This window comes from Microbacterium sp. Y547, from assembly GCF_057669785.1.
Genome location: NZ_JBYHFN010000005.1, coordinates 81,229 through 137,107 on the forward strand (window position 1 = coordinate 81,229; position 55,879 = coordinate 137,107).

The following is a 55,879-nucleotide window of genomic DNA, read 5'->3' on the forward strand; positions in this document are numbered from 1 at the left end:
GCGGGGGGGGGGGGGGGCCCCCCCCCCCCCCCCCACGCCTCTAGAGGAGTTTCCATGGCACGCGAAGCCCGTTCCGAAAAGCGCGACGACCTCACCGCACCCGACCCGGAGCACCCGGCCAAACCGGACTCGGTGACCGACATCACCAAACGATCCTGGACCTACGTCGTGAAGAAGGTGGTGCGCGAGTTCTCCGCCGATCACTGCACCGACCTCGCGGCCGCGCTCACCTACTTCGCCGTACTCTCGATCTTCCCGGGCCTGCTCGCCGTCTTCTCGCTCCTGGGCATCCTCGGTCAGAGCCAGGCGGCGACAGACGCGATCCTCGGAATCGTCGACGATGTCGCGCCAGGCGACGCCGCCGCGGTGCTGCGGGGGCCGATCGAGCAGCTCGCCGGGTCGCCGGCGGTGGGCTTCGCTCTCGTCACCGGTATCGTCCTGGCGATCTGGTCTGCGTCGGGTTACGTCGGGGCCTTCAGCCGGGCAATGAACAGGATCTACGAGATCGAAGAGGGTCGGCCCTTCTGGAAGCTCAAGCCCGTCCAGCTCATGGTGACGATCATCGCCGTCGTCCTCATAACCGCGGCGACACTGCTGCTCGTGGTCTCCGGCCCGGTTGCCGAGGCGCTGGGACAGGCCCTCGGCGTCGGCGAAGGGGTCGTGACCGTGTGGCAGATCGCCAAGTGGCCCGTCCTGGCCTTCATCGTGGTGCTGATCCTCGCCGTGCTGTACTACTTCACCCCCAACGCGAAGCAGCCGAAATTCCGATGGATAAGCATCGGCGCGCTCGTTGCGATCGCTGTCCTGGCGATAGCGACGGCAGGGTTCGGGTTCTACGTCTCGAACTTCGGAAACTACGAACGCACGTACGGCTCGTTTGCAGGCATCATCATCTTCCTGCTGTGGCTGTGGATCGCGAATATGGCGCTTCTGCTCGGCGCTGAGTTCGATGCCGAGATCGAGCGGGGCCGTCAGCTCCAGGCGGGTATCGCGGCAGAAGAGGAAATCCAGCTCCCACCCCGGGACACGACCAAGATCGAGAAGGCGGCGAAGGCCGAAGAGAAGGACATCGAGGAGGGACGGCGCATCCGCGAGCAGCATGCCTCCGACGAAGAGCGCCCGCGCTGACGCGTGTCAGCACCGGCGCTCTGGCCGAGCGTCAGGCCTGCTCGTCCTCTTCGGGCTCGAAGGTCGATTCCACCCCGGTGAAGCCGGCGGCGACGCCGTCCGGGTCCGCGGGGATCGTGCTGTCCTTGCCGAGGCCGCCGACTTTCGGCTCGGCTCGGTCGTCTTCCAGCTCAGAAGCGTTCTCGAGGGCGTCGTCGTTCGCGCGGGTCTCACGGTCGTCGTTCATGGGGTCCTCCTCCGTCGTGCGTGAGAAGAGCCTGACACGACGACGCCGCCGCGCGAAGGGGTTGACGAAACGCTGCTCGAGCGTCAGCCGACGCCGGGGTAGTTGCGCTCGCCGGCGCCGATGTACAGCTGCTGCGGGCGACCGATCTTGCTCTGCGGGTCGTTGATCGACTCACGCCACTGCGCGAGCCATCCCGGCAGCCGCCCGATCGCGAACAGCACGGTGAACATTCGCGTGGGGAACCCCATCGCCTTGTAGATGACACCCGTGTAGAAGTCGACGTTGGGGTAGAGCCGGCGGTCCTGGAAGTAGCTGTCGTTGAGAGCGATCTCCTCGAGCTCTTTCGCGAGATCCAGCAGCGGGTCGTGCACGCCGAGCTCACGCAGCACCTCGTCTGCCGATTCCTTAACGAGCTTCGCGCGCGGGTCGTAGTTCTTGTAGACACGGTGTCCGAAGCCCATGAGCTTGACGCCGTCTTCCTTGTTCTTGACCCGCTCGACGAAACGCTGCACGCTCTCACCCGAATCGCGGATGCGGGCGAGCATGTCGAGCACCGCCTCGTTCGCGCCGCCGTGCAGTGGGCCGTATAGGGCGTTGATGCCCGCCGAGATCGACGAGAACTGGTTCGCCCCGGTCGAGCCCACCAGACGCACGGTCGAGGTGGAGGCATTCTGCTCGTGGTCTTCGTGCAGGATCAGCAGACGCTCGAGCGCGCGCGACATGACCGGGTTGACCTCGTACTCCTCGCTCAGCACACCGAAGTTCAGCTTGAGGAAGTTGTCGACGAAGCTCAGCGAGTTGTCGGGGTACAGGAACGCCTGTCCGATGCTCTTCTTGTGCGCATACGCCGCGATGACGGGCAGCTTGGCCAGCATACGCACGGTGTTGAGCTCGACGTGCTCGGGGTTGTGCGGGTCGGACTCGTGCTCGTAGTAGGTCGACAGAGCCGAGACGGCTGAAGACAGCACCGACATGGGGTGCGCCGTGTGCGGCAGCGCCGAGAAGAAGCGCTTGAGGTCTTCGTGCAGCAGGGTGTGCCGACGGATGCGGCCGTCGAAGTCGGAGAGCTCGCTCGCGGTAGGCAGCTCGCCGTACGTGAGCAGCCAGGCCACCTCGAGGTACGTGCTGTTCTTCGCGAGCTGCTCGATGGGATACCCGCGGTAACGCAGGATGCCCTGATCGCCGTCGATGAAGGTGATGGCCGACTTGGTGGCCGCCGTGTTGACGAAGCCGTAGTCCAGCGCCGTGTGGCCGGTCTGGCGGGTGAGCGTCGAGACGTCGATGACAGGAGCGCCATCCGTCCCGTGCAGCACGGGCAATTCCGCCGTGCGATCCCCAACCGTGAGGGTGGCCTTGTCCTGCTGGGTGCTCGCGTCGCTCACGCCGCCTCCTCGCGATGTTCTTGGGTGTGCGGTGATGCTGTCCGCACGGGCGCCGGCCGGTCAAGGCCGCCGCCGTCGGACTGCTGCAAGGGCGAGGGATGCCACGCCTCTGCGCCGTTACAGCCTAATGGGCGTGGCGCACAGCTTCGGACACCGCCAAAGGTATGCCGAATCCGGTGGAGGATTCCTCCTGCTGCCCGATCCTTCAGAACCGTGGCGGGCGGCCTGTCAGGATGCGGAGGCGCGGCGCAGTCGCTCGGCGGCGGCGGCGATGCGCTCGTCGGTCGCCGTGAGCGAGAGCCGGACGTGCTGCGGATGGTGCTCCCCGTAGAAGTGCCCGGGGCCGGCGAGGATCCCGAGGCCGGCAAGGCGGTCCATGCTCTGCCACGCGTCACGGCCTTCGGTCGCCCACAGGTACAGGCCCGCCTCGCTGCGATCGACCCGGAAACCCGCAGCCTCCACGGCGGGGCGCAGCACGTCGCGCCGAGCGCGGTAGCGCTCCTTCTGCACTGCGACGTGCTCATCGTCGTCCAGCGCCGCCGTCATGGCGCGCTGAACGGGAGCGGGAAGCATCAGACCCAGGTGCTTGCGCCCCGTGAGCAGTCGCGCGATGAGAGCGGGGTCACCCGCGAGGAACGCGGCCCGGTACCCCGCGAGGTTCGATTGCTTGCTGAGCGAGTATGCCGCGACGATGCCGCTCAGATCGCCGCCCGTGACGCGCGGATCCAGCGCCGAAGGAATGCGCTCGTGATCCCACGGCGCGTCCCACCCGAGCTCGGCATAGCACTCGTCCGACGCGAGGACCGCGCCGAGCTCACGCGCACGGTGCACGGCAGCGCGCAGCGCGTCGACGTCGAGCACGCGTCCGTCGGGGTTGCCCGGTGAGTTGATCCACACGAGCCGCGTCTTCTCGGGCCACTGCGACGGGTCGTCCGAGGCGAAGGGTGTCGCACCCGCGAGGCGCGCGCCCACCTCGTAGGTCGGATACGCCGCCGTCGGGTGCACGACGATGTCGCCGGCTCCGAGATCGAGGAGCAGCGGCAGCAGAGCGACGAGCTCTTTCGAGCCGACCGTCGGGAGCACGTTCCCGGGCGTCAGGCCCGATACGCCGCGGCGCCGCTCGTACCACTGCGCGATCGCGGCCCGGAGCTCCGGGGTGCCCATCGTCTGCGGATAGCTGTGCGCGTCCGTCGCGGATGCGAGGGCTTCGGCGACGACGGCGGGAGTCGCATCGACGGGCGAACCGATCGACAGGTCGACGATCCCGTCCGGATGGGCGCGCGCGCGCTCTGCGTAAGGCAGGACGGCGTCCCACGGATAGTCGGCGAGGTCGGCGACCCCCATGCTCAATGCTCCTGCGGAGGAAGAGCAGCCACGACGGGGTGGTCCTTGGGGATCACGCCGGTCTTGGCGGCGCCTCCCGGGGAACCCACGTCGTCGAAGAACTCGACGTTGGCCTTGTAGTAGTCCTGCCACTCAGCGGGCAGGTCATCTTCGTAGTAGATCGCCTCGACGGGGCAGACCGGCTCGCATGCGCCGCAGTCGACGCATTCGTCGGGGTGGATGTAGAGCATCCGATCGCCCTCATAGATGCAGTCGACCGGGCATTCGTCGATGCAGGCACGGTCCTTGAGGTCCACGCAGGGAAGGGCGATCACGTACGTCACGCCCTCCAGTCTAGTTCGCCTCGGGAGCGCCTCGGTCCCTCACGGGGGCTGTCGTCGCGACGGGCGACGGCCACGCGATCACGAGCGCCACGATGACCGGCAGGGCGAGCGTCCACACCGTGCCCAGCGTCGATTCGGGCACGATGACCGAACCGCCGGGACCGCGTCCCGAGAAGACGAGACTCGCGATCGTCATGCCCAGGCCGGTCGCGAGAGCCGTCCACCGGTCCCCCGTCAGCAGACGCACGGCGACCACGAGCGCCGTGCAGCCGACCAGCGCGAGGACGAGGCCGAGGGGCAGACCGACGAGCGTGTACGCGTGCGCGATCGTGCCCGCCAGACCGTATACCGCGCCGACGACCAGCGCGACGATCCACGTGCTGACGCGCGTCCACGAGTAACCCACCGCGTCAGCCTACGCCGCCCAGCCCCACAGCCGCATGAGCGCGGCGACGACCGCCGCAGCCACGACGACGACGAGGAACGGCGCGCGCAGCATGAGCAAGCCTGCCGCGACGAGCACGGCGGGAACGCGGGCATCGAGGATGATGCCCTGCCCCACGCCGAACGTCTGCACCGCGACGAGTGCCGCCAGCAGCGCGACGGTGAGCAGGTCGGCCGTGCGCGCGGGGCGCGGCGCCTCGAGCCAGCGCGGGGGCACGAGATACCCGAGCGTCTTCAGCGCGACGCACACGATGGCCGCGACCAGGACGGCAGTCCACATCGTCATGGCAGACCCTCCCGCTCCGGCACGTCCTCACCCGTCGACGGGCCCGCCGACGGACTGTCGAGCCAGTTGAACCAGCCGACGACGATCGCGACGAGCGCCGCGACGATCACCGGCAGGCCCGGCATGAGCACGGGCGTGAGGATCGTCGCGACGACGGCCGCTGCGATACCGACGGCGATCGGCTGCCGACGCGTGAGCCGCGGCCACAGCAGCGCGAGGAAGGCGGCTGCCGCCGCGGCATCCAGTCCGTAGGCCTTGGGATCGCCCAGCACGTCGCCCAGCAGCGCTCCCGCGAGGGTCGACAGGTTCCAGCCGATGTAGATGCCGATTCCGGTGACCCAGAAGCCCACCCGGCGGGCGTGCCGTGTGCGCTGGGCGAGCGAGACCGCCGTCGATTCGTCGATCGTGAAGTGCGCCGCGGCAGCGCGCGTGAAGAACCCGGCGCCGATCACATGCGACATCCGGATGCCGTAAGCGACGTTGCGGGCGCCGAGGAGCGATGCCGAGGCGATCGCCGCCGGCGCCGCCGCCAGTCCCCCGGCGCCGACGACGCCCACGAACGCGAACTGGGACCCACCCGTGAACATGAGCAGACTCAGGACGCAGGTCTGCCAGACGTCCAGCCCCGAGGCGACGGCGAGCGCACCGAACGAGATTCCGTACGCGCTCGTCGCGAGCGCGACGCCGATCCCCTCGCGGGCGGCACGACGCGCCTCACCGGGCTCGTGCACGTCATCGAAGGCGGGATCGAGCGTCACTCGATGAGCCTACCCAGGCTCAGCCGCGGGACGGCGTCACACGTTGGCGTCTTGGCGCTTGAGACGCGACGTCGCGCGACCACGCTCGGTCTGACTCAGGATCACCTTGCGGATGCGCACTTTCTCGGGCGTCACCTCGACGCATTCGTCGTCGCGTGCGAACTCGAGGCTCTCTTCGAGCGAGAGCTGACGCGGCGGCGTCATCGACTCGAACGTGTCCGAAGTCGAAGCGCGCATGTTGGTGAGCTTCTTCTCCTTCGTGATGTTGACGTCCATGTCATCGGCGCGGGAGTTCTCTCCCACGACCATGCCTTCGTAGACCTCTTCGGTGGGCTGCACGAAGAAGCTCATGCGCTCCTGCAGAGCGATCATGGCGAACGGCGTCGCCACGCCCGCGCGGTCAGCGACGATCGAGCCGTTCTGACGCGCCTGGATATGGCCTGCCCAGTCGTCGTAGCCGTGCGAGATCGCGTTCGCGATTCCCGTGCCACGCGTCGTGGACATGAACTCGGTGCGGAAGCCGATGAGGCCGCGCGAGGGCACGACGAACTCCATGCGCACCCAGCCGGTGCCGTGGTTCGTCATGGTCTCCATGCGTCCCTTGCGGGCCGCCAGCAGCTGCGTGATCGAACCGAGGTACTCCTCGGGGGCATCGATCGTCAGGTGCTCGAACGGCTCCTTCACCTTGCCGTCCTCGCCGCGGCGCGTGACGACCTGGGGCTTGCCGACAGTGAGCTCGAATCCTTCGCGGCGCATGTTCTCGACGAGGATCGCGAGAGCCAGCTCACCGCGGCCCTGCACCTCCCACGCGTCGGGGCGACCGATGTCGACCACCTTGAGCGAGACGTTTCCGATGAGTTCGCGGTCGAGGCGGTCCTTCACCATGCGCGCCGTGAGCTTGTGGCCCTTGACCTTGCCGACCAGCGGCGAGGTGTTCGTGCCGATCGTCATCGAGATCGCGGGATCATCCACCGTGATCGCCGGCAGCGGCCGGACGTCTTCGGGGTCGGCGATCGTCTCGCCGATCGTGATCTCTTCGATGCCGGCGATCGCGACGATGTCGCCGGGGCCGGCGGACTCAGCGGGGTAGCGATCGAGAGCGCGGGTCTTCAGCAGCTCCGTGATGCGGGCGTTCGACTGTGTTCCGTCGTGACGGACCCACGCGACCGTCTGGCCCTTCTTCAGCGTGCCGTTGAAGACGCGCAGCAGCGCGAGACGGCCGAGGAAGGGATTGGAGTCGAGGTTCGTGACCCACGCCTGCAGGGGCGCCTCGTCGTCGTACGACGGGGCCGGCACGTGCTCGAGGATCGCACCGAAGAGCGGCTCGAGGTCTGCGTTGTCAGGCAGCTCGCCGTTCTCGGGACGGTTGAGCGAGGCAGCGCCTGCGCGACCGGAGGCGTAGACGACGGGCACGTCCAGCAGCGCGTCGACGTCGAGGTCGGGCACGTCGTCGACGAGGTCCGACGCGAGACCGAGCAGCAGATCGTGCGCTTCTTCTTCCACCTCGGCGATGCGCGCATCGGGGCGGTCGGTCTTGTTGACGAGCAGGATGACGGGAAGCTTCGACTCGAGGGCCTTGCGCAGCACGAAGCGCGTCTGCGGCAGCGGCCCTTCACTCGAATCGACGAGCAGCACGACGCCGTCGACCATCGACAGGCCGCGCTCGACCTCGCCGCCGAAGTCGGCGTGGCCGGGCGTGTCGATCACGTTGATCGTGACGGGGACGTCGCTGTGGACACCCGTGTAGGTGATTGCCGTGTTCTTGGCGAGGATCGTGATGCCCTTTTCGCGCTCGAGGTCGTTCGAGTCCATCGCGCGCTCTTCGAGGTGCTCGTGTGAGCCGAACGAGCCGGTCTGACGCAGCATCGCGTCGACGAGCGTGGTCTTGCCGTGGTCGACGTGGGCGACAATCGCCACGTTACGGAGGTCCGGACGGAGGGCACGCGCCATGAGGGGGATCCTTGCAAAGTTTGGGAAGCGGAGAGGCCGAAACTCGAGGGTCCGACGTTCCAGTTTATCGCAGACGCCTGGACAGATCCCGTATGTGCCCGTCCCGGAGTGTCAGCCGGCGTCGCGCTCGGCCTGCAGCAGCTGGTGTCGCAACGTGCGTCGCGCGGCCTGCACATCGGGGTCGGGCACGGGGATCGCGGCGATGAGCCGCTGCGTGTACGGCTCCTTGGGGGCCCGCAGAATCTGGTCACGTGTCCCCTGCTCGGCGATCTTGCCGTGATGCAGCACGATGATCCGGTCGGCCATCGCATCGACGACGGCGAGGTCGTGACTGATGAACAGACATGCGAACTGGTGCTCGGCCTGAAGCTGAAGCAGCAGCTCGAGCACGCGCGCCTGCACCGACACGTCGAGGGCGCTCGTGGGCTCGTCGGCGACGAGCAGTCGCGGCTGCAGGGCGAGGGCCCGAGCGATGCCGACGCGCTGCTTCTGCCCCCCGGACAACTCGTGCGGGTACCGATTACGGTAGCTGCGCGGCAGGTTGACTTCGTCCAGCAGGGTCTCGACGCGCTTGTCGAGCGCTGCGCCCTTCGCCTCGCGAGCGAGCAGAATCGGCTCGCCGATGCTCTCACCGATGGGCAACCGCGGATTGAGGGATGACGACGGGTCCTGGAAGACGATGCCGACCTTGCGGCGCAGCGACGAGATCGTCTTGCGCGCACCCGAGCTGATGTCGATGCCGTCGACCACGAGCTTGCCCTCGGCGATCGGCTGCAGCCCGATCGAGGCGCGCCCGATCGTGGACTTACCGGAGCCCGACTCGCCGACGAGGCCGACGATCTCGCCCTGGCCGATCGCGAGCGACACGTCGTCGACGGCACGGAACGCCGCGACACGCCCGCGCTTGCCGTACTCGATCGACACTCCCGACAGCTCGAGCACCGGCGCCGTGACGGGGGCGGGGCTCGGGGCGCGCTCGGTCACGTCGATGCCGGCATCCACCTCCTGGACGACGTGGGCGAGGCTCTCCACGACATCGACGACGTCATCATCGCCCGCACCCTCGCCGAGGCGGGGCACAGCGGCCAGCAGAGCCTGGGTGTACGCGTCGCGCGGGTGCTCCAGCACCTGCCGCACGTCGCCCTGCTCGACGATCTCGCCGTCCTTCATCACGACGATCCAGTCGGCGAGGTCTGCGACGACACCCATGTCGTGCGTGATGAGCAGGATCGCGGAGTCGAGGCGATCGCGCAGGTCGCGCAACAGGTCGAGGATCTCGGCCTGGACGGTGACATCCAGTGCCGTCGTGGGTTCGTCCGCGATGAGCAGAGCGGGGTCGAGGCTGATCGCCTGCGCGATCATGGCGCGTTGACGCTGCCCGCCCGAGAGCTGGTGCGGGTACGACGCGAACGCCTTCTCGGGGTCGGGCAGCCCCACGAGCCCGAGCAGCTCGATCGCGCGGGCCCGCGCCTCGGACGGGCTCTTCGCCGTGTGCGCGCGGATCGCCTCGACGACCTGGAACCCGACCGTGAGCACGGGGTTGAGTGCCGTCATCGGCTCCTGGAAGATCGCGGCGACCTGCGGGCCGCGAAGCTGCCGCAGCTGGCGCGAAGCCATGCCGACGATCTCACGGCCGTTCACCTTGATGCTGCCGCGCACACGGCTGTTGCGCGGCAGCAGGTCGAGAACCGCCATCGAGCTCGCACTCTTGCCCGAACCCGACTCTCCGACGACCGCGACGACCTGGCCTCGTTCGATCGAGTACGTGAGGTTCTTCGCCGCGGGAACCCAGACGTCGTCCACGGCGAAGTCGACGCTCACGTCGGACATCTCGAGGGCGGGGCCGTTCGGCTGATCGGTCGTGCTCATGAAGTGATCCTCCCTGGCTCGCGACGGGGGCCGCCCCGACGCGAGGATGACAGAATGACCGGATGCCGCGGCTCGTCTTCCGTCCGATGTTCAATCGAGTACTGAGCGTCACGATCTGGGTGGCGCTGGCCGCCCTCGCGGTGTCCGCGCTCGTGGTGCCCGCCGCGGGCGGGGCGGCATCGGGACTGCTCCTGGGTGCGGCATCCGCAGCCGCGCTCGTCTGGGCGCTGCTGTGGGCGCCGTTCGTCGCCGTCGATGACGACGCCGTGACGATCGCGAACGTCGTCGTGCGATACCGCGTGCCGTGGGCCGCGGTCATCCACGTCGAGACGCGGTACTCGCTCGTCGTGCACACGCCCGGACGCCGCATCAGCGCGACGGCTGCACCGGCCCCGGGCGCCATGGCGGGTGTGCGCGCTGCGCGCGCACACCGGCGATCCGAAGAGACCTCGGCTCCCGGCATCCGCCCGTCGGATCTGCCGACGACCGACTCGGGCCGCGCCGCCGATCTCGTGCGCGGTCGGTGGCAGGAGGGTCTGCGTGCAGGCCGCATCGAGGCCGGTGTCGCGGACGCGACGCCCGTCGCCGTGAGCCCGCGCACGCTGTCGGTCGCGGCGATCGTCGCCGGCGCCGCGGGACTCGTGTGTGCAGCGCTGCTGATCTGAGGCGCTCGTCATGAGCGGTCCCGCCGACTCTCGACGGGCTCCTTCGTGCGCCGCAGCGAGAAGCGCTTCTGGCGCGGGTCGAAGGCGTCGCGCAGGCCGTCGCCGACGAAGTTGATGAGCAGCGCGAGAAGCACGATGAAGGTCGCGGGCCACCAGAACAGCCACGGTCGCGTCTGGAACGCGGACTGGTTGTCCGAGATGATGAAGCCGAGCGACACATCCGGCGGGCGCACACCGAGGCCGAGATAGCTCAGGGCCGTCTCGAGCAGGATGGCCGCCGCCGCCAGCAGTGTCGCCGCGACGATCACGACGCCGATCGCGTTGGGCAGGATGTGCTTGAAGATGATGCGGGCATCGCTGGCGCCCGCGACCCGTGCCGCCTCGACGAATTCACGTTCGCGCAGCGTGAGGAACTCGCCCCGCACGAGACGCGCGATTGTCATCCAGGACACCATCGCGAGAAAGAACGCGAGCGGCCAGACACCGAGGCCCCCCGTCGCGCGGCCGACGACGGCGCCGATGACGAGCACGGGGATGACGATGAAGACGTCGGTGATCCGCATGAGGATCGAGTCGACGATGCCGCGGTAGTAGCCCGCGATCGCACCGATGACGGTGCCGACGATCGTGCCGACGATCGAGATGACGAACATCACCACGATCGAGTTCTGGATGCCGCGCATCGTCATCGCGAAGTAGTCGATGCCGATGCGGTCCTGCCCGAAAGGGTGCTCGCCGAGCGAGATGCCGGCGCCGCCGAGCCAGTGCGGGATGAGCGAGATCGTCGGGGCGCCGCCGTTCTGCTGCGCGTTGAGCGTCGTGTAGTTGTGGTGCCACCAGCCCGGGATGGGGCCCATGCCGATCGCAGAGATCGAGAACACCACGATGAACAGGAACAGGATGCCGGAGACCACCGATACCCGGTTTGCGAAGAAGCGACGCAGGATGAGCCGTCCCTGGCTCACTCCCACCGTGTCCTCATCGTGCGGTGGGGCGTGCGGGGTCGGCGGTTCGGGCAGAATCTGCTGGCTCATCGGATGACCTCCCAGGAGGAGCGGTTCTCGGCGATCATGCGGCCACCCGCACTCGAGGATCGAGCGCCGCGTAGGCGAGGTCGGCGAGGAAGTTGAAGACGATCGCGGTGATCGCGATGACGAGGAAGTAGCCCATGACCGGGTTGACGTCCACGCGTTGGATGCCCAGCACGAACAGCGAGCCCATGCCGCTGATCGCGAAGACCCGTTCAGTGATGACGGCGCCGCCCAACAGCGCGCCGACGTCGGTCGCGATGAGGGTGACGATGGGGATCAGCATGTTGCGCAGGGCGTGCCGCATGACGACGGTGCGCTCGGGCAGACCCTTGGCACGAGCCGTGCGGATGTAGTCCTGGTTCATCACTTCGAGCAGGCCCGCGCGGGCGTACCGCGTGTAGCCCGCGAAAGAGATCAGCAGCAGGGCGACGGTCGGCAGCAGCAGATGGGTGAAGCTGTCGATGCCCGTCAACCAGACGTCGCCGGAGAAGCCGGGCGTGCTCGCGCCGACGGTCGCGATGGGGCGGCCGTTGATGCGCGGGTTGGCCATGTACTCAGGCCACGACTGCATGTAGCGGTCGAGCACGACGAAGGCGCTCGAGATGAAGGCGACGATGCCGCCGATGCGGGCCGCCATGCCCCGGTCGGGCCCACCCAGAAGCAGCCCCGATCCGATGCCGACGCCGAGCGCGAGCAGTCCGAGGATGATGAGGGTGCCGAGCGTCGACACGTCGAACAGGCCCTGCAGAGTGAAGTAGCAGACGTAGGCGATCGCGCCGTTGAGCGCGGCGATCATGAGGGCGCGGCGGTTCTCGAGGCCCGCCAGCAGCGCCGTGGTCAGGACGACCGTTCCGCCGATGAGCAGAAAGAGGCCCACGGGGCCGAGTCCGGGCTGGCGGAACCAATCCGAGATGTCGAAGTAGATGAGGAGAGCGGCCGTGACACCACCGGAGGCGACGGCGATGACGACGCGGCGACGCACTGGGCCCCCGATCATCGCCTGCCAGACGACGGCGCTGACGATGGAGACGAGCACGATGACCAAGGGTGGGATGGTCGTCGCCGATTGCAGGAAGTTGTTGAATCCGATCGCGAGGAATTCCTTGAGCAGCACCGCGATGAGGAACGAGGGCAGCGAGTACAGGAAGAAGCTCAGCAGGGTGACACTGAAGTCGAAGCCGCTGTACTGGCGCAAGGCGGTGACGATGCCGACGGCGACCCCGAGCACGATGGCGATGAGGAAGGCGGCGGTCACGAGCTGCAGCGTCGACGCCATGGCCGGCGGCAGGATGTCGGTGACGGCGGCGTTCGAGATCGTCATCCCGAGGTCACACGTGCCGACGAACGGGATGAGGCACTGGGCGGCGCCGCCGAGCCACAGGAAGTAGCGCAGCACAGGAGGCACATCCAGATCGAGCGCGTTGACCCGCGCCGCGATGAGCTGATCCCGGTTGGGCGCGTTGCTTCCCTCGAGATCCTGCAGCGGGTTGCCGGAGTTCGCCGCGAGCACGTACATCAAGAAGGATGCCGCGAGCAGTACGAGGATCGAGACGGCGATGCGCCTGAGGACGAATCCCACCATGGGGTGCCCAGTCTCCTTCGATCAGGTCGAGGCGGCCAGGCCGCTCCGACAGGCTGTGTCATGCGACGGCTGAGGCGCCGGAGCCGTAGAAGACTCCGGCGCCTCGCTGTTGTCACACGGGTGTCATGCCCGGGGCATCAGCCCGCGAGCGTCCACTCCTGCGCGTTCCAGACGATACCCGTCTGGCCGCCGAAGTGCTCGATACCGGTGACCGAGCCGTTGTCGGCGAACAGACCCGGCAGCTGGAACAGAGGCAGACCGTAGAAGTCGGCCGCGGTGGCGGCGTCGATCTCGATCTTGATCTCCGTCAGGCGATCGTCGTCCAGCGTGACCTGGCTCTCGTCCGCCAGAGCGTTGACCTCGGCGTTGTTGTAGTTGTTGTAGTTACCGCCCCCGCCGTTCTTGAAGATCTGCGGAAGTGCGGCGTTGCCGGCACCGGGCGAGATCCAACCGAAGATGGACGCGTCGTAGCTGCCGCTGCCCAGGAGCGAGCTCCAGTCGGGCGAGCCGGCGTCCTCGATCACGAAGCCCGCCTCCTGAGCCGACTGCTGGATGGCGCGGAAGCTGTCGACACGGTTGGGGTTGTTGGTGTTGTAGAGGATGCGCACTGTCGGCGTCGCGCCTGCGAGGAGCTCCTTGGCGCCCTCGATGTCCGGCTCGTCGTACGCGTCGTAGCCACTGGCTGCGACGGCGTCGGCGTAGGCGGCATCCGTGGGCAGGAAGATCTGCGAGTTGAGCACACCGGCGTCGGGGTTGACGGGGGTGATGATCGATTCGAGGATCTGCTGACGCGGGATCGTCTTCATGAACGCCTCGCGCACGTTCGCGTCAGCGAACACGCCCGTGAAGTTCAGGTCGAGGTGGTCGTACGACAGCTGGTCGCCCGCGTGGATCGTGGCGCCGGCGTTGTCGAGTGCCGTCAGCGTGTCAGCCGAGGCCTGCGGGTAGATCGCGTTGACCTCACCGTTCTGAAGGGCCGTGACCTGCGCGTTCGAGTCGCCGATGAAGCGCATGATGAGCTGGTCGTACGAGGGCGCCAGGTCACCGGTGTACTCCGGGTTCTTCTCGAGAGTGATGCTCGACTCCGGAACGAAGTCGGTCACGATGAACGGTCCGCTCGCGACGAGGAGGCTCTCGTCGGTCGGCATGGCCGTCACGTCGTAGCCCGTGTTCCAGAAGTCGGCGGCCGCCTTCAGGACGGGGTTCGGGTCGACGGGAGCGTCGACGTCACCCTGAGGCATCTCTTCGATGGTCGAGATGAACTCCTCGAGCGACACACCGGCCTTCTCGGCGAGCACGTGAGCGGGCTTGCCGATCGGGTTGATCAGCTCCCAGTCGACGTAGGGGGTGTCGTAGGTGATCGTCATCGACAGGTTGTCGTCGCCGATCTCGGGGTACGAGGTCGTGTCCAGGCCCGCCGTGCTGCCGGCGAGCGAGAAGTACTGCGTGCCGCCGTTGGTGACATCGCCCGTCGCGGGGTCGATGATGGCGTCGTTGAAGTACCCCGAGTTGACGACCCAGCTCACGAGCATGTCGTCAGCGGTGATCGGCTCGCCGTCGGACCACTTCAGGCCCTCCTTGAGGGTGTACTGCACGGTCAGCGGGTCTTCCGAGATCCGCTCGTACGTGCCGAAGCCTTCGTTCTTGAGCAGGCTGTAGTCCTGGTCCAGACGGACGAATCCGCCGAGGCCGAGACCGCCGCTGACACCGGTCAGATAACCGACCATGCCGTTGGTGTCGAGGTTCGCCTCGGGGGTGTCGCCATTGAACGAGGTAAACGCGTTGGTGGTCGCGATCGTGATCGTGCCGCCCTGGGTTTCGGGGGTCTCGTCGTTGTTGCCACCGCCGTCGGTGGTGCAGCCGGCGAGCACGAGAGCCGCGATCGCGACCGCACCCCCGACCGCCACGGCGCGAGAGCGCCGGATCTGAATAGTCACATTTCCTCCTGTGCAAGGTTGAGTGCCCGGTATGTGAAACCCGGACACGGACACGGACACAGTAAGCACGCCTCGGGACCCCCGCAAACGGGCTGTGGAAACCGTTACAGATCCTTGACTCCGCGTAACCGCGGTGTGACATTCTTGACAAGGTGCACACCGATCGCCCCGTCAAGATGCTCGGTGGGGGTCCGCGGCGAACGCGGACGAAGTGGGAGATCGGGCTCGTCCTGGCCATCACTGTCGGGCAGTCCGCCGTGTATTCGGTGCTCTCCCTCGTGCGGGCCCTCCTGCGCCCGACTCCGATCGGGGATCAGCAGACGCAGCTGAACCCGGCGCGTGACGAGGTGGCGATCTGGGACGCCGTCTATCAGCTGCTGTCCGTGTTCTTCGGCCTCTGTCTCGTGGCGTTGGTCGTGTTCCTGCTGTGGGAACCCGGCACGAACGCGCTGCGGCGGATCGGGCTCGATTTCCGGCGCTTCGGCGGCGACCTGGGCCGTGGCCTCCTGCTCGCGGCCCTCATCGGTGTGCCGGGCCTGGCGCTCTATGCGATCGGCCGCGCACTGGGCATCACGATGCAGGTGCAGGCGTCGCCGCTGGATGCCGCGTGGTGGACGGTTCCGCTCCTCGTGCTGGCCGCGGTGCGAGCGGGACTGACCGAAGAGGTCATCTTCGTGGCCTACCTGTTCGATCGCCTGCGGCGCCTGGGGTGGGGCTGGTGGACGATCATCCTCGCGACCGCCGCCCTGCGTGCGGGGTATCACGCCTACCAGGGTTTCGGCGCGATCATCGGCAACTTCGTCATGGGCATCGTGTTCGGCTGGTGCTACCGCCGCTGGGGTCGCGTCATGCCGCTCGTCATCGCCCACACCGTCATCGACATCGTGGCCTTCGTCGGCTATCCGCTCGCGGTCGTCCTCTGGCCCGCCCTCTTCGCCTGACCGCGGCCCCGGCGCACCTCGCCGGTGAAACGGCGAACGGCGCGCCGAGACCGCGGGTGACCCCACGGTCTCGGGGCGCCGTTGGCGTATCGGCCGGGTGGCGTCAGGCGAAGGCCTCGATCGGCGGGCAGGCGCACACGAGGTTGCGGTCGCCGTACGCCTGGTCGATGCGGTGCACGGGAGGCCAGTACTTCGTGCGCACGAGAGATCGCACGGGGTAGACCGCCTCGGCACGCGTGTACGGGTGCGTCCACTCCCCCTCGATCACCGACGCCGCCGTGTGCGGCGCATTCACGAGCGGGTTGTCCTCTGCGGGCCAACGACCCGCCGCGACCGCGTCGGCCTCGGCCTTGATCGCGATCATGGCCTCGATGAACCGCTCGATCTCGGCGAGGTCTTCGGACTCCGTCGGCTCGACCATGAGGGTCCCCGCGACGGGGAACGACATCGTCGGCGCGTGGAAGCCGTAGTCGATCAGCCGCTTCGCGACGTCGTCGACCGTGATGCCGGTCGCTTCGCGCAGAGGCCGCAGGTCGAGGATGCACTCGTGCGCGACGAGTCCGCCCTCGCCCGTGTAGAGCACGGGGAAGTGCTCGCGCAGGCGCGCGGCGATGTAGTTCGCCGACAGGACGGCAGCCGCCGTCGCCTCGCGCAGCCCTGCTGCGCCCATCATGCGCACGTAGGCCCACGAGATCGGGAGGATGCCGGCCGAGCCCTGCGGCGCAGCCGAGATCGGACCGCCGTCGAAGACGAACCCACCGGCGTGGTCCTTGCGCTGCGAGAACGGATGCGACGGCAGATACGGCGCGAGATGCGCCTTGGCTGCGACCGGCCCGACACCGGGACCTCCCCCGCCGTGCGGGATCGCGAACGTCTTGTGCAGGTTGAGGTGCGACACGTCGCCGCCGAGGTCGCCGAACCGGGCGAACCCGAGCAGCGCGTTGAGGTTGGCCCCGTCGACGTAGACCTGTCCGCCCGCGTCGTGCACGGCCTGCGTGATCTCGAGCACATCGTGCTCGTACACCCCGTGCGTCGAGGGGTACGTGATCATGAGCGCCGACAGCTCGTCGGCGTGCGCGGCGATCTTGGCGCGCAGATCCGCGAGGTCGACGTTGCCCGCCTCGTCGCACGCGACGACGACGACCTTCATGCCGGCGAGGACCGCGGAGGCCGCGTTGGTGCCGTGCGCCGACGACGGGATGAGGCACACCGTGCGCTCGGTGTCGCCGTGCGCGCGGTGATAGGCGCGGATCGCCATGAGCCCGGCAAGCTCGCCCTGCGACCCCGCGTTGGGCTGCAGTGAGACGGCGTCGTACCCCGTCACCTCGGCCAGCCACGTCTCGAGCTGCTCGATGAGCGCGAGATAGCCGCGCACGTCGGCTTCGGGAGCGAACGGATGCACGCGCGCGAACTCCGGCCACGAGATCGCAGCCATCTCCGTCGCGGCGTTGAGCTTCATGGTGCACGATCCGAGCGGGATCATGCCGCGATCCAGCGCGTAGTCGCGGTCGGCGAGCTGCTTGAGGTACCGCATCATCGCCGTCTCGGAGCGGTGCGATGAGAAGACGGGATGCGTCAGGTACTCGTCATCGCGCAGGAGCGAGGCCGGCACTGCGGACAGGGGCGCCGCATCCGCGAACGGCACGGCGCGCTCGCCCTGCTCGCCCGCTCCCAGGAACTCCCCCTCGGGCAGGCCGAACGCCCACGCGACGGCCGCGAGGTCTTCGTCGGTCGTCGTCTCGTCGACCGAGATGCCGATCGTCGCGTCGTCGGCCCAGAACAGCTGGTACCCCCGCTCGCGTGCGCGATCGATGACGCGGCGCGACGGTCCCGGCGTGACGACGCGGATCGTGTCGAAGAACGAGTCGGACCGCACCGAGAGACCGTACGAACGCAGCCGCTCCGCGAGGGCCTCGGCCTTCTTCGCGACGTCCGTCGCGATCGCCTTGAGCCCGTCGGGTCCGTGGTAGACGGCGTACATCGCGGCCATGACGGCCAACAGCACCTGTGCCGTGCAGATGTTCGACGTCGCCTTCTCGCGCCGGATGTGCTGTTCCCGGGTCTGCAGCGACAGGCGGTACGCGGGCTGACCCGCGGCATCCACCGACACGCCTACGAGGCGCCCGGGCAGCTGACGCTCGAGACCCGACCGCACGGCCATGTAGCCCGCATGCGGGCCCCCGAAGCCGAGCGGCACGCCGAAGCGCTGCGTCGTGCCGACGGCGACATCGGCTCCGAGCGAACCGGGCGAGCGCAGCAGCGTGAGCGCGAGCAGGTCGGCGGCGACAACGACCAGTCCGCCGGCGACGTGCGCCGCGTCGATGACTCCCGACGGGTCCCACACGCGACCGGATGCACCGGGGTACTGCACGAACGCACCGAAGAGGTCGTCAGGCAGCGCCGCGCCGTCGGCGAGCGCGAGCTCGACGAGTTCGACGCCGACAGCGCCGGCACGCGCGCGCAGGAGCGCCTTCGTCTGCGGCAGGGCGTCCGCGTCGACGACGAAGACGTGGGAGCGCGACTTCGATGCGCGCCGGGCGAGCAGCATCCCCTCGACGACGGCGGTCGACTCGTCGAGCATCGACGCGTTGGCCGTCGCGAGGCCCGTGAGGTCGGTCACCATCGTCTGGAAGTTGATGAGCGCCTCGAGGCGACCCTGCGAGATCTCGGGCTGGTAGGGCGTGTAGGCCGTGTACCACGACGGGTTCTCGAGCACGTTGCGCGTGATGACCGACGGCGTGAAGGTGTCGTAATAGCCGAGCCCGATCATGGGCCGGGCGGCGCGGTTCTGCGACGCGAGCCCTCGCAGCTCGGCGAGGGCCTGGGCCTCGGTCGCCGCCGCGGGGATGTCGCTCGTCTCGCGCGGTGAGACGTGGATGGATGCCGGGACGGCGGTCTGCACGAGAGCCTCGAGCGAGTCGTACCCGAGCTCGTCGAGCATGGCTCGCTGCGCCGCGGCATCCGTTCCGACATGCCTCGCCGCGAACGCGCCCGTCATTCGGCGCCGCCTGTGAGAGCGACGTAGGCCTCACGGTCGAGCAGGCCGTCGGTCGTCGGCGCGGCGACGCGGATCTTCAGCAGCCAGCCCGCGCCGTAGGGGTCGGAGTTGACCAGCGACGGGTCATCGACGACGGCCTGATTGGCCTCGACGATCTCGCCGGTGAGCGGAGCGTAGAGCTCGCCAACCGACTTCGTCGACTCGATCTCGCCGACGATCGTGCCGCCTTGGACGGCGGAGCCCTGGTCGGGCAGTTCGACGAAGACGACGTCGCCGAGCTTCTCGGCGGCGTAGTCGGTGATGCCGACCGTCGCAAGATCCCCGTCCAGGGCGATCCACTCGTGCTCGGCGGTGTACTGGAGGCTGTTGATGTCGGTCACGAGTTTCTCCGATAGAAGGGCAGGGCGGTGACGGTCGCGGGGATGCGGGTTCCGCGCACGTCGATGGACAGTTCGGTTCCGGGCTCGCTCACGCCGGGCGCGACGTACGCCATGGCGATCGGATACCCGAGGGTGGGGCTGAGTGCGCCCGAGGTGATCTCGCCGACGGGCGCGTCGCCGTGCAACACGGCATAGCCGGCGCGGCCCGCGCGACGCCCCTCTGAGACGAGCCCGACGAGCACGGGGGCAGCCGAGGCGACGACGCTCTCGAGCGCCGAGCGGCCCACGAAATCAGCGGCCTTGGTCTTCAGGGGCACGACGCGCCCCAGGCCGGCCTGTGCCGGCACGACGTCCAGCGTCAGCTCGTGGCCGTAGAGCGGCATCCCCGCTTCGAGGCGCAGGGTGTCGCGCGCCGCCAAACCGGCGGGAACGAGGCCGAGGGGCTCGCCGGCGGCAACGAGCGCATCCCACAGGGCGCCCGCGTCGGACGCGGCGACGCTCATCTCGAAGCCGTCCTCGCCCGTGTAGCCCGTGCGGCTGACGAGAACCGTGCCGGAACCGAATCGCATGGCCATCGCGGTGTAATACGGCAGCGATTCGAGCGTGTGGCCGAGCGCGACGGCGTCATCGTGGACGAGGCCTGCCGTCGTGCGCAGGATCTGCTGTGCGTGCGGGCCCTGGACGGCGATGAGCGCGTCGTCGGTCTCGAGGATCTCGACGTCGAACCCCTCGCGGCGGTCCTGCAGCGCGGCGCGCACGGCGTCGCGGTTGCCCGCGTTGGCCACGAGCAGCAACTCTTCGGGCGCGGTGCGCGTCACGATGAGGTCGTCGACGATGCCGCCCGTCGGGGCGAGCACCATCGTGTACTTCGCCTTCGACAGCGCGAGCTTGGTCGGGTCGAACGCGAGCGCGTACGCGAGGAAGTCCTCGCGTACGGGCCCCGTCACACGGAACTGCGCCATGTGCGAGATGTCGAAGATCCCGGCCGCCGAGCGCACGGCATGGTGCTCGGCGAGATCGGACGTGTAGCGGACGGGCATCGACCATCCGCCGAAATCCGTGAAGGTCGCTCCGAGCGCCTCGTGGCGCCCTCGGAGCGGAGTCGAGCGTAGGTCTGACATGAGTTCTCCCGTCGAACTGTCGGGCGGACGCCGTCCACCGACGTCCAGGGAACTCCCCCTCTGTCATGGGCCTGAGAGCTTCGCCGGCGGGGCCGGTTTTCTCCTTCGGCGGATGCGTGCCAGGCAGCACGCGCGCATCACTCTCCAGAGCGGCCGGACGTGAGCGGTACGCGGACCTGAGAGATTGGCGGGGAGGCTTGCTCCTTCGGTGCCCGCTCCGTCGCCGGATCGGGGCTCTCCCGCACACGTCATGCGGCCTGTCTTCAATTACCTCGACAGCATAGCGGCCTCACCCGACACACCTGCCCGATGAGACGGCCGTGGCGTAGTCGGGTGCGGCCTCGGCGACCGGGGCGAGCTCGGCCATCGTCATGGCGTAGCCGCGCGTGTCATCGCCCTCGGCGCGCGCGAACACGACCCCCGCGACCTCGCCGCCGGCGGTGAGGAGCGGTCCGCCGGAGTTTCCCGGCCGCACGCTGGCCTGCAGCGCGTACACCTCGCGGGGCGTGAGCCCTTCGTCGTGGATGTCGGCGACCGGCACGGTGCCGACCGACAGCACGCTCGCGGGGTTCGACGTGAAGGGCCCGCCGTGCGGGTATCCCTGCACGGCGGCGGCCGCGCCCGGGGCGAGAGTCGGCGAGCGCGGCAGCGCCTCCGCACCGAGGTCGTCGACGGCGATGACGGCCAGGTCGTCGACCGGGTCGAAGTAGACGATCCGGCCCTCTCGCGCCGCCTGGCCGGGAAGTTCCACGATGGGCACGTCGACGCCCGCGACGACGTGCGCGTTCGTCACGACGCGATCGGGCGCGACGACGAAGCCGCTGCCGGTCGCACTGATCCCGCACGAGTAGGCCGTGCCCGAGACGCGGGCCACGGATGCCGCTGCCCGCTGCAGCGCCGGATCGTCGAGAGCGACCGGTGGAGCCGGCTGCGCGACTCCGGGACCGAGCAGGTCGCCCAGACGCGGCAGGCCGTCATCGAGCACGGTGGATCGCAGCTCGGCCAGCGCCGCGTCGACGGGCGCGGGGGTCAGTGCGTCGAGTGCCTGCAGCACGCGCGAGGACGCGACCGCGGTGGAGATGCCCGGAATGCCGACGGCCGACACCGCGGGGGTCACGAGCACGAGCGCGAGGCCGGCCACCACGACGCTCGCCACGCCACCGAGGAAGCGTTCGATGCCGCGCAGCTTGAGCCGGTCGGTGCCCGAGCGCAGCGCCGAGCCGATCGCCGACCCGACGACGGCGCCGACGATGAGCAGGCCGACGACCGAGCCCAGCACGGCGACACCGCGCCACGCCGAGGACGGCACCCAGGCGCTCACGAGCGGGGTGAGCCAGAACGCGGCGATGCCGCCCGCGACGAGCCCCGCGAGGGTTCCGACGCTCGCGAAGAAACCGCGCCGCACGCCGCCGACCAGCGCCGCGACGAGCAGCACGACGAGCACGATGTCGACGATGATCACAGGCGTCCCCTCTCTGCGCACCAGCGTAAACACCTCGTCTGACAGAGCGCCGGTTTGCGTTCGTGTCACCGTGACTCTAAGATCGCACCGGAAGTTAGGGTCATGATGACACGAACACGAGAGACCACAGGTCCCGCGACCTCGGGCGTCACCGACGACGCGACGCGCGTCGCCGTCTCGACCGTCATCTTCACGCTTCGCCGACCGCCCGGTGACGGCCACCCGTCGCTGGCGCTGCCGCTCGTGCGCCGCACGCGGGACCCCTATGCCGGCCTGTGGGCTCTTCCCGGGGGCTGGCTCGACGTCACGGAGAGCCTGGATGCCGCCGCATCACGCACTCTCGCAGAGACCACGGGACTGGCGCCGAGCTATCTCGAGCAGCTGTACGCGTTCGGCGCCGTCGACCGCTCCCCGAGCCGCGTCGTCTCGATCGTCTACTGGGCGCTGCTGCGCGCCGACGACGCCGCGACAGGACTCGTCGACCCCGCCGTGCACGACCCCGAGAACGTCGGCTGGTTCGACGCTGCTTCCCTCCCCCCGCTGGCATTCGACCACAGCGAGATCATCGACTATGCCCTGTGGCGGCTGCGCAACAAGGTCGGCTACAGCCGCATCGCGCACGGCCTGCTCGCCGACGAATTCACCCTCGCCGAGCTGCGCGAGGTCTACGAGTCGATCCTCGACCGGCGTCTGGATCCCGCGAACTTCCGACGCCAGGTCGAGAACTCCGGCACGCTGCTGCCGACCGACCGCTTTCGCACCGGCAGCCACCGCCCCGCCCGGCTGTACCGCTACAACCGAGACGTCGAGCTGACCGATCGCGGTCCGCTCGGTGCTCGCGACTGACCCGACCCGAACGGACACCCGACATGCCCGCCGTCAACATCACCCTGCAGCCGCGTCGCGAGCTCGACGCATCTGTCGATCACCTCATCCAGGACATCGTCTCGGGCACCTCGAGCGGTGACACGTGCAGCACGGACCTCGCCGCCGGCCCGTGGTCGTTCGATGACCGACCGGGTTACGGCCCCGGCTCGTCGATGGGCGATGTCATCCCGACGGGCGCGCCGCGCCAGGGCGAGCTGCCCGCGCAGTACCGCGAGGCGTCCGACGACGAGCTGCACTCCCGCATCCGCGCCGCGAAGCAGGCGCTCGGCGACCGCGTCGTCGTGCTGGGTCACTTCTACCAGCGCGAAGAGGTCGTCCGTCACGCCGACTACGTGGGCGACTCGTTCCAGCTCGCAGGCGCCGCCCTGGAGCATCCCGAAGCAGAGGCGATCGTCTTCTGCGGCGTGCACTTCATGGCCGAGACCGCCGACCTGCTGTCGCGCCCCGAGCAGGCCGTCATCCTGCCGAACCTCGCCGCGGGATGCTCGATGGCGGACATGGCCGACATCGACCAGGTCGAGGAGTGCTGGGAGCAGCTCTCAGACGTCTACGGCGACCTCGAGGCGGTCGACGACGAAGGCCGGGTGCCGGTCATCCCCGTCACGTATATGAACTCGTCGGCGGCGATCAAGGGATTCGTCGGGCGCCACGGCGGCATCGTATGCACGTCATCGAACGCGCGGACGGTGCTGGAGTGGGCGTTCGCGCGCGGGCGCCGCGTGCTGTTCTTCCCCGATCAGCACCTCGGCCGCAACACCGCCAAGGCGATGGGCGTTCCTCTGGAGCAGATGCCGATGTGGAATCCGCGCAAGCCTCTCGGCGGCTCATCCGTCGACGAGCTCGAGGAGGCCCGGGTGATCCTGTGGCACGGCTTCTGCTCGGTGCACCGCCGGTTCACCGTCGACCAGATCGACCAGGCGCGCGCCGAGCACCCGGGGGTCCGCGTGATCGTGCACCCCGAGTGCCCCATGGAGGTCGTCGACGCGGCCGACGAAGCCGGCTCGACCGACTACATCCGGCGCGCGATCGAAGCAGCGACGACGCCGACGACCTTCGCGATCGGCACCGAGGTCAACCTCGTGCAGCGCCTCGCCGCCGCCAACCCGCAGCATGAGATCTTCTGCCTCGACCCGGTCATCTGCCCGTGCTCGACGATGTACCGCATCCACCCCGGGTACCTCGCATGGGTGCTCGAGGGACTCGTCGCCGGTGAGGTCGTCAACCGGATCACCGTCCCCGCCGACGTCGCCGATCCCGCTCGCATCTCCCTCGAGCGGATGCTGGCGGCCAAACCCCCGGCCCGATGACCCACGACCATCCCGCCGCCCGCGCGACTCGGACGGCCGAAGGGTCGCCGCACGTCATCGTGGTCGGCAGCGGCATCGCCGGGCTCACGGCCGCGGAGCGCGCCGCCGCCCACGGCTGCCGTGTCACCCTCGTGACGAAAGACGAGCTCGAGCACGCCAACACGCGCTTCGCACAGGGGGGCATCGCGGGGGTCATGTTCGACGACGACCGCGTCGAGGACCACATCGCCGACACACTCACCGCGGGAGCCGGACTGTGCGACCCCGTCGCCGTGCGGGTGCTCGTCGAAGAGGGCCCGGCGCGCATCCGAGAACTGATCGCGGCCGGCGTCGTGTTCGACCGCGGCGACGACGGCGTCTTCGTCAAGGGCCTCGAGGCGGCGCACTCGTATCCGCGCATCCTGCATGCGGGCGGGGATGCCACGGGCACAGCGATCGAGTCGGCCCTCGTCGCGCGGCTGCGCGGCACCGACGTCCGCGTGGTCGAGCACGCCTTCCTGGTCGACCTCGTCGTCGAGTCCGGGCGTGTGCGCGGGGTCGAGCTGCTCGTCGGCAGCGCGTCGCCGCCCCCCCGACGCGATGTCCTCGCAGCGGACGCCGTCGTGCTCGCGACCGGCGGGGCGGGCTGCCTGTATGCGCACACGACCAACCCTCCGGTCGCAACCGGCGACGGGATCGCGGCGGCGCTGCGCGCGGGCGCCCTCGTGGACGACCTGGAGTTCTTCCAGTTCCACCCCACCGTGATCGGCGGTGCCGACGCGTTCCTGATCTCCGAGGCGGTGCGCGGCGAGGGCGCCACCCTCATCGATGAAGACGGCAGGCGCTTCGCCTTCGACGCGCACCCTCGAGGCGAGCTCGCACCGCGGGATGTCGTCGCGCGGGCGATCGCGCGACGGATGGACGGGCAGGGCGGCCGACCGGTCTTCCTCGATGCGACGCACCTGCACTCGGCGGATCCAGAGGCGCGGGCGGCATTCCTCGCGCGACGGTTCCCGACGATCGACGCCGCGCTGCGTGCGCGCGGCATCGACTGGGCGCGGACGCCCGTTCCCGTGACCCCGGCCGCGCACTACCTGATGGGCGGAGTCACGACCGACCTCTTCGGGCGCACCTCGATCCCCGCGCTCTACGCCGTCGGCGAGGTCGCCCGCACCGGAGTCCACGGCGCCAACCGCCTCGCCTCGAACTCGCTCCTCGAGGGTGCCGTCTTCGGCGCGCGTGTCGCCGACGCCGTCCACAGCGACGCGGCATCGGGCGCGTGGCCGCGTGCGTCGCAGGCGCGCTCCGCGAGGACCCGCTCCGCGCCCGCGTACCCTGAGACCGGAGAACCCCGCGCCGCGCAGCCGTTCTCGCGCACGGCTCTTCAGCGACTCATGTGGGAGTGCGCGGGACTCGCGCGCACGGCGGACGGTCTCGGACGCGCCTCCGCCGTCCTCGCGACGTGGAGCGGCGAGCGCCGCACACCCGACACCGTCGCCGACTTCGAAGACGAGAATCTGCTCGTCGTGGGTTCGGCGCTCGTCGAGGCGGCCATGGACCGCAGCGAGTCGGTCGGAGCGCACTTCCGCGCCGACGCCGACCCCCCGAGCACCCCAGCGATCAGCACGTCCGCGCTGATCGACGTACCCCACCTGCAGGAGGCCGTTCCGTGTTGAGCCCCGTCACGATCAACCGCGTCGTCGCCGCCGCGCTGGAGGAGGACGCGCCGTGGGGAGACCTCACGAGCCAGACCCTCATCACCGAAGCCGCGACGGCCCGCGCCGACCTCGTCGCCCGCGAGGCCGGTCTCTTCAGCGGCGGCGACGTCTTCGCCGCCGCCTTCACCCTCACCGACCCCCGCATCCAGGTGCAGCTCGTCGTCGAAGATGGCGAGTGGTTCGAGCCGGGCGCCGTGCTCGCCGTCGTGACGGGCCCCGCCCGCGGCGTGCTGCAGGCCGAGCGCATCGGACTCAACTTCGTGCAGCGCATGTCCGGCATCGCGACCCTGACCGGCCGCTACGTCGCCGAAGTCGCGCACACGGGGGCCCGCATCGCCGATACGCGGAAGACGACGCCCGGGCTGCGCGCTTTCGAGCGCAAGGCCGTGCGCGACGGCGGCGGTCGCAACCACCGGGCCTCGCTCTCGGACGCCGTCATGGCAAAGGACAACCACCTCGCGATGCTCGGCGGCTCGGTCACCGACGCCCTCCGCGCCGCCAAGGACCTACTCCCCCACACGACGCACATCGAGGTCGAGGTCGACCGCCTCGACCAGATCGAACCCGTGCTCGCGGCGGACATCGGCACGATCATGCTCGACAACTTCTCGCTCGACGACCTGCGTACGGGTGTCGCACGCGTCGCGGGCCGCGCGACGGTCGAGGCCTCGGGCGGCGTCGACCTCGGTACGGTGCGCGCCATCGCCGAGACCGGAGTCGACGTCATCTCGGTCGGCGCCCTCACCCACTCGGCGCGCGCGCTCGATCTAGGGCTGGACGTGCGCATGGACGCGCCCTGACCGTGCACTACCTCGACAACGCCGCGACGACGCCGGTGCGCCGGGAGGTCCTCGAGGCGATGGTGCCGCACCTCACGCACGGATACGGCAACCCGTCGAGTCACCACACGGTCGGCGAGGCCGCCGCCGACGCCCTCGCCGACGCCCGTCGCCGGGTTGCGCGGGTGCTCGGGATGCGGGCCTCGGACGTCGTCTTCACCTCGGGCGGCACCGAGGCCAACAACCTCGCGATCAAGGGCATCACGCTCGCCGCCGCCGGGCGACACATCGTCACGACGCCCATTGAGCACGAATCGGTGCTCGAATCGGTCCGGTATCTCGAGCGCCTGCACGGCGTCGAGACGACCCTGGTACCGGTCGATGACACGGCACGTCTCTCGCCCGAGTCGCTGGCCGCGGCCCTGCGCGACGACACGGCGCTCGTGACCGTGGGCTACGCCAACAACGAGGTAGGCACGGTGCAGGATGTCGCGTCCCTCGCCGCCGTCGCGCGCTCGCGGGGCGTCCCGATCCATCTCGATGCCGTCCAGGCCGCCGGATGGCTGCCCTTGGATGACACGGGCGCCGACGCCCTCTCGATCGCGGGGCACAAACTCGGCGCGCCGAAGGGCATCGGCGCTCTCGCGGTGCGCGGGCGCATCCCCCTCGAGCCGCTTCTTCACGGCGGCGGTCAGGAGGGCGGGCGCCGCAGCGGCACTCAGGATGTCGCGGGCGCCGTCGGATTGGCCACGGCGCTCGAGCTCGCTGAGGCTGAGCGACTCGAATCGGCCGCACGGGTGCAGGCCCTGCGCGACGCGTTCATCGCCGCCGTCCTCGCGAGCATCCCCTCGGCACGTCTCACGGGGCATCCCGTGCACCGCCTCGCGGGCACGGCGAGCTTCACCTTCGCGGGCACGAGCGGCGAAACCGTCCTGCTCGAACTCGAACGGCGCGGCATCGTGAGCTCGAGCGGCTCGGCGTGCGCGGCCGGCAGCGACGAGCCCTCGCACGTGCTCGTCGCGCTCGGCATCGCCCCACCGCTCGCGCAGACGGCCGTGCGCATCACATTCCCGCGCGACGCGCGGCTCGATCCGCGGCAGCTCGCGGCCGACGTGGCGGCATCCGTCGCGGCAGTAGCATCGACCGGGTGAACTCCGCCGCCGTCACGGTCATCGTCCCGGGCTTCGACGTCGCACCGTATGCGCGCGCGGCGATCGACTCGCTCTCGGCACAGTCCCGCGGCGACTGGACCGCCGTGCTCGTCGACGACGGATCGGCGGATGCGACAGGCGCGATCTTCGACGCGGCCGCGGCGACCGATCCGCGCTTCCAGGTCGTTCACCACCCTCGGCGCGCCGGCCTCGGCGCAGCCCGGAACACAGGCCTGGACCTCGTTCGCACGCCGTTCGTCGGCTTCCTCGACGCCGACGATGTGATGATGCCCGACGCGCTCGACCGGCTCGTCGGCACGCTCGAGCGGACGGGCAGCGACCTCGCGGCGGGCGCGTACGTGCGGCTGCGCCCCGACGGCGCGGGCGGGTACGCACCCGATCCCGTGCAGCCTTGGGTGGCCGCGGCGACCGACCCCGCCCGCGAAGGAACGAGCCTCGCCGCGCATCCCGCGGCATCGGGCAACATCGTCGCCTGGTCGAAGGTGACGCGCGCCGAGATGTGGAACGACCTGCGCTTCCCCGAGGCCCAGGCGTACGAGGACCAGATCGTCGCGCAGCTGCTGTACACCCGGGCGCGGGCGTTCGATGTCGTGCCCGACGTCGTCGTGCAGTGGCGCGAGCGCGCCGACGGCACCTCGATCACGCAGCGAAAGGGTGCGCTCCCGGTGCTGCGCGACTACCTCGCGGCACTCGCGGGCGGAATCGACGTGCTGAATGCCGCGGGCCGGCCGGCGGCTGCCGCTGCGCGCATCGTCCTCATCCTCGCTATGGATCTGCCGCCGCTCGTGCGCATCGCGGCCGGCCACCCCGACGCCGAGTATCGGCGCGAGCTCGGGGCGTTCGTCCGTCAGGTCGCGATGCGCACGACGACCGTCCCCGCCGACGTCGCACCCGCTCTGGCCTGGGCGGCCTAGAGATCGGGAGCCCGGTCGGCGCGGCGTTCGGGAAGCGCTGCGGGCGGGTCGGACTCCTCGGCCTCGAGAATGCGGGATGCCGCCATCTGCTCGGCGGCGAGCTCGCTGTAGAGTCCCCCGGCCGCGAGCAGCTGGGTGTGCGTGCCCGACTCGACGATGCGCCCCGCCTCGACGACGTGGATGACGTCGGCGGCGATGACGGTCGACAGTCGATGCGCGACCGTCAGGGTCGTGCGTCCGCGGGCCGCGGCATCCAACGCCTCTTGCACGACCCTCTCGGACACGGTGTCCAGAGCCGACGTGGCTTCGTCCAGCAGCAGCACGGGCGGGTCCTTGAGTAGCACACGAGCGATCGCGATGCGCTGCTTCTCGCCGCCCGAGAGCCGGTAGCCGCGCTCGCCGACGACCGTGTCGTACCCGGCCTCGAACCCCTCGATGATGTGGTGGATGTTCGCCGCCCGGCACGCCGCCTCGAGTTCGGCGTGGGTCGCGTCGGGCTTGGCGTAGCGCAGGTTCTCGGCGATCGTCGCGTGGAAGAGGTAGGTCTCCTGCGACACGATGCCGACGTCGTCGATGATCGACTCCTGCCGCAGCCGACGCACGTCGGCGCCCGCGAAGAGCACCTCTCCGCCGGATGCCTCGTACATGCGCGGCGTCAGGTAGAGGATCGTGGTTTTTCCCGCTCCCGACGGCCCCACGAAGGCGACGTGCTGTCCTGGTTCGGCTGTGAAGGAGACACCGCCGAGTGTCGGACGGGCATCGGCGGCGGCATCCGGATAGCGGAACACGACATCACGGAACTCGATCCGGCCCGGCGGCCCCGGCGCGTCGGCGACAGAGATGGCATCGGGTGCGTCGCGGATGGCCGGCACGAGGTCGAGGTACTCGAAGATGCGGGCGAACAGGGCGCGCGAGGTCTGCAGGTCGAGCGCGACCCGCATGAGCCCCATGAGCGGCTGCAGCAGCCTCGCCTGCACCGTCGTGAAGGCGACGACGGTGCCCGCCGTGATGAGGTCTGTGCCGCCGGTGATGATGTAGCCCGACGCGAGGTAGATGACAGCAGGAACACTCGCCATGAGCACCTGCACGACGGCGAAGAACCCCTGGCCGCTCATGGCGCGCCGCACCTGCAGCACGACCTGGTTGCGGTTCTCATCGGCGTAGCGGGCGGACTCCGTGCGCTGCCGGTTGAACGACTTCGACAACAGGATGCCCGAGACGCTCAGGGTCTCCTGCGTGATGGCCGACAGCTCGGACAGCGACTCCTGCGTCTCGCCCGCGATGCGCGCGCGCACCTGACCGACGCGGCGCTGCACGACGATGAGGAACGGCATGAGCACGACCGCGATGATCGTGAGGCGCCAGTCGATCAGGATCATCGCGACGAGCGAGGCGATGACCGTGACGACATTGCCCAGGATGCTCGTGACGGTGTTGGTGAGCACCCCCGCGACCCCGCCGACGTCGTTCTGCAGCCGCGACTGGATGACGCCGGTCTTGGTGCGTGTGAAGAAGCCGAGCTCCATCGACTGCAGATGCTCGAACAGGCGCACCCGCAGATCGCCCGTCACGGCATTGCCCACGGTCGAGGTGAGCCAGGTCTGCACGACGCCCAGGCCCGCGGAGAGCAGGAAGAGCCCCACCATGATGAGCACGAGGCGCCACAGCAGCCCCAGCTCGGGGGCGCCGCCGTCGAGCGGGAAGAGCGCGTCGTCGAAGATGCGCTGCACGATGAGCGGCGGGACGACGGCGACCGCGGCACCGACGACGACGAGGATCGCGGTGACGATGATGCGGCCCCGGTACGGCCGGAAGAGCGCCACGATGCGGCGCCGGAGGTTCTCGACGCGCGGCGCCTGCGCGTTGATCTTCTTCTGCGCCGCGAAATCGAGGGGGCGGCCACCGCCACCCCTGCCGCCCATACTCATGAGCGCCAGCCTAACCAGGGGATGCCACGGCCCCGGCTAGGCTTGCGGCATGACTTCGACCCCCGAGAACCCCCACACCGACGGCGAAGACCTCGCGGAGCTGCGCGAAGAGATCGACCAGCTCAAGGCGATCCCCGAGGAGGAGCTCATCAGCCCCACTCCGTCGATCCCCGAAGAGATCGAGCCGGTGCCGCACCCGACGAACGCGATCGGCAGCGAGCAGTGGGACAAGCCCGTCGAAGACGAGTCCCTCGAGCAGGACTGACCCTCGGCGATCCTGATCGGCGCCGCGTGGGCGCCGATCAGGACGACGCCGCGCGGGGCTGCTCGCGCCTCAGTGGTGGATGAAGGCCTTCAGCGCGACCAGCACGAGGCCGAACGCCGCCGTGATGAGCGCGCTCACGGCCCGGGACCACACGTGCCTCGTCCAGCGCGAGACGGCGAACCAGCCCAGCAGGCCGAGAAGCACGGTGTCGACGATCAGTGCCGTCCAGATGGCGGTGTCGTCTTCGAATACATGCCAGACGCCCAGCAGCAGGATGACCAGCGGCGGCACAGCGGCCACCAGCATCCCGAGCGAATGCAACGCTGAAGCGCGCAGGCTCGGGAAGAATCCGGCGACCCCGTCGGTCGCGGCGAGGCGAGCGAGGGTGCCGGCGTAGATGTGCGCCGCGTAGAAGACGATCACGGTCACGACGACAGTGATGAGTGCGTTGAGCGAAGTGCCGACGAGGCTGTTGCTGACGACGATCATCCCCGAGACGAGGATGAGCCCGTAGACGGCCTCTTCGGACTGCATGACCCGCGCTACGGCGGGACGAAGCAGTCGACGGTCGGTCACGACCGGACGTGCGACGGCGCTGTCGTCAGTTGCTGCCACAGCTGCTGCCGCCGCAGCAGCTGCCGCCGTCGGTCTCCGACACCGTCAGCAGGTTCTTGTCTTCCGGCACAGCGGTCGTGGGCGTGGTGAGGGGCGAAGTCGTCATGGCGTCCATGCTACCCACGGGCGCCCGGTCCCGGATCGCACTCGCGCGTTGCCACGTGTCGTGCGGGGGCGCAACCCCCTCCGGCCCTCACGGTCGCGTGCCTACCGTGGACGCACACCCACCGACACGAAGGAGACATCATGCCCCGCATCGCAGGCAAGAAGATCGCGTTCCTGCTGACGGACGGTTACGAGGACAGCGAGCTCACCTCTCCCTGGGAAGCAGTGACGACCGAAGGCGGCCAGGCGACGCTCGTCTCGCCCGCCGACGGCCCGGTCTCAGGCAAGAACGGCCACGAACAGCCGGTCGATCTCTCGGCCGCCGACGCCGACGCCTCGGACTTCGACGCTCTCGTGCTCCCCGGCGGAGTCGTGAACGCCGACCACCTGCGCATGGACGAGGACTCCGTCTCGCTGACGCGCGCATTCTTCGAGCAGCACAAGCCCGTCGCCGTCATCTGCCACGGCGCCTGGATCCTGATCGAGGCGGGCGTGGTCGACGGCCGCACGATCACGAGCTATCCGAGCCTGAAGACCGACCTGCGAAACGCCGGCGCCCAGTGGGTCGACGAAGAGGTCGCGGTCGACAACGGCCTCGTCTCGAGCCGCACACCCGATGACCTTCCCGCTTTCAACGCGAAGCTCGTCGAAGAGATCGCGGAGGGCACGCACGAGGGCCAGACGGCCTGACCCCTCACGCGAGCTGTTTGCGCAGGTACACCTCGGCGATGCCCCCACCCTGGTCGACGCGCTCGGACTCGACGTAGCCGAGGCGTTCGTAGAGGCGCAGGTTGGCTTCGCTCAGCGAGCCGGTGAAGAGCTCGGCCGCGCGGCATCCGACCTCGCGGCCGCGCTCTTCGACGGCCTCGAGCACGGCAGAGCCGACTCCCCCACCCTGCACGTCGGGGGCGATCGCGATCCGCCCGACCAGCAGAAGGTCTCCGTCGGCACGCGCCCGGGCCGCGCCGATGAGGCGCGTGCCGGCGACGGCGACGCAGCCGAGGTTGTCGTCGAGCTCGGCGGTCAGCTCCTCCAGCGTCTGCGTCAACGCGGGCATGTTCGGGTCGCCGTAGACGAGTGCCTCCTGAACGAACGCTGCGCGCTGCAACGTCAGCACCTCGCCGGCGTCGGAGGTCTCCATCGGGCGGATGCGGAAGGTCGTCATGCCCCGATCGTAGGTGCCGCGTGGTGCGGCGGATGCGACCGCTCCAGCGCAGAACCCTCGACATCGACGTTCGGGAGGATCCGGTCGAGCCAGCTCGGCAGCCACCACGCCGACCGGCCGAGCAGGTGCATGACAGCCGGGATCAGCACGAGCCGCACGACGAACGCGTCCAGCAGCACGCCGATTGCAAGGCCGAAGCCCATCGATTTGATGATGGTCGACTCCGACGTGATGAAGCCCGAGAAGACGGCGATCATGATGAGTCCCGCCGCGATCACGACGCTCCGACCGGCCCGGAAGCCCTGCGCCACGGCGAGCCGGGCGGGCGAGCCGTGCACATACGCCTCTCGCATCCCCGTGGCCAGGAACAGCTGGTAGTCCATCGCGAGACCGAAGAGGATCCCGACGAGGATGACGGGCAGGAAGCTCAGCACGGGACCCGTGCTGTGGATGCCGAACAGCTCTGCGCCCCACCCCCATTGGAACACCGCCGTGATGGCGCCGAACGTCGCGAACAGCGACAGGATGAACCCGCCCGTCGCGATGAGGGGCACCAGGAGCGAGCGGAACACCATGATCATGATGAGGAACGACAGTCCCACCACGACCGTGAGGTAGAGCGGCAGCACGTCCTGCAGCGACTCCGAGATGTCGATGTTGATGGCGGCCTGGCCCGCGACGCCGAGGGGCTCACCGTCGACGTCGAGTGCGCGCAGGTCCCGCACGAGGGCGTCGGTCGACAAGCTGGTCGGCCCCTCTTGCGGCACCACCTGGAACGCCGCGAGTCGACCGTCGTCTGAGACGGCGATCGGCGCGACGGCGACGACGTCGTCCTGATCGGCGAGAAGAGTGCCGATCTCGAGCTGGCGCTCGAGGACCTCGTCGTCGCTGAGGTCTGCAGGAAGCACGGCTGTCACCAGGAGCGGACCGTTGGCCCCCTCGCCGAACGCGGCCTCGGTCGCGGTGTACGCGCGGTAGGCGCTCGAGCCCGCGGGCTCGGACCCGCCGTCGGGCAGCCCGAGCCGCATGGACAGCGCAGGCACCGCCACGATGAGAAGCGCGACGACCGCGACGAGCGAGGTGAGGACGGCGCGCATGGGCGACATCGTCCGGATGGGCGCGACGGCGGCGTCTGCCGTACCGACGCGGGCACGCGCGCGCCGCGATAGCAGGCGCTCGCCGGCGAGGCCGAGCAGCGCCGGGGTGAGGCTGATCGCGATGAGCACGGCGATCGCGACGCTCACACCGCCGACGGTTCCCATGAGGCCCAGGAACGGGATGCCCGTGACATTGAGCGCGAACAGCGCGATGACGACCGTGGCGCCGGCGAAGACGACCGCGTTGCCGGCTGTGCCGTTCGCGAGCGCGATCGAATCCGTGGTCTCGACCCCCTGCAGCAGCTGCTTGCGATGGCGATGGATGATGAAGAGCGAATAGTCGATGCCGACCGCGAGGCCCAGCATGACGCCGAGCACGGGCGTCACCGAAGCCATCTGCACGGCGCCAGAGAACGCCAGTGTCGACAGCGCCCCGATCCCGACGCCGACGATCGCCGTGACGATCGGGAACGACGCGGCCAAGAGAGATCCCAGCATGACGATGAGCACGATCGCCGCGATCGCGACGCCGACGATCTCGCCCACGCCGAGGATCTCCGGCACGCCCTGTGAGATGTCGGTCGAGAACGACACGTCGACGCCCTCGATCGGTTCGGACTCGAAGTGCTCGATGACGCCCTGCTTCGATTCCTCCTGCAGTTCGAGCCGCGGCTCTGAGAACGAGACGTTGACGAGTGCCGTCGAGCCGTCCTCCGACACGACGCGGATCCCGTCGGCGAGCGCGAGCAGCGCGGCTCCGCGCTCGAGCTGCGTCTCGGCGGTATCGAGGTCGGCACGGCCGCTGTCGATCTTCTCCTGCTCTGCGTTCAGCGCCGCACGCTGCTCGTCGAGAAGCTGCTGCTGCGCATCCAGCTGCGTCGTGGGCAGGCCCGCGGCCTCGATCTGAGCACGGCCCGCGTCGAGCTGAGCCTGCGCGTCATCCAGCTGGACCGCAGCGGCGTCGAGCTGAGCCTGACCCGCATCGAGCTGCATACGTCCGTCGGCGATCTCGTGCCGGCCTTCGGCGATCTGGGCGACGCGGTCGGCGCGCTCCTGCTCGGTGGCGAACGGGTCGATGACGTCCGTGACATCGGTGAGGCTACGAGCCGAGGCGACGAGGTCGCTGATCTGGGCGCGCTGATCGTCGGTGAGTTCAGAGCCGTCCTGGGTCGCGAACACGACCGTTCCCGTCGCCCCGCCGTAATCCGGCAGTCGGTCTTCGAGCTCTTCCAGCACGGCACCCGATGCCGTGCCCGGGACATCGAAGCTCGAGCTCAAGCCCTTGAACCCGACGAGGAAACCACCGGCCGCGAGGGCGATGATGACCAGCCACGCGGTGATGACGGTCCACGCGCGGCGGGACGCGAACGCCCCCAATCGATACAGCAGTTCAGCCACGCGGCATCCTCTCACCCAGTCCCCCGATGATACGGACCGTATGCCTCTTCGAGTCAGACGGTCTCACTCGGGGTCGGGCGGGCAGACCGCGCTGATGCGCGCCCACTCCTCGGGCGACAGACCAGTGACGAAGCCATACGCCGTCCACGCATCGGGTGTGTCGTAGAGCGCCGCGAACTCGCGCCGCGACGGCGGTTCGGGGACCGCGATGCCCTGAGCGCGCAGGCAGCTCGCGATGCTCACCTCGACCGGATACCACCGCAGACCGCGCAGTTCGCGGATGCGGTCGTCGTACTCGGCGCGCACCGTCGCGGCGCACGCTCTCACCGCGGCGGCATGGCCCTCGCGTTCATCGGTGAAGGCCAGAGTGCCGGTCGATTCATCCCACTCGACCTGCCAGGCGTCGGCCTCGAGGCAGTCGATGACGGCGCTCGTGCTGTCGGTGAGCCACCCCTCCCCCTGCACGATCGTCTGGAAACGCACGGGGGCTGCCGGCTCGGCCGTCGCGATGAACGTGGTCACCGCGACCGAGACAGCGGCCGTCACGCCCACGACAGCGGCGAGGATGACGGCGAACCGCCGGGGCCTCCGGGACACGGGATCACCTGTCGGGGGCTCCGCATCGGGCGACGGAGAGGATGCCGGGTCGGGCTCGCCCTGCGCGCGGTCCTCGAGCTGCTGCAGCCGCGCGAGCGCGGACGGATCGGCCTGCACGTCTGCGTCAGGCGCGTAGGCGCGGGCTCGCAACCGGGCGAGCTCGCGGAGTTCCTGCGCATCGAGCACACGCCCATCATGCGCGGACGATCCTCGTGGTGCCAGCATCCGTTCGAATCCGTGCTATGCTCGATCCATCCTGCCTGGCACATGCGAACCGTTCCAACTTCTCACAGTGGAGAAGGTTCGCTGTATTGCGCTCTTTGAGCCCCGCTGGCCCTTCATCTCATCATCACCTGCGCTTCGGGTTCTCGCCCTTTCGCAAGCTTGGATCGCTTTTTGTTCGACAGCATTTCGATTGCTGCCCTCGCGCCTCACACCACGCCGCAGTGGCGTAAGGCCGACGACGGCGTGCACGTCGCCACCTTCGCCGGAGAATACGCCGGCTTCACCCACACGTCGCCCGGCGGTGTGCACGCGCACAGCGCCCGCGGCGAAAGCCTCGGGGTGCACAGCACGCCGAGCAGCGCTCGTGCCGCCGTTGCGGCATCCCTCACGACTTCGGAGCCCGCGCACACGCGACTCGCTCCGCATCCCCGTCCGCGTCGCATACTTGGCGTGGCACAACCGGTCGCCCCGGCGACCCGAATGGTAAAAGGAAAGACACGATGGCCACTGGCACCGTGAAATGGTTCAACTCCGAAAAGGGATACGGCTTCATCGCTCCCGATGACGGCTCCGCCGACCTTTTCGCTCACTTCAGCGCGATCGCGGCCGATGGCTTCAAGGAGCTCCGCGAAGACCAGAAGGTCGAATTCGACGCAGAGCGTGGCCCCAAGGGCATGCAGGCGGCGAACATCCGCCCCCTCTGATCCACGCGTTTAACGAGGCCCGTCCCCTATCTGGGGACGGGCCTCGTGCCGTTTATCGCACGTCGCCGTCGAGGTAGAACCAGCGTCCGTCCTCGCGTACGAAGCGCGATCGCTCATGCAGGACACCGACACCCCCCTCGTCGGCGAGATAAGTCGCACGGAACTCGACGACCCCGGTGGCATCCTGCGGTCGGCCGGCGACCGTCTCGACGATCTGCAGGCCGCGCCAGCGCGGATTGTCGCTCAGGTCCAGCGACCCCGGTCTCGTCGAGGGATGCCACGAGTCCAGCAGCCACGCGGCATCCCCTCGCCGGAAGGCATCGAAACGCGACCGCATGAGCTCTTCGGCGGTCTCGGGTTCGCGCGGCATAAGACCCTCCTGGTCGATCGTGGGCGGGTGGTCAGCTCGCGGCGCTCGAAGGGCCGCTCTCGGCGAGATGCGGGAAGGTCCAGCTGCCGTCGCGCACCTCGTCGCGCGGCCGGTACAGCCGCACGAGATAGTTCCACCCTTGGCTGATCGGAATCGCATTGGGAACGTCGGCCGGATAGTCACCGAAGCGCACGGTCGTCGAGCCGTCGGGGTTCTTGACCGCCGTGATGTCGTTGACGGTGTACGCCCCGCGGTCGTTCGCCTCGAAGAATCCCGCGGCGTTGTAGACCGAGATCGACCAGAACCCGTCGACGGGAACCTCGCCGACGGTCAGTTCGTACTGCCCGACCGGCAGGCGCGGGTCAACGCCGATGTAGGTCGCTTCGCTCGCGGGCAGACCGCCCCAGCCTGCCGCGGTGCCGATCAGGTGCCGGACCGGCTGCACGTCGCCGGGGCCGCCGAACATGTGATCGAAGTCGGTGAGATTGCGCGCGAGGACGAGCAGCGCGTTGCGCGTCTCATCGAAGGACTCGGTGTCATACGCCGGCAGTTCGAAGGTCTCAGCCGATGCGCTTTCCAGGCGGATCTGGTCTTGCAGCGAGCCGACAGTGCCGACATCGGCGGGCTCGGCGGGGTCGACCAGGATGCGCACGGCGATGCAGACATAGCGGCTGCCCAGCGCCTCCGCCGTGAGCCGGTGTTCGCCCGCGTCGTGGAGGATCGCCGCGACGTGATGGTCCTCGTTGACGACCATGGCCGACAGGTACCGGCCACCTGCGTCGGGAAGGGTCAGCGTCGCGCCCGCGGCGACATCGACGACGGCGAAGCTGTAGAGCGTGTCGCGATTGAGGCGGATCACTGCCTGGTTCTCGATCGCGGCCGGCTCGCGATTGTGGGCGAAGCGGTTCACACCCCCGGCGTTGTGCTGCAGGTCACGGAACATCCGGTGCGTCTCGGCCCGGACGAAGTTGTCGACGTTCACGCGTATCTCCACGGTGCCGATACTCCCATAACGAGCGTCGCCTCCCCCTGCTCCTCGTCCACGCGGGATCGCGTCTCGCACGTCAACCCCCTCGCGAGGAGAGCCTCGACACCGCAGGCTGAGGACATGCGAAGGGAGAACCATGACCGAGAACACGCGCACCGTCCTCACCCACTCCAACCGCGGCCAGTGGGAGAACGTCGTCGAGGGGCATCCCGACCTGTCCCACAGCTATACGAGCCGCGATGAGGCCGTCGAGGAGGGTCGGGCCGTGGCCCACCGCCTCGGCTGGGCGCACCGCGTCGAAGACGCCGATCCCACGGGGGCGATCACCGACCCCCAGCAGGATGGCGAGCAGGCGTAAGCACGTGGGTGATCGTGAACACGACATCGTCCTGCTCGGGGCGACGGGCTTCGTCGGCAGATTCACAGCGCGACATCTCGCGGAATCCGCTCCTGCCGACGTGCGGATCGCCGTCGCGGGCCGATCGCGCGAGCGACTGGGTGCCCTGACCCGCGAGCTCGGCGTGACGTGGCCGATCCTCGAGGTCGACACAGCCGACGAAGCGGCAGTCGACCGCCTTGCGGCTTCGACGTCCGTCGTCGCAACGACGGTGGGGCCCTACCTGCGATACGGCATGAAGGTGGCCGCCGCGTGCGCTCGCGCCGGCACGTCGTACGCCGATCTGTCGGGCGAAAGCATCTTCGTGGCGCGCAGCATCGAGCACAATCATGCCGCCGCCGAGGCGAGCGGTGCCCGGATCGTGCACTCGTGCGGTTTCGATTCGATTCCATCCGATCTCGGACTGGGCGTCGCCCATGCAGCAGCCGGCGGACTGCCGATCGTCGAGGCCACGTTGCGGGTGCGCTCCCTGCGCGGCGGAGTAAGCGGAGGCACGATCGACTCTCTGCGGCAGCAGATGAAGGAAGCGCAGTCGGATCCCGCGGCCCGCCGCCTCGTCACAGACCCCTACGCCCTCACGCCCGGGCCCTCGGTGCGTCTGCCGCGTCGGACCTCGAGCGGCGTCACCCGACGCGGAGCGCTCTGGCAGGCGCCGTTCGTCATGGGGGCGTACAACCAGCAGATCGTGCAGCGCTCGAACTACCTCACGGGGTGGGGCTACGGCCAGCTCATGCGCTATCGCGAACTCGTCGAGACCGGCCGTGGTGCGGCGGGGGCGATGCGGGCCGCAGGCGTCAGCGTCGGCACAGCCGGGCTCGTCGGAGCCTTGGCATTTCCGCCGACGCGGGCGCTGCTGGATCGGGTGCTCCCCGCACCGGGGACCGGCCCGGACAAGCAGACGATCGAGCGCGGCCGGTTCGTCATCGACGTCGATGCGTACCCCGTCGAGGGTGCGCCCGTGCGCGCGCGGGTGGCGGCGCCGTTCGATCCGGGATACCGCGGAACAGGGGTCATGCTCGGCGAATCGGCGCTGAGCCTGGCGTGCGACGACCTTCCCGATCGTGCCGGCGTGCTCACCCCGATGGTCGCGATGGGCGACCATCTCGCCGAGCGTCTGCGCGCGCATCGCTTCACGGTGACGACGGAGCCGCTTCACTGACCGTCCCGCCGCGCACGCGCCCCTGTCAACCCCGCCCGGTCGAGCCGCGCTGACACCATAGTGTTCTCCTGGACGTTTCCGACGACAGGAGCAGAATGACGCGTGTCGACGACAGCCGGGTGCGCGTGAGCGTGATCGTTCCCGTCTTCGAGCCGAAGCAATCCTTCGACGAGTTGATCCGATCGCTCGACGCACAGACGATGGATGCCGCACAGTACGAGGTCATCCTCTGCGACGACGGATCAGGCGAAGAGACCCGGCGCCGACTCGAGGACGTCAGCCGGTCGCGCGCGCACGTCCGCGTGCTCACGCTCGAGCACACGGGGTGGCCGGGCACGCCGCGGAACCACGGAATCGACGCGGCCCGCGGGCGGTACGTCTTCTTCGCCGACCAGGATGACCGACTGTTCGAGAACGCCCTGCAGAGCATGTCCGACGAGGCCGACGCCCACGCATCCGATGTGCTCGTCGGCAAGGTCGTGGGCGTGGGTCGGCGCATCCCCGAGGCGATCTTCCGCCGTGACGTCGCCCGCGCAGAACTCGGGCGCGATCCCCTGCTGCAGCTGCTGACACCGCACAAGCTGTTCCGCACGGCCTTCCTGCGTGAGAACGGCATCCGCTTCCCCGACGGACGCGTGCGCCTCGAGGATCACCTGTTCGTCATGCAGGCCTATTTCGCGGCCGGGACGATCTCGATCCTCGCGTCGAAGCCGTGCTACGCGTGGGTGGCGAACGAGGGCAGCGCGAGCTCGTCGCGCATCGCCCCGCAGACATACTTTCCGTCGCTGAGCCCCGTGCTCGACGTCGTCGAGACGAACACCGCGCCGGGTAAGCTGCGCGACACCCTGCTGCGGCACTGGTATCGCGGCAAGATCCTGAAGCGGATCGAGGGGCGCCGCATGGTGCGCTACCCCGACGAGTACCGCACGCGGCTGCTCGATGCGGTGATCCCGCTCGCTCGCGAGCGGTTCGGACCGGGGGTCGATGCGGGGCTCCCCTTCGCACACCGAGTCCGGTCGGCGTTGCTGCGCGCGGAGCGGCGCGACGAGCTTGTGGCCCTCGCCCGGTTCGAGTCCGAGCTGGAGTGTCAGGCCGACCTCGTGTCGGCGCGGTCGCGCGTCGGTCTGCTGACGCTCGGCATCGAGGTGCGGATCCTCCACGAGGGCGTGGATGCACTCATCTTCGACGGCGACGGGGTGTGGCAGGCGCCACCTGAGATCGGGGCACTCCCCCGCGAAGCGCTGACAGCGGGGCAAGACGTCGACACGAGCCGCGTGGAACTGCTGCTGGGCGAGGACGCGCGCGTCATCGGGCGAGCTCGCCTGCGCGAGGGCGAAGCGCGCATCGCGATTGACCCGGTCATCGCGTTCGACGAGGTGACGGATGCCCGGCTGTCGGTGCGCGTGCGCTCGGCGGGCTGGACCTTCGAGGTGCCGCTGCGCGGCTCTGCGGCGATGAGCGGCCGGCGTTCGCTCGAGGGAACGACCTGCCGGATCGAGGTGGGCGACGACGGTGCGGTGCGCGTGCTGCCCGCTCGCACGAACCGCCGGTGGAGCGCAGTGACGGCCCGAGGGCTGCGCAGCGCTCGCCGCATCGCGGGCAGGATCCTTCCGGCACGGGTGAAGCGGCTTCTCGCCGACAGGCTGCTGTAGCGAGTCAGTCGGTGCTCTCGTGCTTCAGCAGAGAGCGCGCGAGGAGCGTCGACCCGGCGACCGCGGCCGGCATCGTCGCGACAGCGCCGCCGGGGATGAGGAAGCACAGCTGGGTCGCGACGCCGAACCCGAGCGCCCGCGTGCGATTGCGGCGCAGCAGGTCCTTCCGCGCGGAGGGAAGGATGCCCCGCGCCGTGAGGGCGCGGGAGGACAGCTCGGTGGCGAGGAGCCACCCCGTGAGAAGCACCCCGAGGATCGTCGCGAGGATCCCGCCGACGAGCGGGATGAGGCCGGTCAGCGCAGCGAGCAGCGCGACGCCCACGCCGCGCACGATCAGCCCGACGGTGTCGCCCACAGAGCGCCAGAATCCATAGTCCGCGCCGAGCCCGGGATCACCGAGGTCCGTCTCGACAGCCTTCCAGATGCGCTCGTAGAAGGGCTCGCCGACGAGGAGGGTGAGCGCCGTGAACGTGACGGCGACCACCACGAGCGCCGCGCCGATCAGGGCGGTGCCGATCGCGATGCGGATGATCGTGGCCCACAGCGCCGGCCATGACCCCGCGAAGGGCGTCAGGGCTTCGGTGAGCCCCGGAAGCGATGCGGCGAGCGCGATGATTCCCGCCAGGAAGAGGATGCCGACGATCGCCGCGGGAACGAGACCGAGGGCCATGAGCGCGGGGCGCTTCGACCAGTAGCCGAACCCGCTGCCCAGCAGCGCGACCCCCCGCCCGAACTCTCGCATCGGCTCAGCATATGCGCCGCCGTTGGGGCTCAGCGGGAGGCTGTGGAATCCAGGGAGATCATGTCAAGCCCATCCGGCTCACGCTGTGTGGCGCTTAACCTGGTCGTCGATCGACGGGACGGGGACGCAATGGCTGATCACGAAGACGACGAGCTGCGGATACGGGCAGCCGCGGGCGAGACCGAGGCGCGGCCCCCCGCTCCCCCGTCGACCGCCGAGACAGTGCGCAAAGACATGACCTACAGCCCGGCGAGCGAGACCGAGACCGAGCGCAAGCAGGAGGACCCAATGCCTGACTCGCTCGACGACGACATCGACCCGCGAGATGTACGCGCGGTGCCGGGCACGGGCGGGCCCGACGACGCGGGCGACGTCGAGGTGGACGCCGAGGACTTGAATCTGCCCTGGGAGGAACCCTCTGAGTGATCCGCAGGTCAGATGCTCAGAAGTCGGCGATCGTCAAGGGGGTGCGCCGCGCATGCGCGTGAGTCCAAGGTGACGGCATGACCAGCCACGCGAACCACCGTCATGCTCTCGACCCCGACCAAGCCGAAGCGATCGAGAGCGTCGTCGAGCAGGTGGCCGACGAGATCCGCCACGGCCACGTGTCCGACGACGTGAACCACCTGCTCGGCCAGCGACTGGATGCCGCCGGCATCGCTTTGCCGCCCGAAGCCGTCGACGATCTCGCCGAAGACATCGAGACCGAGGTCTCGCTCTGACTCCTGCCACGCCCGTGCGCGGCGCGGGGTCATGTCCTCGGCGAAGGACACTCGCTTCGTAGGGCACCATGGAGGGGACCCCCGGCGGACGAACGGAAGCTCCCGAGTGAAGATCATCGACCTGCAGCGGTTTCAGGCGCTCGTCGCCGACGACCTCTACGTCCCGCGCGCCGCCGCGACTCTCGGCATCCCGCTCGCAGCACTTCACTCCTCGATCGAGCGACTCGAGACCGAGGTCGGGCATCCGATCATCAACCGCACGAAGTCGGGGTGGGTACTCACCGATGCGGGCATGCTCCTTCTCGACGAGGCGAAGCGCCGCGCAGCCGAGACCCCGACCTCGGAACCGAAGCGGAACGCGCCCGCCGGCGGAAAGGCGAAAGCCTCGAAGGGCAAGGGCCGCGCACCGGTCGTGAAGGGCCAGCCCAAGCCGTACAAAAAGCGTCAAGGTCGGTAGCGGCTGGGAGCTAGAGCTCGGTCACCTGACCGGCCTCGACCCGCCACTGTCGATCGGTGCGCACCGTCGACAGCATCCGGCGGTCGTGGGTCACGAGCAGCAACGTGCCGTCGTATGACTCGAGCGCCTGCTCGAGCTGCTCGATCGCGGGCAGGTCGAGGTGGTTGGTCGGTTCGTCGAGCACGAGCACGTTGACGCCGCGTGATTGCAGCAGCGCGAGCGCGGCGCGGGTGCGCTCGCCCGGCGACAGCTCCGCGACGGGGCGAAGCACGTGATCGGCCTTGAGCCCGAACTTCGCGAGCAGCGTGCGCACCTCGCCCGACGCCAGGGAGGGAACGAGGGACTCGAACGCATCGGCGAGCGGCTGCGCGTCTGCGAACGCCGAACGGGCTTGATCGATCTCGCCGATCTGCACGTTCGCGCCCACCGACGCCGTGCCCGCATCGGGCTGCTGCGTGCCGAGCAGCGCGCGCAGCAGTGTCGACTTTCCGGCGCCATTGGGCCCCGTGATCCCGATGCGCTCCCCCGCGTTCACCTGCAGCGACACAGGGCCGAGGGTGAACGAGCCCTGCCGGAACACGGCGCCGCTGAGCGTTGACACGACGGTGCTCGAGCGCGGAGCCGACCCGATCGTGAACTCGAGCTGCCACTCCTTGCGCGGTTCCTCGACCTCGTCGAGGCGCGCGATGCGGCTCTCCATCTGGCGCACCTTCTGCGCCTGCTTCTCGCTGGATTCCGTCGCGGCCTTGCGCCGGATCTTGTCGTTGTCGGGCGCCTTCTTCATCGCGTTGCGCACGCCCTGGCTCGACCACTCGCGCTGCACCCGCGCCCGCGTGACCAGGTCGGCCTTCTTGTCGGCGAACTCGTCGTACTTCTCGCGGGCGTGGCGACGAGCCGTCGCGCGCTCCTCGAGATACGAGTCGTACCCGCCGCCGAACACGCGATTCGAGTTCTGGGCCAGATCGAGTTCGAGCACGCGTGTCACACACCGTGCGAGGAACTCGCGGTCATGACTGACCAGCACGACGCCGCCGCGCAGTCCCTGCACGAACGTCTCGAGCCGTGCGAGTCCGTCGAGATCGAGGTCGTTCGTGGGTTCGTCCAGCAACACGATGTCGAAGCGCGAGAGCAGCAGCGCGGCGAGTCCGACGCGCGCCGCCTGGCCGCCCGAAAGCGCCGTCATGAGCGCGTCCCCGTCGACCTCGAGCCCGAGATCGGCAAGCAGCGGCGGCATTCGCTCATCGAGATCGGCCGCCCCGCTCGCGAGCCAGCGTTCCAGCGCCGCCGAGTAGAGATCGGATGCCGCGGCATCGGAGCCGTCGCTGAGAGCGGCGGCGGCGGCATCCATGTCTCTCGTCGCCTCAGCGCACCCCGTGCGACGCGCGATGTACTCGGCGACCGTCTCACCGGCGATCCGTTCGTGCTCCTGCGGCAGCCACCCGACGAAGGCGTCGGTCGGTGCGAGTGAGATACTGCCGGCCTGCGGTTCGTCGATGCCCGCGAGGATTCGCAGCAGGGTCGATTTGCCGGCACCGTTCGCGCCGACGACACCGATGACATCTCCGGGCGCCACGGTCAGATCGAGTGAATCGAAGAGCGTGCGATGGCCGTGGCCGCCCGCGATTCCACGTGCGACAAGGGTTGCGGTCATTGCCCAATCCTCTCAGCTCGGGCGACCTCTCAAACGTCTCGGCCCGGGCACCCGCCCGCCCGGCGATGTCGGAGCCCCTTCGTAACATTAGAACATGCATTCGAACAAAGTGATCGGCCTCACCGACGCAGCCAGCGCACAGTTGGCCGAGATCGTCGCCGAGGTCGAGAAGACGCAGGTCTTGATCGCCGCAGCTCAAGCCGCGCAGACCCGCGCACTCGCCCGTGCGGGCCACCTCGCCCGCACGCAGGCTGCGCGCAGTCGCGCCAGCGTGCGAGAGCACGACATGGTGCTCCGGTCGATCGCTGCCGAGGTCGCCGGGGTGCTGCGCGTCACCGACCGATCCGTGCAGCGCCAGATCGGCGATGCGACCGAAGTGGTCGAGGACTACCCCGCGACCCTGCAGATGTGGGAGGCAGGCGCGATCACCCGCGCGCACGTCCGGGTCATCACCGAGACCGGCGCACACCTGCCACCCGAGCAGCGAGGGGCGTTCGAACACGAAGCGCTGCGCCGGTGCGCGGTCGAAACGCCCGGGCGGGTGTGCCGCGAACTCGAGCTCCTCGCCGAGCATCTCCACCCCCGCACCCTCGCCGAACGGCACGCCGACGCCGCCGAACGACGCACCGTCCGGATCGTGCCGGTCGGCGACGGCATGTCCGACCTCTGCGCGACCCTGCCCTCGCTCCTTGCCGATGCGATCTACGACCGCCTCACCCAGCAAGCCCGCAGCATCGCCGACGCGCGCAAACGGGTCGGCGGCACGGCAGGAGAGACGCCGATCGATGAGGACACCCTCCGGCTTCGAGTCATCGCCTCCGACACCCGCTCGATCAACCAGCTACGCAGCGACCTGCTCGCCGACATGCTCCTCACCTCCGCGCCCGGCGCAGACCCCACCCGCATCGACGACGGGCCCGGAACGCTCGGCGCCATCCGCGCGAAGGTTCAGATCGTCGTTCCCGTGCTCACGCTTCTCGGTTCCGACACCGCAGCGGCCGACCTCGTCGGCCATTCCCCCATCGACCCTGTCACCGCCCGCGAACTCGCCGCCACCACACGCACCCCGTGGGAACGCATCCTCACTCACCCGATCACCGGCAGCGTCCTTCACGTCGACACCTACCCGCGCACGACAGCCATCGACCGCTACCTCCGCGCACGCGACCAACACTGCCGTTTCCCCGGCTGTCGCCTTGCCGCCATTCGCTGCGAAGTCGACCACACAGTCGACGCCGCGCTGGGCGGGCCCACCGACGTCTGCAACCTCGCTCACTTATGCCAACGGCACCACAGCATGAAGCAATTCACCCCGTGGAAAGTCGAACAGCTCGCCGACGGGTACTGAGATGGACCTCACCCCTGGGACGCGATTACCTCGACCATCCCCCATCCCTCGGTGTGCATTTCCGACCGGACGACGGACCACCCGCGCCGTTCTGATCGGCAGCTGCTGCTCTTCAGTCCCAGTCGAGATATTCCTCGATGATGACCGCGGTCTCGATGGGGTGCGTCAGCGGAAAGAGGTGCCCGGCGCCCTCGACGGTCTTGACGCTGGCACGCTCGGGAGCAGTGGCCTGCAGGCGCTCGCCGTTGGCCGGAACCGTGACTTCGTCGCCGTCGCCCTGCACGATCAGGACCGGGATCACCGGAGCGAGCGGGATGGCCGCCTCCTCGACCCCGAGAAGAAGCAACCCGTTCGCCCGGTCGCCGTGCGCCGCGACGACCGCCCGCGCGACCGTGCCACCGAAACCGTGCCCGCCGATCCAGGCGTCGTCCACGCCGAGGTGATCGAGCACCGCGACGACATCACGCACCCGCTCGTCGAGCGTGTCGGCATCCGCCCGAACGCCGATCCGGATGACATGGAATCCCGCTTCCTCGGCGAGGTAGTGCGCAACGACAGCGAGGACGTCCTGTTCCGACTCGGGCAGCAGCACGAGCTTGACGGGGCCCTCCCCCTCTTCGACGAACGGGATGCTGCGGCCCTCGGGCTCGAAGATCTGGGTGTCTGTCATGAGTGGGAGTCCTCTCGCGTGGCGTGGCCTTCCTCAAGGGTATTAGGCCGGCGCCTTCACCGATTCTCGGGAAGCGTCTGCCCGCGGCCTACACTCCCGGACGGATCGCCACGTCGACGACCTGCGCGTCGCGTGGCAGGTCGAGCGCCGCCAGGATGCTCGTTGCCACCGACGCGGGGTCGATGAGGCCTGTCGTGTCGTACTCGCGCCCCTCTTGCTCGTAGACCCGCTGCTGCATCGGGGTCGCCGTGCGCCCGGGATAGACCGAGGTCACGCGAACACCGTGCGTCGCCTCCTCGTGGCGCAGGCCGTCGGCGAGCGCCTTGAGCCCGTGCTTCGAAGCCGCGTAGGCCGCCCACTCCGGCGACGTACGCAGTCCGGCCCCCGAATTGACGAAGAGCACCTGCCCCTTCGCCGCGCGCACCGCCGGCAGCAGCAGCCGCGTGAGTTCGGCGGGAGCGATGAGGTTGACGGTGAGCTGGCGCTCCCAGAGCGCCGTCGGCATGTCGGCGACGGCACCGAGATCGACGACCCCGGCGATGTGCAACAGCGTGTCGATCCGTGCGGGCAACTCCTGGTTCGACAGCGCGTCGGCCAGGCCGGCGGGGTGCGAGAGGTCGCCGACGGCGGTGTGCGACCCGGGGAACTGAGCCTCGAGCTCGAGCGCCCGCTGCCCATCCCGGGCGAGCAGCACGAGGTCGTCTCCGCGCGCGAGCAGGCGCGCGGCGAGCGCCGCGCCGATCCCGGAGCCGGCGCCGGTCAAGAAGTGCGTTGACATTCATCCATCGTCACACACGCGTATCCGTGCGGCCCCCGGGTCGATCGCGGACACATCCTGTCCTCCTCGCCTGGCAGAGTGACTCCCATGGGAACTCCCGAGACTGAGCCTGTTCCGCTGGTCGTCGCGGACGCCGACGCCTGGCGCGAGTGGTTGATCGCTCATGAGCACGACTCCGACGGTGTCTGGCTGATGCTCGCGAAGAAGGGCGTGGCATCACCGACCTCGGTCACGTATCCGGCGGCGCTCGAAGAAGCGCTGTGCAGCGGGTGGATCGACGGACAGAGCAAATCCATCGACGAGCGCGTCTACCGCCAGCGGTTCACTCCGCGCCGTGCGCGCTCGATCTGGTCACAGCGCAATGTCGGCATCGTCGCGCGGCTCGAAGCCGAAGGTCGTCTGCGCCCGCGCGGGGTGGCAGAGATCGAGCGCGCGAAGGCCGACGGCCGCTGGGACCGCGCGTACGCCGGTTCGGCGGACGCCGAGCCGCCCGCGGCCCTGGTCGCCGCTTTGGACAGAGAGCCAGAGGCACGGGCCGCGTTCTCTGCGCTGAGCCGGTCCGAGCGCTACAGCGCGCTGCATCCGCTCCTCATCGCGGCGACCCCCGCGACACTCGAGCGGCGCATCGAGAAACTCGTCGCGAAGCTCGTCGCTGTCCGCGTCCACACCGCGCAGCGCGGTGCTGACGGCGGCGAAGATGCGTCCGTGACACCCTCACACGGCGAGCGTCGCGAGAGAACATAATCTAGACCTGTGTTCGTTCGACGCCTCCTAGCCCGCGCCTTCTGGGCCCTCAGCGGGTGGCGCCTCGTCACCGAGCCGGCACCCGACCGCCCCACCGTGCTGATCGGCGCACCCCACACCTCGAACTGGGACTTCGTGTTCATGCTCGCGATCGCCTGGCGCCTCGACATGCACTTCCGCTGGCTCGGCAAGAAGAGTCTCTTCCACGGATGGCGCGGCGCCATCATGAGACGACTCGGCGGCATCCCCGTCGACCGGGATGCACCCGCCGAGGTCGTCTCAGAAGTGCTCGACCGCATCCGCTCGGGCGATGTCTTCGGCCTCGTCGTCACGCCCGATGGCACACGCTCGGGCCACACTCACTGGAAGTCCGGTTTCTACCGCATCGCCCGTGAAGCCGGGATGCCCGTCACCCTCGGATTCGTCGACCGCACGACGAAGACCTCCGGCCTCGGACCGACGATCGAGCTGACGGGTGACGTGCCGTCCGACATGGACCGCATCCGCGCGTTCTACGCCGACAAGGCGGGTGTGCGGCCGGAGCACCGCGTCGAGCCGCGGCTGCGCGAAGAGACCGGCACGTAGGCCGAGAATCCCTCGGTTACGGCAAGACCTTCTTCACGACGCTCGACTTGAGCTGCATGCGCCCGAAGCCAGGAACGGTCGCGTCGATGTCGTGGTCGCCCACGCCATCCTCAATGAGACGGATGCTGCGGACCTTCGTGCCGACCTTCACGACACCACCACCCGCACCCTTGACTTTCAGGTCTTTCGCGATGGTCACGGTGTCACCATCGGCGAGCACGTTGCCGACGGAGTCTTTGACGACGGGCGAAGCATCCACATCGGCTGTGGCCTCCGCCGCCCACTCGTGACCGCACATGGGGCACATCAGAAGCGCGCCCTGCTCATACGTGTACGCCTCGGAGCACTCCGGGCAGGGCGGCAGCGCGTCAGACATTGAAGCGGAACTCCACCACGTCGCCATCCTGCATGACGTAGTCCTTGCCCTCGAGGCGCGCCTTGCCCTTTGCGCGGGCTTCGACGACGGAGCCGGTCTCGACGAGGTCGTCGAACGAGATGACCTCGGCCTTGATGAAGCCCTTCTCGAAATCGGTGTGGATGACACCAGCGGCCTGCGGCGCCTTCCAGCCCTTGCCGATCGTCCAGGCGCGCGCTTCTTTCGGGCCCGCCGTCAGGTACGTCTGAAGCCCGAGCGTGTCGAAGCCGATGCGCGCGAGCTGGTCGAGCCCCGATTCTTCCTGACCGGTGGATGCCAAGAGCTCGGCGGCATCCTCAGGGTCGAGGTCGATCAGTTCCGACTCGATCTTCGCGTCGAGGAAGACAGCCTTCGCCGGTGCGACCAGAGCGTCGAGCTCGGCTTTGCGCGCGGGATCGGTCAGCACCGTCTCATCGACGTTGAAGACGAAGATGAACGGCTTCGCCGTGAGCAGGCCGAGTTCCTTGATGGGCTCGAGGTCGAGGCCCGACGCGGACAGCAGCACACCGCGCTCGAGCGCATCCTTCGCGGCGCGCGCAGCCTCGAGCACCGAGGGGTCGAGCTTGCGACCCTTGACCTCTTTCTCGTAGCGCGTGATGGCCCTCTCGAGGGTCTCGAGGTCGGCGAGCTGCAGTTCGGCGTTGATCGTCTCGAGATCGTTGCGGGGGTTCACGCCGCCCTCGACGTGGACGACATCGTCGTCGGTGAAGCCGCGCACGACCTGCGCGATCGCGTCGGCTTCGCGGATGTTCGCGAGGAACTTGTTGCCGAGCCCTTCGCCCTCACTCGCGCCGCGCACGATGCCGGCGATGTCGACGAACGACACGGCGGCGGGCAGGATGCGCTCGGAGCCGAAGATCTCGGCGAGCTTCTGCAGTCGCGGATCCGGCAGGTTCACGACCCCGATGTTCGGCTCGATCGTCGCGAACGGGTAGTTCGCTGCGAGAACCTGATTCTTGGTGAGGGCGTTGAAGAGAGTGGACTTGCCGACGTTGGGCAGGCCGACGATGCCGATAGTGAGAGCCACGGGCATCGAGTCTACGTCGCCGGGTGCGACGAAATCCTCCGCCCGTCGTTTCAGACGGGCGTCGGCGCGCCTCACGATCGGGTCAGAGGCGTCGGGTGAGGGTGGTTCGGTGCCCCTGGATTTCACCGCAATCGACTTCGAGACGGCGAATTCCAGCAGCGCCTCTGCCTGCGCCGTGGGACTCGTACGAGTGCGCGACGGCGAGGTCGTGGCCAAGACCGGCTGGCTCATCCGCCCGCCCGCGGGGCACGACTCGTTCTTCGACATCAACACCCGCATCCATGGGATCTGCGCCGACGACGTCGCGGATGCCCCGACATGGAGCGAGCAGCTGAGTGACCTCGCAGCCTTCGCGGGAGCCGACATCCTCGTCGCCCACAACGCCGGCTTCGACATGGCCGTGCTGCGCCGGGCATGCGAAGCGACGGGCGACGAATGCCCGCCGTACCGCTACGCGTGCAGCCTGCAGGTCGCGCGCCGTGTGTATCAGCTCGAGTCGTACCGCCTTCCGTTCGTCGCCGCCGAAGCGGGCTTCGCCGACTTCGGCCACCACAACGCGACGGCCGATGCCCTCGCGTGCGCGCACGTCATGATCGACGCCGCCCGGCGGGTGGGTGCGTCGGACATCGAGGCGCTCGCCGTGGGTGCGGGCGTCCGGGTGTCACAGATCGCCGTCGCGGCGGATCCGGCGGGAGCCGTCGCGATCGTCGCCTGACGGCTCGTTCCCGGCGGGAGCCCGAAACCGCCCCGTCAGCGCGGCGATGTCCGAGGCCCACGGCACGATGGGTGCATGGACGCATTCAGCATCACGCTCGTCGTCATCGGCTGCCTCGCGCTCGGGGCACTCGCGGGCTGGTTCGGGGGCAGCATGCGCCGCGCCGCCACGGCGATGCGCGACCAGTCAGCACTTCGCGCCCAGCTCGCCGCCGCCGATGCGGCGCGACAAGGCGTGCAGGCGCAGCTCGACCACCAGCACACGCTGTACCGCGAGCTCGCGACGCAGACACGCAGCGACCAGGCCGCCCGCGAAGAGCGCGAGCGACGCGAACAGGCGGTGCTGCGCGCACTGGCTCCCGTGCAGGAGTCCCTGCAGAGCATGCAGTCCAAGGTCGACGACCTCGAACGCGACCGGCACTCGCAGTTCGGCGCCCTGGCCGAGCAGCTGCGTCGCGCCCACGAGTCCGACGAAGTGCTGCGCGCGACGACCGAGTCGCTTGCGAGCGCCCTGCGCTCGGGGGCGACCCGTGGCGTGTGGGGCGAGACGCAGCTGCGTCGTGTCGTCGAAGCCGCGGGCCTTATGCGCTACGTCGATTTCGACCTGCAGACCACGATCGAATCGGATGCCGGCACGGGCCGCCCCGACATGGTGATCCGGCTCCCCGGCGACAAGGCGATCGCCGTCGACGCCAAGGTGCCGCTCGATGCCTACCTCGAGGCGAGCGCGATCCCCCTGACGGCGCAGGGGCCCGAAGCCGCACGACGACGCGCGCTGCTCGAGAAGCATGTCAAGGCCGTCCGCGGGCACGTCGACGCGCTCGCGAAGAAGGCGTACTGGGCGGGTCTCACCTCGAGCCCCGAGTTCGTCGTCTGCTTCGTGCCGAGCGAATCGCTGCTGGCGGCCGCGCTCGAAGAAGACCCCGCGCTGCTCGACCACGCTTTCGCCAAGCGCGTCGCACTCGCGTCTCCGGTCAACCTGTGGGCTGTCCTGAAGACGGTGGCCTACGCGTGGACTCAGCAAGACGTCACACACGAAGCCCGCGCCCTGTTCGATCTGGGCAACCAGCTCTATGAACGACTGGGGCTGCTCGCCGGCCACGCCGACGACCTGCGCCGGGCGATCGAGCGCACGGTCGACAGCTACAACAAGTTCGCAGGCTCCCTCGAGTCACGCGTGCTCGTCACGGCACGGCGGTTCCCGGGGATCGACGAGACCAAGCTCGACGCCACATCGCCTCCCGCCGTGATCGACAAGTCGACGCGACGGCTGACCGCGCCCGAACTCCTCGACGGACTCGGCACAGCCGACGGGGTCGAAACGACGCGCGACGCGGCGGCGGCCGGGGCGGACGTCGGTGAGCTGCGCGAGCGATTGACCCTGCCCGAGTGAGCCTCAGGCCCCGCCGGGCACGAAGCTCAACAGCGCGATGACGGCCGTCGAGACGAACACGAAGGCCCCGATCATCCACCAGGGACTCATCTCATGACCCTCGTCGCGACGTACGCGCAGAAGGACATCCGGCCGACGGGCGGGATCGAGAGCGTCGGCTACGACGGCGTGGGCTCCGGTCGGCGGACCGGTGGTGCCTGATTGCGGTGACATCGAGAGCCTCCTGAAATCGGGGAACAGCGACGTGTCGTCGCTGACACCACTGCCGATTGTGCCAGACGCGCCCGAGAAAAACCGTAAAGCGACACAACAGAAACCACGTTAGTCACACCAGCAACACCGGGCGTCCGGTGTCCGTCGCGAGGAACCCCAGATCAGAGGTTGATCAGAGCCACTTCGACACGAGATGCTCCGATGACACGCGCCGCAGTGTGCCCGAAGCGCCGCGCAGCACGACGCTCTCGGTGTACACGTACTTGTCGTCGCGGCTCACGCCGGCGACGAGCTGACCATCGGTGACACCGGTCGCGACGAAGATCGTGTTGTTGCCGCGCACGAGGTCATCGGCCTCATAGACGTGGTCACCGAGCTTCAGTCCCGCGTCGATGCCGCGCTGCTTCTCATCATCGTCACGCGCCCACAGGCGTCCTTGGATGTGCCCACCGAGCGCCTTGATGGCGCACGCCGTCACAATGCCTTCGGGGCTTCCGCCCACGCCGACGCACATGTCGGTGCGCGAGTTGTGCCGCGCCGCGTTGATGCCACCGGCGACGTCGCCATCGGACATCAGTCGCGTGCCGGCGCCGGCCTCGCGGATCTCTTCGATGAGCTGCTCATGACGAGGGCGGTGCAGCACCGAGACGACCATCTCGTCGATCGGCTTTCCGAGCGCCTTCGAGAGCAGTCGGATGTTCTCACCGATCGGCAGACGGATGTCGACGACTCCGACACCGGCCGGGCCGGTGACGAGCTTGTCCATGTAGAACACGGTCGAGGCGTCGAGCATCGTGCCGCTGTCCGAGACCGCGATGACCGACAGGGCGTTGTTCCGACCCGCAGCCGTCAGCGACGTGCCGTCGATCGGGTCGACGGCGACGTCGCACTTCGGCCCACGGCCGTTTCCAACCCGCTCGCCGTTGAACAGCATGGGGGCTTCGTCCTTCTCGCCCTCGCCGATCACGATCGTGCCGTCGAAGTTCACCGTTGTGAAGAAGGCGCGCATCGCATCGACGGCCGCGCCGTCGGCATCCTCCTTACGGCCTCGCCCGATGAAGGGCACGGCGCGGATAGCGGCGGCCTCCGTCGCACGGACGAGCTCGAGAGCGAGATTTCGGTCGGGATGCAGCGGACTCATGTCGGCGGTCAGACTCACCATGGCGCCAGCCTATTCCAGGCGGAACGAGAACCCTCGCCGTTTCCGGGACCGACCAGCGAAGGAATCCACGAACTTTCACGTACGACAGGTCAGGCCGAAGCAGAGCGTCACCCCCCTCCCCCCGTCGGGTCCCTTCGCTAAAGTCAGAGGTAAGCAGGAGCCGACCGACCGCAAGGAGCACTCATGCCCGTCGCCACCCCCGACCAATACGCCGAGATGCTGGACCGAGCCAAGGCCGGCGGCTTCGCCTACCCCGCCATCAACGTCTCGAGCTCGCAGACGATCAACGCCGTCCTCCAGGGGCTCACCGAAGCCGGGTCCGACGGCATCATCCAGGTCACGACCGGCGGCGCCGACTATTTCGCGGGCCACACGGTCAAGGCCCGCGCCGCCGGCGCGCTCGCCTTCGCCCGCTTCGCCACCGAGGTCGCCAAGAACTACCCGATCACGGTCGCGCTGCACACCGACCACTGCCCCAAAGAAGCACTGCCGACCTTCGTGCTGCCTCTCATCGAGGCATCCGAAGAAGAAGTGCGCGCCGGGCGCAACCCGATCTTCCAGTCGCACATGTGGGACGGCTCGGCCGTGCCTCTGGACGAGAACATCGAGATCGCTAAAGACCTGCTCCCCCGGCTGAAGAACATCAACGCGATCCTCGAGGTCGAGATCGGCGTCGTCGGCGGCGAAGAGGACGGCGTGACGCACGAGGGCTCGAACGACGCCCTCTACACGACCGTCGCCGATGTCACGAAGGCCGTCGAGGCTCTCGGGCTCGGCGAGAACGGTCGCTACATCTCGGCCCTGACCTTCGGCAACGTGCACGGCGTCTACAAGCCCGGCAACGTCAAGCTGCGGCCCGAGCTGCTCGGTGAGATCCAGGAGGGCATCGCCGAGAGGTTCGGCACGGGCCCCAAGCCGCTCGACCTCGTCTTCCACGGCGGCAGCGGCTCGACCGACGAAGAGATCGCGCTCGCCGTGGCCAACGGCGTCATCAAGATGAACATCGACACCGACACGCAGTACGCGTTCACCCGCTCGATCGCGGGCTACATGTTCTCGAACTACGAGGGCGTGCTCAAGATCGACGGCGAAGTGGGCAACAAGAAGCAGTACGACCCGCGCGCGTGGGGCAAGGTCGCCGAATCGGCGATGGCCGCCCGCGTCGTCGCGGCGACCCGCCAGCTCGGCTCGTACGGCAAGAGTCTCGGCGCGTGACGGCTCCGGGCGGTCACTGAGCCTGCCGACATGAGGATGCCGCGGCCCGCTCGGGTCGCGGCATCCTCATGTTCATGGACAAGCGATGCTCAGTGCCCGCGGAAGACCTCGAGCACCGTGGGGGCGTCTTCGGGTCGGTGCGTTACGACGATCTCGTCGCCTGCCTGCACGCGGCCGGTCGTCAGCACGCGCAGGTAGGGGCCGAGACGCCCGGCGGCGGAGAATCGCTTGACCCAGCCTCGCTCGTCATCACCGCCGACCCATCGCGCGAAGGTCTGGCACGGCGTGCGCGGCATCGTGACTTCGACCTCGACGCGCTCGCCGATACGCCAGCGCTCCCCGACACGCGCGGCGTTGACGTCGATCCCCTCGGTGCGCAGGTTCTCACCGAACCAACCGGGCGCGAGCTGCCTGCCGAGTTCGCTCTCCCAGAACCGGGCGTCTTCCTCGGCGTACGCGTAGAGGGCCTTGTCGAGCCCGCCGTGGTGCTTGCGATCGGCCTGCACGTCGGCGTACACGCCGTAGGCGCCGACCTTGACGGGACCCGTCACGGCACGCTTGTCGATTCCCGTGACACCGACCGACCCTGCATCGCGGCGCAACTGGTGCACAGCGCAGACGGCGACGAGTCGAGGCGTGGTCATCGGATCGAGGTGACGTACTCCTGGAAGGCGGGGTCGCCCGTGAGCGGCACCATGAGGCACAGGCTCACGATGAAGAACGTCACGACGCCCCCGACGATCGGGATCCACCACGACACACGACCGGCCGTGAGGCGCTTCCACGAGAAGATG

Annotated in this window: 57 protein-coding genes and 2 riboswitches (1 of these 59 cut by a window edge); of the genes, 24 read left to right on the top strand and 33 right to left on the bottom strand. The window is 69.0% G+C overall.

Annotated features, from left to right (window positions below; translation table 11 throughout):
* The first annotated feature begins 54 nt into the window (after positions 1-54).
* Entirely contained in the window at positions 55-1,128 is a 1,074-nt protein-coding gene (locus tag AC25Y0_RS09645) for a YihY/virulence factor BrkB family protein (RefSeq protein ID WP_488134567.1), read from the top strand.
* Between the two features lie 31 nt (positions 1,129-1,159).
* Here AC25Y0_RS09645 and AC25Y0_RS09650 read toward each other — a convergent pair whose 3' ends face one another.
* The 9 genes from AC25Y0_RS09650 to AC25Y0_RS09690 form a co-directional block, all read right to left on the bottom strand.
* Positions 1,160-1,354: a hypothetical protein gene (locus tag AC25Y0_RS09650; RefSeq protein WP_488123968.1), complete on the bottom strand. Its 195-nt coding sequence runs from the start codon at positions 1,352-1,354 to the stop codon at positions 1,160-1,162.
* An 83-nt stretch (positions 1,355-1,437) separates the two neighbouring features.
* Positions 1,438-2,736: a citrate synthase gene (locus AC25Y0_RS09655; protein ID WP_488123967.1), complete on the bottom strand. Its 1,299-nt coding sequence runs from the start codon at positions 2,734-2,736 to the stop codon at positions 1,438-1,440.
* Between the two features lie 228 nt (positions 2,737-2,964).
* Positions 2,965-4,080 (bottom strand): succinyldiaminopimelate transaminase, encoded by a 1,116-nt coding sequence (dapC, locus tag AC25Y0_RS09660; RefSeq protein ID WP_488134568.1) that lies wholly within the window; start codon positions 4,078-4,080, stop codon positions 2,965-2,967.
* Positions 4,081-4,082: 2 nt separating this feature from the next.
* Positions 4,083-4,403, bottom strand: a complete 321-nt coding sequence (gene fdxA, locus AC25Y0_RS09665) for a ferredoxin (RefSeq protein WP_488123965.1) — start codon at positions 4,401-4,403, stop codon at positions 4,083-4,085.
* 10 nt (positions 4,404-4,413) lie between these two features.
* Positions 4,414-4,809 (bottom strand): histidinol dehydrogenase, encoded by a 396-nt coding sequence (locus tag AC25Y0_RS09670; RefSeq protein WP_488123964.1) that lies wholly within the window; start codon positions 4,807-4,809, stop codon positions 4,414-4,416.
* A gap of 9 nt (positions 4,810-4,818) precedes the next feature.
* Positions 4,819-5,133, bottom strand: coding sequence for an AzlD domain-containing protein (locus AC25Y0_RS09675; protein ID WP_488123963.1), 315 nt, complete (start codon positions 5,131-5,133; stop codon positions 4,819-4,821).
* A complete protein-coding gene (locus AC25Y0_RS09680; protein WP_488134569.1) occupies positions 5,130-5,891 on the bottom strand; it encodes an AzlC family ABC transporter permease in 762 nt (253 codons plus the stop codon). Before AC25Y0_RS09680 ends, AC25Y0_RS09675 begins: the two co-directional genes overlap by 4 nt.
* Positions 5,892-5,927: 36 nt before the next feature.
* The gene (gene typA, locus AC25Y0_RS09685; protein WP_488123961.1) at positions 5,928-7,841 is read right to left on the bottom strand and encodes a translational GTPase TypA; all 1,914 of its coding nucleotides are present in this window, start codon (positions 7,839-7,841) and stop codon (positions 5,928-5,930) included.
* A 111-nt stretch (positions 7,842-7,952) separates the two neighbouring features.
* On the bottom strand, positions 7,953-9,710 hold the full coding sequence (locus AC25Y0_RS09690) for a dipeptide ABC transporter ATP-binding protein (RefSeq protein WP_488134570.1): 1,758 nt from the start codon (positions 9,708-9,710) through the stop codon (positions 7,953-7,955).
* Between the two features lie 62 nt (positions 9,711-9,772).
* Here AC25Y0_RS09690 and AC25Y0_RS09695 point away from each other — a divergent pair, with 62 nt between their 5' ends.
* Entirely contained in the window at positions 9,773-10,375 is a 603-nt protein-coding gene (locus AC25Y0_RS09695) for a PH domain-containing protein (protein ID WP_488123959.1), read from the top strand.
* A gap of 8 nt (positions 10,376-10,383) precedes the next feature.
* Here the strand turns inward: AC25Y0_RS09695 and AC25Y0_RS09700 are convergent, their stop codons facing one another.
* The 3 genes from AC25Y0_RS09700 to AC25Y0_RS09710 form a co-directional block, all read right to left on the bottom strand.
* Positions 10,384-11,409 carry an ABC transporter permease gene (locus AC25Y0_RS09700; protein WP_488123958.1) on the bottom strand — a complete coding sequence of 342 codons (1,026 nt, stop codon included), beginning with the start codon at positions 11,407-11,409 and terminating at the stop codon, positions 10,384-10,386.
* A 34-nt stretch (positions 11,410-11,443) separates the two neighbouring features.
* A complete protein-coding gene (locus AC25Y0_RS09705; protein ID WP_488123957.1) occupies positions 11,444-12,988 on the bottom strand; it encodes an ABC transporter permease in 1,545 nt (514 codons plus the stop codon).
* A 137-nt stretch (positions 12,989-13,125) separates the two neighbouring features.
* A complete protein-coding gene (locus AC25Y0_RS09710) occupies positions 13,126-14,925 on the bottom strand; it encodes an ABC transporter family substrate-binding protein (RefSeq protein ID WP_488123956.1) in 1,800 nt (599 codons plus the stop codon).
* A 176-nt stretch (positions 14,926-15,101) separates the two neighbouring features.
* Here AC25Y0_RS09710 and AC25Y0_RS09715 point away from each other — a divergent pair, with 176 nt between their 5' ends.
* Complete coding sequence (locus AC25Y0_RS09715; RefSeq protein ID WP_488124047.1) at positions 15,102-15,866, top strand: CPBP family intramembrane glutamic endopeptidase; 765 nt, start codon at positions 15,102-15,104, stop codon at positions 15,864-15,866.
* Positions 15,867-15,969: 103 nt separating this feature from the next.
* Here the strand turns inward: AC25Y0_RS09715 and gcvP are convergent, their stop codons facing one another.
* From gcvP to AC25Y0_RS09735, 4 genes are all read right to left on the bottom strand, one after another.
* Positions 15,970-18,864: an aminomethyl-transferring glycine dehydrogenase gene (gene gcvP / locus AC25Y0_RS09720; RefSeq protein ID WP_488123955.1), complete on the bottom strand. Its 2,895-nt coding sequence runs from the start codon at positions 18,862-18,864 to the stop codon at positions 15,970-15,972.
* Complete coding sequence (gene gcvH, locus AC25Y0_RS09725; RefSeq protein ID WP_488123954.1) at positions 18,861-19,244, bottom strand: glycine cleavage system protein GcvH; 384 nt, start codon at positions 19,242-19,244, stop codon at positions 18,861-18,863. The genes gcvP and gcvH overlap by 4 nt, the downstream gene beginning before the upstream one ends.
* Positions 19,241-20,365: a glycine cleavage system aminomethyltransferase GcvT gene (gene gcvT / locus AC25Y0_RS09730; protein WP_488134571.1), complete on the bottom strand. Its 1,125-nt coding sequence runs from the start codon at positions 20,363-20,365 to the stop codon at positions 19,241-19,243. Before gcvT ends, gcvH begins: the two co-directional genes overlap by 4 nt.
* A 53-nt stretch (positions 20,366-20,418) precedes the next feature.
* Positions 20,419-20,518: riboswitch (glycine riboswitch) on the bottom strand.
* 1 nt (position 20,519) lies between these two features.
* Positions 20,520-20,617: riboswitch (glycine riboswitch) on the bottom strand.
* A 37-nt stretch (positions 20,618-20,654) separates the two neighbouring features.
* Entirely contained in the window at positions 20,655-21,827 is a 1,173-nt protein-coding gene (locus AC25Y0_RS09735) for a MarP family serine protease (protein WP_488123952.1), read from the bottom strand.
* A 105-nt stretch (positions 21,828-21,932) separates the two neighbouring features.
* Between AC25Y0_RS09735 and AC25Y0_RS09740 the strand changes: the two genes are divergently transcribed.
* From AC25Y0_RS09740 to AC25Y0_RS09765, 6 genes are read left to right on the top strand one after another with little or no spacing between them, the layout of a single operon-like run.
* Positions 21,933-22,673: an NUDIX hydrolase gene (locus AC25Y0_RS09740; RefSeq protein ID WP_488123951.1), complete on the top strand. Its 741-nt coding sequence runs from the start codon at positions 21,933-21,935 to the stop codon at positions 22,671-22,673.
* A 23-nt stretch (positions 22,674-22,696) separates the two neighbouring features.
* Entirely contained in the window at positions 22,697-24,022 is a 1,326-nt protein-coding gene (gene nadA, locus AC25Y0_RS09745; protein ID WP_488123950.1) for a quinolinate synthase NadA, read from the top strand.
* Positions 24,019-25,677 carry an L-aspartate oxidase gene (gene nadB / locus AC25Y0_RS09750; RefSeq protein ID WP_488134572.1) on the top strand — a complete coding sequence of 553 codons (1,659 nt, stop codon included), beginning with the start codon at positions 24,019-24,021 and terminating at the stop codon, positions 25,675-25,677. Before nadA ends, nadB begins: the two co-directional genes overlap by 4 nt.
* A complete protein-coding gene (gene nadC, locus AC25Y0_RS09755; RefSeq protein ID WP_488123948.1) occupies positions 25,671-26,519 on the top strand; it encodes a carboxylating nicotinate-nucleotide diphosphorylase in 849 nt (282 codons plus the stop codon). Before nadB ends, nadC begins: the two co-directional genes overlap by 7 nt.
* Positions 26,520-26,521: 2 nt before the next feature.
* A complete protein-coding gene (locus tag AC25Y0_RS09760; RefSeq protein ID WP_488123947.1) occupies positions 26,522-27,649 on the top strand; it encodes a cysteine desulfurase family protein in 1,128 nt (375 codons plus the stop codon).
* Positions 27,646-28,584 (top strand): glycosyltransferase family 2 protein, encoded by a 939-nt coding sequence (locus AC25Y0_RS09765; protein ID WP_488123946.1) that lies wholly within the window; start codon positions 27,646-27,648, stop codon positions 28,582-28,584. The genes AC25Y0_RS09760 and AC25Y0_RS09765 overlap by 4 nt, the downstream gene beginning before the upstream one ends.
* Here the strand turns inward: AC25Y0_RS09765 and AC25Y0_RS09770 are convergent.
* The gene (locus tag AC25Y0_RS09770; protein WP_488124046.1) at positions 28,581-30,506 is read right to left on the bottom strand and encodes an ABC transporter ATP-binding protein; all 1,926 of its coding nucleotides are present in this window, start codon (positions 30,504-30,506) and stop codon (positions 28,581-28,583) included. The two genes, AC25Y0_RS09765 and AC25Y0_RS09770, sit on opposite strands and share 4 nt — an antisense overlap.
* A 55-nt stretch (positions 30,507-30,561) precedes the next feature.
* On the opposite strand from AC25Y0_RS09770, the gene AC25Y0_RS09775 reads away from it, so the two are divergent.
* Positions 30,562-30,777 carry a hypothetical protein gene (locus AC25Y0_RS09775; protein ID WP_488123945.1) on the top strand — a complete coding sequence of 72 codons (216 nt, stop codon included), beginning with the start codon at positions 30,562-30,564 and terminating at the stop codon, positions 30,775-30,777.
* Between the two features lie 69 nt (positions 30,778-30,846).
* On the opposite strand, the gene AC25Y0_RS09780 is transcribed toward AC25Y0_RS09775, so the two are convergent.
* Entirely contained in the window at positions 30,847-31,392 is a 546-nt protein-coding gene (locus tag AC25Y0_RS09780; protein ID WP_488123944.1) for a hypothetical protein, read from the bottom strand.
* 246 nt (positions 31,393-31,638) lie between these two features.
* Between AC25Y0_RS09780 and AC25Y0_RS09785 the strand changes: the two genes are divergently transcribed.
* Positions 31,639-32,187: a type 1 glutamine amidotransferase domain-containing protein gene (locus AC25Y0_RS09785; protein WP_488123943.1), complete on the top strand. Its 549-nt coding sequence runs from the start codon at positions 31,639-31,641 to the stop codon at positions 32,185-32,187.
* A 4-nt stretch (positions 32,188-32,191) separates the two neighbouring features.
* On the opposite strand, the gene AC25Y0_RS09790 is transcribed toward AC25Y0_RS09785, so the two are convergent.
* The 3 genes from AC25Y0_RS09790 to AC25Y0_RS09800 all read right to left on the bottom strand — a co-directional run bounded on the left by AC25Y0_RS09790 (position 32,192) and on the right by AC25Y0_RS09800 (position 35,940).
* A complete protein-coding gene (locus tag AC25Y0_RS09790; protein WP_488123942.1) occupies positions 32,192-32,662 on the bottom strand; it encodes a GNAT family N-acetyltransferase in 471 nt (156 codons plus the stop codon).
* Positions 32,659-35,157, bottom strand: coding sequence for an MMPL family transporter (locus AC25Y0_RS09795; RefSeq protein ID WP_488123941.1), 2,499 nt, complete (start codon positions 35,155-35,157; stop codon positions 32,659-32,661). Before AC25Y0_RS09795 ends, AC25Y0_RS09790 begins: the two co-directional genes overlap by 4 nt.
* A 63-nt stretch (positions 35,158-35,220) precedes the next feature.
* On the bottom strand, positions 35,221-35,940 hold the full coding sequence (locus AC25Y0_RS09800) for a hypothetical protein (protein WP_488123940.1): 720 nt from the start codon (positions 35,938-35,940) through the stop codon (positions 35,221-35,223).
* Positions 35,941-36,479: 539 nt separating this feature from the next.
* Between AC25Y0_RS09800 and AC25Y0_RS09805 the strand changes: the two genes are divergently transcribed.
* Positions 36,480-36,683 carry a cold-shock protein gene (locus tag AC25Y0_RS09805; protein ID WP_376127225.1) on the top strand — a complete coding sequence of 68 codons (204 nt, stop codon included), beginning with the start codon at positions 36,480-36,482 and terminating at the stop codon, positions 36,681-36,683.
* A gap of 52 nt (positions 36,684-36,735) precedes the next feature.
* Here the strand turns inward: AC25Y0_RS09805 and AC25Y0_RS09810 are convergent, their stop codons facing one another.
* The gene (locus AC25Y0_RS09810) at positions 36,736-37,053 is read right to left on the bottom strand and encodes a YchJ family protein (RefSeq protein WP_488123939.1); all 318 of its coding nucleotides are present in this window, start codon (positions 37,051-37,053) and stop codon (positions 36,736-36,738) included.
* 31 nt (positions 37,054-37,084) lie between these two features.
* A complete protein-coding gene (locus tag AC25Y0_RS09815) occupies positions 37,085-38,035 on the bottom strand; it encodes a DUF1214 domain-containing protein (RefSeq protein ID WP_488134573.1) in 951 nt (316 codons plus the stop codon).
* A gap of 142 nt (positions 38,036-38,177) precedes the next feature.
* Between AC25Y0_RS09815 and AC25Y0_RS09820 the strand changes: the two genes are divergently transcribed.
* The 3 genes from AC25Y0_RS09820 (at position 38,178) to AC25Y0_RS09830 (ending at position 41,249) form a co-directional block, all read left to right on the top strand.
* The gene (locus tag AC25Y0_RS09820) at positions 38,178-38,399 is read left to right on the top strand and encodes a DUF2188 domain-containing protein (protein ID WP_488123937.1); all 222 of its coding nucleotides are present in this window, start codon (positions 38,178-38,180) and stop codon (positions 38,397-38,399) included.
* Between the two features lie 4 nt (positions 38,400-38,403).
* Complete coding sequence (locus tag AC25Y0_RS09825) at positions 38,404-39,597, top strand: saccharopine dehydrogenase family protein (protein WP_488123936.1); 1,194 nt, start codon at positions 38,404-38,406, stop codon at positions 39,595-39,597.
* Between the two features lie 95 nt (positions 39,598-39,692).
* The gene (locus AC25Y0_RS09830) at positions 39,693-41,249 is read left to right on the top strand and encodes a glycosyltransferase family 2 protein (RefSeq protein ID WP_488123935.1); all 1,557 of its coding nucleotides are present in this window, start codon (positions 39,693-39,695) and stop codon (positions 41,247-41,249) included.
* A 4-nt stretch (positions 41,250-41,253) separates the two neighbouring features.
* Here AC25Y0_RS09830 and AC25Y0_RS09835 read toward each other — a convergent pair whose 3' ends face one another.
* Complete coding sequence (locus AC25Y0_RS09835) at positions 41,254-41,991, bottom strand: EI24 domain-containing protein (RefSeq protein WP_488123934.1); 738 nt, start codon at positions 41,989-41,991, stop codon at positions 41,254-41,256.
* Between the two features lie 129 nt (positions 41,992-42,120).
* Between AC25Y0_RS09835 and AC25Y0_RS09840 the strand changes: the two genes are divergently transcribed.
* From AC25Y0_RS09840 to AC25Y0_RS09850, 3 genes are all read left to right on the top strand, one after another.
* Entirely contained in the window at positions 42,121-42,417 is a 297-nt protein-coding gene (locus AC25Y0_RS09840; RefSeq protein WP_488123933.1) for a hypothetical protein, read from the top strand.
* 77 nt (positions 42,418-42,494) lie between these two features.
* Positions 42,495-42,713 (top strand): hypothetical protein, encoded by a 219-nt coding sequence (locus AC25Y0_RS09845; protein WP_488123932.1) that lies wholly within the window; start codon positions 42,495-42,497, stop codon positions 42,711-42,713.
* Positions 42,714-42,819: 106 nt separating this feature from the next.
* Entirely contained in the window at positions 42,820-43,170 is a 351-nt protein-coding gene (locus AC25Y0_RS09850) for a LysR family transcriptional regulator (RefSeq protein ID WP_488123931.1), read from the top strand.
* A gap of 10 nt (positions 43,171-43,180) precedes the next feature.
* Here AC25Y0_RS09850 and abc-f read toward each other — a convergent pair whose 3' ends face one another.
* The gene (gene abc-f, locus AC25Y0_RS09855; RefSeq protein ID WP_488134574.1) at positions 43,181-44,821 is read right to left on the bottom strand and encodes a ribosomal protection-like ABC-F family protein; all 1,641 of its coding nucleotides are present in this window, start codon (positions 44,819-44,821) and stop codon (positions 43,181-43,183) included.
* A gap of 94 nt (positions 44,822-44,915) precedes the next feature.
* Here abc-f and AC25Y0_RS09860 point away from each other — a divergent pair, with 94 nt between their 5' ends.
* Positions 44,916-46,169, top strand: coding sequence for an HNH endonuclease signature motif containing protein (locus AC25Y0_RS09860; RefSeq protein ID WP_488123929.1), 1,254 nt, complete (start codon positions 44,916-44,918; stop codon positions 46,167-46,169).
* A gap of 112 nt (positions 46,170-46,281) precedes the next feature.
* Here the strand turns inward: AC25Y0_RS09860 and AC25Y0_RS09865 are convergent, their stop codons facing one another.
* A complete protein-coding gene (locus AC25Y0_RS09865) occupies positions 46,282-46,839 on the bottom strand; it encodes an alpha/beta fold hydrolase (RefSeq protein WP_488123928.1) in 558 nt (185 codons plus the stop codon).
* 88 nt (positions 46,840-46,927) lie between these two features.
* On the bottom strand, positions 46,928-47,617 hold the full coding sequence (locus AC25Y0_RS09870) for an SDR family oxidoreductase (RefSeq protein WP_488123927.1): 690 nt from the start codon (positions 47,615-47,617) through the stop codon (positions 46,928-46,930).
* An 87-nt stretch (positions 47,618-47,704) separates the two neighbouring features.
* Here AC25Y0_RS09870 and AC25Y0_RS09875 point away from each other — a divergent pair, with 87 nt between their 5' ends.
* Together AC25Y0_RS09875 and AC25Y0_RS09880 are read left to right on the top strand one after the other, a co-directional pair.
* On the top strand, positions 47,705-48,361 hold the full coding sequence (locus AC25Y0_RS09875; protein WP_488123926.1) for a YdeI/OmpD-associated family protein: 657 nt from the start codon (positions 47,705-47,707) through the stop codon (positions 48,359-48,361).
* 9 nt (positions 48,362-48,370) lie between these two features.
* A complete protein-coding gene (locus AC25Y0_RS09880) occupies positions 48,371-48,946 on the top strand; it encodes a 1-acyl-sn-glycerol-3-phosphate acyltransferase (RefSeq protein ID WP_488134575.1) in 576 nt (191 codons plus the stop codon).
* 16 nt (positions 48,947-48,962) lie between these two features.
* Here the strand turns inward: AC25Y0_RS09880 and AC25Y0_RS09885 are convergent, their stop codons facing one another.
* Together AC25Y0_RS09885 and ychF are read right to left on the bottom strand one after the other, a co-directional pair.
* Complete coding sequence (locus tag AC25Y0_RS09885; RefSeq protein ID WP_488123924.1) at positions 48,963-49,322, bottom strand: zinc ribbon domain-containing protein YjdM; 360 nt, start codon at positions 49,320-49,322, stop codon at positions 48,963-48,965.
* A complete protein-coding gene (gene ychF, locus AC25Y0_RS09890) occupies positions 49,315-50,388 on the bottom strand; it encodes a redox-regulated ATPase YchF (protein WP_488123923.1) in 1,074 nt (357 codons plus the stop codon). The genes AC25Y0_RS09885 and ychF overlap by 8 nt, the downstream gene beginning before the upstream one ends.
* A gap of 109 nt (positions 50,389-50,497) precedes the next feature.
* On the opposite strand from ychF, the gene AC25Y0_RS09895 reads away from it, so the two are divergent.
* The gene (locus AC25Y0_RS09895) at positions 50,498-51,103 is read left to right on the top strand and encodes an exonuclease domain-containing protein (RefSeq protein ID WP_488134576.1); all 606 of its coding nucleotides are present in this window, start codon (positions 50,498-50,500) and stop codon (positions 51,101-51,103) included.
* A 75-nt stretch (positions 51,104-51,178) separates the two neighbouring features.
* Complete coding sequence (locus AC25Y0_RS09900) at positions 51,179-52,495, top strand: DNA recombination protein RmuC (protein WP_488123921.1); 1,317 nt, start codon at positions 51,179-51,181, stop codon at positions 52,493-52,495.
* 3 nt (positions 52,496-52,498) lie between these two features.
* Here the strand turns inward: AC25Y0_RS09900 and AC25Y0_RS09905 are convergent, their stop codons facing one another.
* The gene (locus AC25Y0_RS09905) at positions 52,499-52,708 is read right to left on the bottom strand and encodes a UDP-N-acetylmuramyl pentapeptide phosphotransferase (protein WP_488123920.1); all 210 of its coding nucleotides are present in this window, start codon (positions 52,706-52,708) and stop codon (positions 52,499-52,501) included.
* 172 nt (positions 52,709-52,880) lie between these two features.
* Positions 52,881-53,870: a class II fructose-bisphosphatase gene (glpX, locus tag AC25Y0_RS09910; protein WP_488123919.1), complete on the bottom strand. Its 990-nt coding sequence runs from the start codon at positions 53,868-53,870 to the stop codon at positions 52,881-52,883.
* A 183-nt stretch (positions 53,871-54,053) separates the two neighbouring features.
* On the opposite strand from glpX, the gene fbaA reads away from it, so the two are divergent.
* Positions 54,054-55,085, top strand: a complete 1,032-nt coding sequence (gene fbaA, locus AC25Y0_RS09915; RefSeq protein ID WP_488123918.1) for a class II fructose-bisphosphate aldolase — start codon at positions 54,054-54,056, stop codon at positions 55,083-55,085.
* A gap of 89 nt (positions 55,086-55,174) precedes the next feature.
* On the opposite strand, the gene AC25Y0_RS09920 is transcribed toward fbaA, so the two are convergent.
* On the bottom strand, positions 55,175-55,729 hold the full coding sequence (locus AC25Y0_RS09920; RefSeq protein WP_488123917.1) for an MOSC domain-containing protein: 555 nt from the start codon (positions 55,727-55,729) through the stop codon (positions 55,175-55,177).
* Positions 55,726-55,879 carry the 3' end of a DUF6264 family protein gene (locus tag AC25Y0_RS09925; RefSeq protein WP_488123916.1) on the bottom strand. 422 nt of this gene lie beyond the right edge of the window, so the window shows 154 of its 576 coding nt (coding positions 423-576); its start codon lies beyond the right edge, outside the window — the gene reads right to left on this strand; it ends in the stop codon at positions 55,726-55,728. Before AC25Y0_RS09925 ends, AC25Y0_RS09920 begins: the two co-directional genes overlap by 4 nt.

Coding starts and splice junctions, on each gene's coding strand:
- AC25Y0_RS09835 (WP_488123934.1), bottom strand. CDS start 41,991: ATGCGAGAGTTCGGGCGGGGGGTCGCGCTGCTGGGCAGCGGGTTCGGC.
- AC25Y0_RS09740 (WP_488123951.1), top strand. CDS start 21,933: ATGACACGAACACGAGAGACCACAGGTCCCGCGACCTCGGGCGTCACC.
- typA (WP_488123961.1), bottom strand. CDS start 7,841: ATGGCGCGTGCCCTCCGTCCGGACCTCCGTAACGTGGCGATTGTCGCC.
- AC25Y0_RS09840 (WP_488123933.1), top strand. CDS start 42,121: ATGGCTGATCACGAAGACGACGAGCTGCGGATACGGGCAGCCGCGGGC.
- nadB (WP_488134572.1), top strand. CDS start 24,019: ATGACCCACGACCATCCCGCCGCCCGCGCGACTCGGACGGCCGAAGGG.
- AC25Y0_RS09645 (WP_488134567.1), top strand. CDS start 55: ATGGCACGCGAAGCCCGTTCCGAAAAGCGCGACGACCTCACCGCACCC.
- AC25Y0_RS09695 (WP_488123959.1), top strand. CDS start 9,773: ATGCCGCGGCTCGTCTTCCGTCCGATGTTCAATCGAGTACTGAGCGTC.
- AC25Y0_RS09860 (WP_488123929.1), top strand. CDS start 44,916: ATGCATTCGAACAAAGTGATCGGCCTCACCGACGCAGCCAGCGCACAG.
- AC25Y0_RS09905 (WP_488123920.1), bottom strand. CDS start 52,708: ATGTCACCGCAATCAGGCACCACCGGTCCGCCGACCGGAGCCCACGCC.
- fbaA (WP_488123918.1), top strand. CDS start 54,054: ATGCCCGTCGCCACCCCCGACCAATACGCCGAGATGCTGGACCGAGCC.
- AC25Y0_RS09870 (WP_488123927.1), bottom strand. CDS start 47,617: ATGTCAACGCACTTCTTGACCGGCGCCGGCTCCGGGATCGGCGCGGCG.
- gcvT (WP_488134571.1), bottom strand. CDS start 20,365: ATGTCAGACCTACGCTCGACTCCGCTCCGAGGGCGCCACGAGGCGCTC.
- glpX (WP_488123919.1), bottom strand. CDS start 53,870: ATGGTGAGTCTGACCGCCGACATGAGTCCGCTGCATCCCGACCGAAAT.
- AC25Y0_RS09785 (WP_488123943.1), top strand. CDS start 31,639: ATGCCCCGCATCGCAGGCAAGAAGATCGCGTTCCTGCTGACGGACGGT.
- AC25Y0_RS09690 (WP_488134570.1), bottom strand. CDS start 9,710: ATGAGCACGACCGATCAGCCGAACGGCCCCGCCCTCGAGATGTCCGAC.
- AC25Y0_RS09830 (WP_488123935.1), top strand. CDS start 39,693: ATGACGCGTGTCGACGACAGCCGGGTGCGCGTGAGCGTGATCGTTCCC.
- AC25Y0_RS09805 (WP_376127225.1), top strand. CDS start 36,480: ATGGCCACTGGCACCGTGAAATGGTTCAACTCCGAAAAGGGATACGGC.
- AC25Y0_RS09790 (WP_488123942.1), bottom strand. CDS start 32,662: ATGACGACCTTCCGCATCCGCCCGATGGAGACCTCCGACGCCGGCGAG.
- AC25Y0_RS09875 (WP_488123926.1), top strand. CDS start 47,705: ATGGGAACTCCCGAGACTGAGCCTGTTCCGCTGGTCGTCGCGGACGCC.
- AC25Y0_RS09775 (WP_488123945.1), top strand. CDS start 30,562: ATGACTTCGACCCCCGAGAACCCCCACACCGACGGCGAAGACCTCGCG.
- AC25Y0_RS09845 (WP_488123932.1), top strand. CDS start 42,495: ATGACCAGCCACGCGAACCACCGTCATGCTCTCGACCCCGACCAAGCC.
- AC25Y0_RS09715 (WP_488124047.1), top strand. CDS start 15,102: ATGCTCGGTGGGGGTCCGCGGCGAACGCGGACGAAGTGGGAGATCGGG.
- dapC (WP_488134568.1), bottom strand. CDS start 4,080: ATGGGGGTCGCCGACCTCGCCGACTATCCGTGGGACGCCGTCCTGCCT.
- AC25Y0_RS09885 (WP_488123924.1), bottom strand. CDS start 49,322: ATGTCTGACGCGCTGCCGCCCTGCCCGGAGTGCTCCGAGGCGTACACG.
- AC25Y0_RS09920 (WP_488123917.1), bottom strand. CDS start 55,729: ATGACCACGCCTCGACTCGTCGCCGTCTGCGCTGTGCACCAGTTGCGC.
- AC25Y0_RS09650 (WP_488123968.1), bottom strand. CDS start 1,354: ATGAACGACGACCGTGAGACCCGCGCGAACGACGACGCCCTCGAGAAC.
- AC25Y0_RS09865 (WP_488123928.1), bottom strand. CDS start 46,839: ATGACAGACACCCAGATCTTCGAGCCCGAGGGCCGCAGCATCCCGTTC.
- AC25Y0_RS09900 (WP_488123921.1), top strand. CDS start 51,179: ATGGACGCATTCAGCATCACGCTCGTCGTCATCGGCTGCCTCGCGCTC.
- abc-f (WP_488134574.1), bottom strand. CDS start 44,821: ATGACCGCAACCCTTGTCGCACGTGGAATCGCGGGCGGCCACGGCCAT.
- nadA (WP_488123950.1), top strand. CDS start 22,697: ATGCCCGCCGTCAACATCACCCTGCAGCCGCGTCGCGAGCTCGACGCA.
- AC25Y0_RS09705 (WP_488123957.1), bottom strand. CDS start 12,988: ATGGTGGGATTCGTCCTCAGGCGCATCGCCGTCTCGATCCTCGTACTG.
- gcvP (WP_488123955.1), bottom strand. CDS start 18,864: ATGACGGGCGCGTTCGCGGCGAGGCATGTCGGAACGGATGCCGCGGCG.
- AC25Y0_RS09675 (WP_488123963.1), bottom strand. CDS start 5,133: ATGACGATGTGGACTGCCGTCCTGGTCGCGGCCATCGTGTGCGTCGCG.
- AC25Y0_RS09770 (WP_488124046.1), bottom strand. CDS start 30,506: ATGGGCGGCAGGGGTGGCGGTGGCCGCCCCCTCGATTTCGCGGCGCAG.
- AC25Y0_RS09700 (WP_488123958.1), bottom strand. CDS start 11,409: ATGAGCCAGCAGATTCTGCCCGAACCGCCGACCCCGCACGCCCCACCG.
- AC25Y0_RS09810 (WP_488123939.1), bottom strand. CDS start 37,053: ATGCCGCGCGAACCCGAGACCGCCGAAGAGCTCATGCGGTCGCGTTTC.
- AC25Y0_RS09820 (WP_488123937.1), top strand. CDS start 38,178: ATGACCGAGAACACGCGCACCGTCCTCACCCACTCCAACCGCGGCCAG.